Annotated in this window: 55 protein-coding genes, 1 rRNA gene, 1 pseudogene and 2 riboswitches (1 of these 59 running past the window's edge); of the genes and pseudogenes, 45 read left to right on the top strand and 12 right to left on the bottom strand. The window is 38.8% G+C overall.

The features are described 5' to 3' along the window. The 7 genes from rlmD to J2S10_RS23635 form a co-directional block, all read left to right on the top strand. Positions 1 to 83: the 3' end of a 23S rRNA (uracil(1939)-C(5))-methyltransferase RlmD gene (gene rlmD / locus J2S10_RS23665; RefSeq protein WP_307413021.1), read on the top strand. 1,288 nt of this gene lie to the left of the window's left edge; only the last 83 of its 1,371 coding nucleotides appear in the window; the start codon falls outside the window, past its left edge; its stop codon occupies positions 81 to 83. A gap of 46 nt (positions 84 to 129) precedes the next feature. Then, positions 130 to 627: a YehS family protein gene (locus tag J2S10_RS23660; RefSeq protein WP_307413019.1), complete on the top strand. Its 498-nt coding sequence runs from the start codon at positions 130 to 132 to the stop codon at positions 625 to 627. 29 nt (positions 628 to 656) lie between these two features. Then, the gene (locus J2S10_RS23655; protein ID WP_307413017.1) at positions 657 to 1,364 is read left to right on the top strand and encodes a M48 family metallopeptidase; all 708 of its coding nucleotides are present in this window, start codon (positions 657 to 659) and stop codon (positions 1,362 to 1,364) included. 402 nt (positions 1,365 to 1,766) lie between these two features. Next, positions 1,767 to 3,428, top strand: a complete 1,662-nt coding sequence (locus tag J2S10_RS23650) for a sensor histidine kinase (protein ID WP_307413015.1) — start codon at positions 1,767 to 1,769, stop codon at positions 3,426 to 3,428. Further along, positions 3,425 to 4,204, top strand: a complete 780-nt coding sequence (locus tag J2S10_RS23645) for a LytR/AlgR family response regulator transcription factor (RefSeq protein WP_307413013.1) — start codon at positions 3,425 to 3,427, stop codon at positions 4,202 to 4,204. Before J2S10_RS23650 ends, J2S10_RS23645 begins: the two co-directional genes overlap by 4 nt. A 164-nt stretch (positions 4,205 to 4,368) precedes the next feature. Next, on the top strand, positions 4,369 to 5,592 hold the full coding sequence (locus tag J2S10_RS23640; protein WP_307413011.1) for an L-lactate MFS transporter: 1,224 nt from the start codon (positions 4,369 to 4,371) through the stop codon (positions 5,590 to 5,592). An 807-nt stretch (positions 5,593 to 6,399) separates the two neighbouring features. Next, positions 6,400 to 6,630: a hypothetical protein gene (locus J2S10_RS23635; RefSeq protein ID WP_307413008.1), complete on the top strand. Its 231-nt coding sequence runs from the start codon at positions 6,400 to 6,402 to the stop codon at positions 6,628 to 6,630. Positions 6,631 to 6,743: 113 nt separating this feature from the next. On the opposite strand, the gene J2S10_RS23630 is transcribed toward J2S10_RS23635, so the two are convergent. Next, positions 6,744 to 7,553, bottom strand: coding sequence for an alpha/beta fold hydrolase (locus tag J2S10_RS23630; protein ID WP_307413006.1), 810 nt, complete (start codon positions 7,551 to 7,553; stop codon positions 6,744 to 6,746). Between the two features lie 226 nt (positions 7,554 to 7,779). Here J2S10_RS23630 and J2S10_RS23625 point away from each other — a divergent pair, with 226 nt between their 5' ends. Next, positions 7,780 to 8,544 (top strand): MerR family transcriptional regulator, encoded by a 765-nt coding sequence (locus tag J2S10_RS23625; protein WP_307413003.1) that lies wholly within the window; start codon positions 7,780 to 7,782, stop codon positions 8,542 to 8,544. Between the two features lie 220 nt (positions 8,545 to 8,764). On the opposite strand, the gene J2S10_RS23620 is transcribed toward J2S10_RS23625, so the two are convergent. From J2S10_RS23620 to cidR, 3 genes are all read right to left on the bottom strand, one after another. Then, a complete protein-coding gene (locus tag J2S10_RS23620; protein WP_307413001.1) occupies positions 8,765 to 9,136 on the bottom strand; it encodes a hypothetical protein in 372 nt (123 codons plus the stop codon). A 15-nt stretch (positions 9,137 to 9,151) separates the two neighbouring features. Then, positions 9,152 to 9,670 carry an acyl-CoA thioesterase gene (locus J2S10_RS23615; RefSeq protein WP_307412999.1) on the bottom strand — a complete coding sequence of 173 codons (519 nt, stop codon included), beginning with the start codon at positions 9,668 to 9,670 and terminating at the stop codon, positions 9,152 to 9,154. A 236-nt stretch (positions 9,671 to 9,906) separates the two neighbouring features. Then, on the bottom strand, positions 9,907 to 10,794 hold the full coding sequence (cidR, locus tag J2S10_RS23610; RefSeq protein WP_307412997.1) for a cidABC operon transcriptional activator CidR: 888 nt from the start codon (positions 10,792 to 10,794) through the stop codon (positions 9,907 to 9,909). 213 nt (positions 10,795 to 11,007) lie between these two features. Here cidR and J2S10_RS23605 point away from each other — a divergent pair, with 213 nt between their 5' ends. The 3 genes from J2S10_RS23605 to J2S10_RS23595 all read left to right on the top strand — a co-directional run bounded on the left by J2S10_RS23605 (position 11,008) and on the right by J2S10_RS23595 (position 13,971). Further along, a complete protein-coding gene (locus J2S10_RS23605) occupies positions 11,008 to 11,526 on the top strand; it encodes a shikimate kinase (protein ID WP_307412994.1) in 519 nt (172 codons plus the stop codon). 28 nt (positions 11,527 to 11,554) lie between these two features. Then, positions 11,555 to 12,319: a type I 3-dehydroquinate dehydratase gene (aroD, locus tag J2S10_RS23600; protein WP_307412991.1), complete on the top strand. Its 765-nt coding sequence runs from the start codon at positions 11,555 to 11,557 to the stop codon at positions 12,317 to 12,319. A gap of 191 nt (positions 12,320 to 12,510) precedes the next feature. Further along, a complete protein-coding gene (locus tag J2S10_RS23595) occupies positions 12,511 to 13,971 on the top strand; it encodes a PAS domain-containing sensor histidine kinase (RefSeq protein ID WP_307412989.1) in 1,461 nt (486 codons plus the stop codon). A gap of 218 nt (positions 13,972 to 14,189) precedes the next feature. Here J2S10_RS23595 and J2S10_RS23590 read toward each other — a convergent pair whose 3' ends face one another. Next, on the bottom strand, positions 14,190 to 14,726 hold the full coding sequence (locus J2S10_RS23590; protein ID WP_307412987.1) for a ribonuclease H-like YkuK family protein: 537 nt from the start codon (positions 14,724 to 14,726) through the stop codon (positions 14,190 to 14,192). A gap of 92 nt (positions 14,727 to 14,818) precedes the next feature. Here J2S10_RS23590 and J2S10_RS23585 point away from each other — a divergent pair, with 92 nt between their 5' ends. Both J2S10_RS23585 and J2S10_RS23580 read left to right on the top strand, forming a co-directional pair. Next, positions 14,819 to 15,034 (top strand): hypothetical protein, encoded by a 216-nt coding sequence (locus J2S10_RS23585; protein WP_307412984.1) that lies wholly within the window; start codon positions 14,819 to 14,821, stop codon positions 15,032 to 15,034. Between the two features lie 149 nt (positions 15,035 to 15,183). Next, positions 15,184 to 15,333, top strand: a complete 150-nt coding sequence (locus tag J2S10_RS23580) for a hypothetical protein (protein ID WP_307412981.1) — start codon at positions 15,184 to 15,186, stop codon at positions 15,331 to 15,333. Positions 15,334 to 15,452: 119 nt separating this feature from the next. Here J2S10_RS23580 and ytaF read toward each other — a convergent pair whose 3' ends face one another. Then, entirely contained in the window at positions 15,453 to 16,082 is a 630-nt protein-coding gene (ytaF, locus tag J2S10_RS23575) for a sporulation membrane protein YtaF (RefSeq protein ID WP_307412978.1), read from the bottom strand. A gap of 202 nt (positions 16,083 to 16,284) precedes the next feature. Here ytaF and J2S10_RS23570 point away from each other — a divergent pair, with 202 nt between their 5' ends. Then, the gene (locus J2S10_RS23570) at positions 16,285 to 16,668 is read left to right on the top strand and encodes a TfoX/Sxy family protein (RefSeq protein WP_307412976.1); all 384 of its coding nucleotides are present in this window, start codon (positions 16,285 to 16,287) and stop codon (positions 16,666 to 16,668) included. A gap of 51 nt (positions 16,669 to 16,719) precedes the next feature. Here J2S10_RS23570 and J2S10_RS23565 read toward each other — a convergent pair whose 3' ends face one another. The 4 genes from J2S10_RS23565 to J2S10_RS23550 all read right to left on the bottom strand — a co-directional run bounded on the left by J2S10_RS23565 (position 16,720) and on the right by J2S10_RS23550 (position 20,658). Continuing rightward, positions 16,720 to 17,862: a glycosyltransferase family 4 protein gene (locus J2S10_RS23565; protein WP_307412974.1), complete on the bottom strand. Its 1,143-nt coding sequence runs from the start codon at positions 17,860 to 17,862 to the stop codon at positions 16,720 to 16,722. A 24-nt stretch (positions 17,863 to 17,886) separates the two neighbouring features. Next, entirely contained in the window at positions 17,887 to 18,420 is a 534-nt protein-coding gene (locus J2S10_RS23560; RefSeq protein WP_370876273.1) for a phosphatase PAP2 family protein, read from the bottom strand. A 13-nt stretch (positions 18,421 to 18,433) separates the two neighbouring features. Then, complete coding sequence (locus tag J2S10_RS23555; RefSeq protein WP_307412970.1) at positions 18,434 to 19,777, bottom strand: UDP-glucose dehydrogenase family protein; 1,344 nt, start codon at positions 19,775 to 19,777, stop codon at positions 18,434 to 18,436. Positions 19,778 to 19,920: 143 nt separating this feature from the next. After that, a complete protein-coding gene (locus J2S10_RS23550; protein WP_307412969.1) occupies positions 19,921 to 20,658 on the bottom strand; it encodes an IclR family transcriptional regulator in 738 nt (245 codons plus the stop codon). Positions 20,659 to 20,850: 192 nt separating this feature from the next. On the opposite strand from J2S10_RS23550, the gene J2S10_RS23545 reads away from it, so the two are divergent. From J2S10_RS23545 to J2S10_RS23495, 11 genes are all read left to right on the top strand, one after another. After that, entirely contained in the window at positions 20,851 to 21,705 is an 855-nt protein-coding gene (locus tag J2S10_RS23545) for a dimethylarginine dimethylaminohydrolase family protein (protein WP_307413141.1), read from the top strand. Between the two features lie 17 nt (positions 21,706 to 21,722). Beyond that, positions 21,723 to 22,484 carry a dimethylarginine dimethylaminohydrolase family protein gene (locus tag J2S10_RS23540; RefSeq protein ID WP_307412967.1) on the top strand — a complete coding sequence of 254 codons (762 nt, stop codon included), beginning with the start codon at positions 21,723 to 21,725 and terminating at the stop codon, positions 22,482 to 22,484. Between the two features lie 32 nt (positions 22,485 to 22,516). Further along, on the top strand, positions 22,517 to 23,926 hold the full coding sequence (locus tag J2S10_RS23535; protein WP_370876272.1) for an amino acid permease: 1,410 nt from the start codon (positions 22,517 to 22,519) through the stop codon (positions 23,924 to 23,926). A gap of 66 nt (positions 23,927 to 23,992) precedes the next feature. After that, positions 23,993 to 25,612: a M20/M25/M40 family metallo-hydrolase gene (locus tag J2S10_RS23530; protein ID WP_307412966.1), complete on the top strand. Its 1,620-nt coding sequence runs from the start codon at positions 23,993 to 23,995 to the stop codon at positions 25,610 to 25,612. A 120-nt stretch (positions 25,613 to 25,732) separates the two neighbouring features. After that, positions 25,733 to 25,933, top strand: a riboswitch (cobalamin riboswitch). Between the two features lie 143 nt (positions 25,934 to 26,076). Then, positions 26,077 to 28,362 carry a ribonucleoside-diphosphate reductase subunit alpha gene (locus J2S10_RS23525; RefSeq protein ID WP_307412964.1) on the top strand — a complete coding sequence of 762 codons (2,286 nt, stop codon included), beginning with the start codon at positions 26,077 to 26,079 and terminating at the stop codon, positions 28,360 to 28,362. Positions 28,363 to 28,383: 21 nt separating this feature from the next. Continuing rightward, complete coding sequence (locus tag J2S10_RS23520; RefSeq protein WP_307412963.1) at positions 28,384 to 29,430, top strand: ribonucleotide-diphosphate reductase subunit beta; 1,047 nt, start codon at positions 28,384 to 28,386, stop codon at positions 29,428 to 29,430. Between the two features lie 2 nt (positions 29,431 to 29,432). Beyond that, entirely contained in the window at positions 29,433 to 29,882 is a 450-nt protein-coding gene (locus tag J2S10_RS23515) for a flavodoxin domain-containing protein (RefSeq protein WP_307412960.1), read from the top strand. A gap of 84 nt (positions 29,883 to 29,966) precedes the next feature. Continuing rightward, positions 29,967 to 30,440 (top strand): hypothetical protein, encoded by a 474-nt coding sequence (locus J2S10_RS23510; RefSeq protein WP_307412959.1) that lies wholly within the window; start codon positions 29,967 to 29,969, stop codon positions 30,438 to 30,440. Further along, complete coding sequence (locus J2S10_RS23505) at positions 30,437 to 30,931, top strand: hypothetical protein (protein WP_307412957.1); 495 nt, start codon at positions 30,437 to 30,439, stop codon at positions 30,929 to 30,931. The genes J2S10_RS23510 and J2S10_RS23505 overlap by 4 nt, the downstream gene beginning before the upstream one ends. Positions 30,932 to 31,128: 197 nt before the next feature. Next, a complete protein-coding gene (gene bioB, locus J2S10_RS23500; RefSeq protein ID WP_307412955.1) occupies positions 31,129 to 32,127 on the top strand; it encodes a biotin synthase BioB in 999 nt (332 codons plus the stop codon). 634 nt (positions 32,128 to 32,761) lie between these two features. After that, on the top strand, positions 32,762 to 33,211 hold the full coding sequence (locus J2S10_RS23495; protein WP_307412953.1) for a MarR family winged helix-turn-helix transcriptional regulator: 450 nt from the start codon (positions 32,762 to 32,764) through the stop codon (positions 33,209 to 33,211). Between the two features lie 78 nt (positions 33,212 to 33,289). On the opposite strand, the gene J2S10_RS23490 is transcribed toward J2S10_RS23495, so the two are convergent. Next, complete coding sequence (locus J2S10_RS23490) at positions 33,290 to 33,463, bottom strand: hypothetical protein (RefSeq protein WP_307412951.1); 174 nt, start codon at positions 33,461 to 33,463, stop codon at positions 33,290 to 33,292. 1 nt (position 33,464) lies between these two features. Between J2S10_RS23490 and J2S10_RS23485 the strand changes: the two genes are divergently transcribed. From J2S10_RS23485 to add, 17 genes and pseudogenes are all read left to right on the top strand, one after another. Beyond that, positions 33,465 to 33,713, top strand: a complete 249-nt coding sequence (locus tag J2S10_RS23485) for a type 1 glutamine amidotransferase family protein (protein WP_307412949.1) — start codon at positions 33,465 to 33,467, stop codon at positions 33,711 to 33,713. 200 nt (positions 33,714 to 33,913) lie between these two features. Continuing rightward, positions 33,914 to 34,915: a sugar-binding protein gene (locus J2S10_RS23480; protein ID WP_307412947.1), complete on the top strand. Its 1,002-nt coding sequence runs from the start codon at positions 33,914 to 33,916 to the stop codon at positions 34,913 to 34,915. A 38-nt stretch (positions 34,916 to 34,953) separates the two neighbouring features. Further along, positions 34,954 to 36,378, top strand: a complete 1,425-nt coding sequence (locus J2S10_RS23475; protein ID WP_307413137.1) for a sensor histidine kinase — start codon at positions 34,954 to 34,956, stop codon at positions 36,376 to 36,378. Further along, the gene (locus tag J2S10_RS23470) at positions 36,371 to 37,957 is read left to right on the top strand and encodes a response regulator transcription factor (RefSeq protein WP_307412945.1); all 1,587 of its coding nucleotides are present in this window, start codon (positions 36,371 to 36,373) and stop codon (positions 37,955 to 37,957) included. The genes J2S10_RS23475 and J2S10_RS23470 overlap by 8 nt, the downstream gene beginning before the upstream one ends. A 407-nt stretch (positions 37,958 to 38,364) precedes the next feature. Next, positions 38,365 to 39,429 (top strand): galactose/glucose ABC transporter substrate-binding protein MglB, encoded by a 1,065-nt coding sequence (gene mglB / locus J2S10_RS23465; RefSeq protein ID WP_307412943.1) that lies wholly within the window; start codon positions 38,365 to 38,367, stop codon positions 39,427 to 39,429. Between the two features lie 78 nt (positions 39,430 to 39,507). Beyond that, the gene (mglA, locus tag J2S10_RS23460; protein WP_307412942.1) at positions 39,508 to 41,013 is read left to right on the top strand and encodes a galactose/methyl galactoside ABC transporter ATP-binding protein MglA; all 1,506 of its coding nucleotides are present in this window, start codon (positions 39,508 to 39,510) and stop codon (positions 41,011 to 41,013) included. Positions 41,014 to 41,025: 12 nt separating this feature from the next. After that, on the top strand, positions 41,026 to 42,048 hold the full coding sequence (gene mglC / locus J2S10_RS23455) for a galactose/methyl galactoside ABC transporter permease MglC (protein WP_307412941.1): 1,023 nt from the start codon (positions 41,026 to 41,028) through the stop codon (positions 42,046 to 42,048). A 171-nt stretch (positions 42,049 to 42,219) separates the two neighbouring features. Then, positions 42,220 to 42,336: pseudogene (locus J2S10_RS23450) on the top strand (SDR family oxidoreductase); the annotation flags it as partial. Positions 42,337 to 42,480: 144 nt separating this feature from the next. After that, positions 42,481 to 42,969: an HTH domain-containing protein gene (locus tag J2S10_RS23445; protein WP_307412939.1), complete on the top strand. Its 489-nt coding sequence runs from the start codon at positions 42,481 to 42,483 to the stop codon at positions 42,967 to 42,969. A gap of 314 nt (positions 42,970 to 43,283) precedes the next feature. Further along, entirely contained in the window at positions 43,284 to 44,666 is a 1,383-nt protein-coding gene (locus tag J2S10_RS23440; RefSeq protein ID WP_307412936.1) for an L-cystine transporter, read from the top strand. Between the two features lie 173 nt (positions 44,667 to 44,839). Then, complete coding sequence (locus tag J2S10_RS23435) at positions 44,840 to 45,340, top strand: GNAT family N-acetyltransferase (RefSeq protein WP_307412934.1); 501 nt, start codon at positions 44,840 to 44,842, stop codon at positions 45,338 to 45,340. Between the two features lie 419 nt (positions 45,341 to 45,759). Next, positions 45,760 to 46,992, top strand: a complete 1,233-nt coding sequence (locus J2S10_RS23430) for a Zn-dependent hydrolase (RefSeq protein WP_307412932.1) — start codon at positions 45,760 to 45,762, stop codon at positions 46,990 to 46,992. Between the two features lie 275 nt (positions 46,993 to 47,267). Next, positions 47,268 to 48,839: a spore germination protein gene (locus tag J2S10_RS23425; protein ID WP_307412930.1), complete on the top strand. Its 1,572-nt coding sequence runs from the start codon at positions 47,268 to 47,270 to the stop codon at positions 48,837 to 48,839. Next, positions 48,826 to 50,109: a Ger(x)C family spore germination protein gene (locus J2S10_RS23420; RefSeq protein WP_307412927.1), complete on the top strand. Its 1,284-nt coding sequence runs from the start codon at positions 48,826 to 48,828 to the stop codon at positions 50,107 to 50,109. Before J2S10_RS23425 ends, J2S10_RS23420 begins: the two co-directional genes overlap by 14 nt. Before the next feature lie 4 nt (positions 50,110 to 50,113). Next, complete coding sequence (locus J2S10_RS23415) at positions 50,114 to 50,326, top strand: hypothetical protein (protein ID WP_307412923.1); 213 nt, start codon at positions 50,114 to 50,116, stop codon at positions 50,324 to 50,326. 20 nt (positions 50,327 to 50,346) lie between these two features. Beyond that, complete coding sequence (locus tag J2S10_RS23410) at positions 50,347 to 51,450, top strand: GerAB/ArcD/ProY family transporter (RefSeq protein ID WP_307412921.1); 1,104 nt, start codon at positions 50,347 to 50,349, stop codon at positions 51,448 to 51,450. A gap of 123 nt (positions 51,451 to 51,573) precedes the next feature. After that, positions 51,574 to 51,673: riboswitch (purine riboswitch) on the top strand. Positions 51,674 to 51,741: 68 nt separating this feature from the next. Then, entirely contained in the window at positions 51,742 to 52,734 is a 993-nt protein-coding gene (add, locus tag J2S10_RS23405) for an adenosine deaminase (RefSeq protein ID WP_307412918.1), read from the top strand. A gap of 209 nt (positions 52,735 to 52,943) precedes the next feature. On the opposite strand, the gene J2S10_RS23400 is transcribed toward add, so the two are convergent. After that, positions 52,944 to 54,266 carry a radical SAM/SPASM domain-containing protein gene (locus J2S10_RS23400; protein ID WP_307412915.1) on the bottom strand — a complete coding sequence of 441 codons (1,323 nt, stop codon included), beginning with the start codon at positions 54,264 to 54,266 and terminating at the stop codon, positions 52,944 to 52,946. A 299-nt stretch (positions 54,267 to 54,565) separates the two neighbouring features. Between J2S10_RS23400 and J2S10_RS23395 the strand changes: the two genes are divergently transcribed. The 3 genes from J2S10_RS23395 to J2S10_RS23385 form a co-directional block, all read left to right on the top strand. After that, positions 54,566 to 55,987: a tetratricopeptide repeat protein gene (locus tag J2S10_RS23395; RefSeq protein WP_307412913.1), complete on the top strand. Its 1,422-nt coding sequence runs from the start codon at positions 54,566 to 54,568 to the stop codon at positions 55,985 to 55,987. 430 nt (positions 55,988 to 56,417) lie between these two features. After that, a complete protein-coding gene (locus tag J2S10_RS23390; protein WP_307412909.1) occupies positions 56,418 to 57,230 on the top strand; it encodes a VOC family protein in 813 nt (270 codons plus the stop codon). A 353-nt stretch (positions 57,231 to 57,583) separates the two neighbouring features. Beyond that, positions 57,584 to 57,671, top strand: a 16S ribosomal RNA gene (locus J2S10_RS23385); the annotation flags it as partial.

The raw sequence follows: 57,671 nt of genomic DNA, 5'->3' as shown, positions 1-57,671 counted from the left end.
ACAAGACGGTGGAAGTGCAGCCTGTGGATATGTTTCCGCAGACGACGCATGTTGAGGTAATTGCAAAGATTGAGCTTAGATAGATTGCTTAAGGGGACAGGCACTAGTTTTAAAATAGGAGGTCTATTGTTGGATAATAACGATATATTAATTCGATTGAGATATGCACTGGAAATAAAAAATACAGAAATGGTAGAGATTTTTAAACTTGGTGGCGTGGAAGTAACAGTACCTGAAGTGCTAAAGATTCTCACAAAATCAGATGATTATGAAGCTGGAAATGACGATCAAATGAAATGTAATAACGATATGGTAGATTCATTTTTAAATGGCTTTATTATTTTTAAAAGAGGAAAACAAGAGCCCAAACCAGGACAGCTTGATACACCAGAGCCGTCTTTAAAGAAAAGCGCAAACGTTAATAATCTCCTTTTAAAGAAAGTAAAAATATCACTAGCATTAACGACTGAGGATATGCTTGATATATTCGAAAAAGCAGGAATCACGGTAACAAAAGGAGAACTGGGCGCTTTATTAAGAAAAGAAGGCCATAAGAATTATAAAGAGTGCGGAGATAAATTCGCCAGGAACTTCTTAAAAGGACTAGCTATCAAATACAGGGGATAACGGCATTAAAGGATCCTACAGGTGATGACATGATACATACCTACTCAGGTAAGACAATACGTTTTGAGATAAAATACAAAAACCGGACCTCAATAGGAATTACTATAGATAGCTATGGAAATGTTGAACTCCAGGCTCCGAAAGGGACACACGATGAAAGAGTGCTTCAGTTATTAGAGGAAAACTGGGATCTTATTCAGCAAAAATTAAATGAAATGAGGGATAGGCTACATGGGCAACAGGAAAAGGTTTATGAGCATGGTGAGAGCTTTCTTTATTTAGGAAATACCTATCCAATAAAGATCTTCCAAGACATAAATATAACGAAAGACCATGTAGTGTTTGAAGGAGAACAGCTGCATATATGTGTGAAGCAGCTTGAAGATGAAAAAGTAAAACAAGCTTTAAAACGATTTTATTACCAGCAGTGTAAGGCTTTAGTGGAGAAAAGTATCTATTTCTATCAATGCAATTTTAAAACAAGACCACGCTCTATTCGTATCACGGATAGTAAAACTACATGGGGAACCTGTGATTCAAAACTGCAGCTAACATTTAATTGGAGGCTGGCAATGGCACCACGTGCGGTAATTGACTATGTAGTCGTTCACGAAATGTGCCATATGGTCCATCTGAATCACGACCGATCCTTCTGGCGCCTTGTTGGAACAATAATACCAGATTATAAGGAGAAGGAAAACTGGTTGGCTTTATCAAAATGGAAAATGACAATTTAGTCAGTAAGTATTTTACTACAACCCTTATTTGAAGCTAAATCAAAAGGATCTCAATTAGCGATACTTCACTCCAGTGTAAAGGCATAAAACAGTAGAACGGTTTTTAGCATAAAATACAAAAAGGCACAGCTAGGTTCGTCCCGCTAGTTGTGCCTTTTTTCTTCGACACTTGGCATCGTATCATGGTGGTTACAATAAGGGACCCCTTATAGCCCAAGCTGCTTAGCAAACCAGATCATTCAGATGTTCAAATAAAAAACCAGTCGCTTTCATTTGCTTTTGGTTAGATATTTGAAAAAAGTACTATGCGAAAGGGAGGATAACATTTTTCACAGGATTGACGTTCTCAGTCTGTTAAAATGAAACATGGCTGTTAAATGATTCGAGAGAGGAAACCGAAATATGTATACTTCATTAGAAATGTTGATCCATTTATTCGAACGGGCAGCTCTGCTGTTAATCTGCCTGTTTTTTATGACACGGATTCCTAGGTTTAAGGAGTCACTTCAAAAGGATCGTCATTCTCCGGCAGAACGAGTAGTCATCACTTTTATCTTTTGTGTTTTTGCCATTTTTGGTACATACTCTGGCATTAAAGTAGAAGGGTCGATTATGAATATTAGAACAATCGCAATCGTGTCCGGAGGAATATTGTTTGGACCATGGGTTGGGGTCATCACCGGAATCGTTTCAGGAGTGCACCGCTACTTTTATGATATTGGAGGGGTTACATCTGTACCATGTCTTATAACAAGTATTGTAGCGGGGATAGTTTCCGGATTTATTAATCGAAAAGTGAAGAGGTCCCAACGTTGGATTTATGGAATAGCTGCAGGAATGTTTTGTGAAGTCTTGACCATGCTGTTGATTCTTAGAATGGCGAATCCGTTTGATCTTGGTTTAGACATTGTCTCAAAAATTGGATTTCCAATGGTTATTGGAGAAATCAACATTGGCCTGATTGTATTGCTTGTCATGAGCGTCGAAGGTGAAAAAGAAATGATTGCCGCAAAACAAGCCAAGTTAGCATTGGAAATAGCCAATAAGACGCTACCATATTTTCGTTCTATTAATTCTGAGTCTCTAAAAACGATTTGCACCATCATCAAAGATGATATTAAGGCTGATGCGGTCGCTATAACCGATACTCACAATGTTCTCGCTTATGTTGGCTTCGGGGAGGAAAGATATAAAATAGGCCAGGAAATTATCAGTGATTTCACAAAAGAAGCCATTCGAACGGGGAAAATCACGATAAAAAATCAAGTTGCTGATCATCATACACCTCAAATCCAATACCTTCTCATCATGCCATTTGAGGAGAGGGGAGAAGTGACCGGAACCCTCAAAATCTATTACCGCAAAGCCTATAAAATGACTTATTCCTTACAGACAATGGCGATTGGATTATCGCAAATGATTTCCACACTTATGGAGGTATCTCGGATTGAGCAAATTAAGGAAGCGGCTAATAAGGCTGAGCTGAAGGCACTCCAAACGAAAATAAACCCGCATTTTCTCTTTAATGCACTAAATGCGATTGCATCCACGACGAGAAGAAATCCGGAAAAGGCTCGTGAATTGATTATCAATCTTTCGGGCTATATGCGGTACAATCTTGAAGTAAACGATGAGTTGATTGATATCCACAAAGCACTCGAACAGGTTCGCGATTATGTGGAAATTGAGAAGGCTCGTTTTGGCAGTCGTCTGAAAGTAGAATATGATATAGACGAAGTGAGTGTAAGTATTCCAAGCCTGTTGATACAACCGCTCGTGGAGAATGCAATTATCCATGGCATATTAAAGACAAAAGGACCAGGAATTGTTACCATCGCGGTTAAGGATATGGAAAATACCATTAGAATAAGTGTGAAGGATACGGGGGCCGGGATTGAAGAAGAAGTAATTGAAAATTTGTACCGTGATAATGTGCCGGCAAGAAAAATCGGATTGTATAATGTTCATCAGCGAGTCAAGCTTATCTATGGGAAAGGGCTAATCATCCATCGGCTCGCACCAGGAACTGAGGTCTATTTTGACATAGCAAAGGAGATAAAATGAAAGCGATCATTGTTGAAGACGAAATACCGGCCCGTGAGGAACTAGAATATTTAATTGAGACGCATAGTGAAATTGAAGTAACAGATTTTTTTGATGACGGATTAGATGTATTAAAATTTTTGCAGGAGCAAGAAACAGACGCGATTTTTCTGGATATTAACATTCCCTCACTTGATGGCATGCTTCTAGCAAGTAATATCAGTAAGTTTGCCAAGAAACCATATATTATTTTTACAACAGCCTACAAAGAACATGCTGCTCAAGCTTTTGAACTTGAAGCCTTTGATTATATTTTAAAGCCTTATGACGAGAAGCGGATTGCTGCAATGTTGAACAAACTTGAATCTGTTTATAAACGTGATCATTCTAAAACTAATAATCAGGGTATGGAACTTAGTAGTAATCAGAAACCGCTTCTTCATGAGGGGGAAATGAGTTCGGGGGCTGCGGGCCGAATAAATCTAAGGAAGAACGATAAAATTTTTGTAACAGATGTGAATGATATTTATTACGCTTCCGCTAGTGAGAAAATCACGTTCGTTTATACTCAAAAGGAAGAGTACACAATGCCGATGAGTATATCAGACTTCCATTCGCGGTTGCCACAGGACTTGTTTTTTCGCTGTCATCGGTCTTATTCAGTAAATCTGACAAAAGTCCGTGAAATTGTTCCATGGTTCAACCAAACCTATCTATTACGCCTTAAGGATCTTACAGTGGAAATTCCAGTTAGTAGAAGCAAGGTGAAAGTGTTTCGACAAATCATGCGTTTATAAGCACCGTTCATTCCCTATTATAGGCATTTCATGCTGAAACCGATTTCAACTCCTTTTTCAGGTGGTATTATTTTTATTGTAAACAGACCAAATAAGGTTTGCTGATTATGAAAATAACAATTTTGAATACCTGGATAAGAGACAAATGAAAAGAGGAGATTGAAATGAAGGCAAGCAATGATAAACGATGGCTGATTGTATTGGGGACAATTATCGTGCAGATGGGATTAGGAACTATCTATACGTGGAGTTTATTCAACCAGCCGTTAGTAGAACACTTCGGGTGGAAGCTAAACTCGGTCGCTGTTACCTTCTCTATTACAAGTTTTGCGCTGGCCTTTTCAACGCTGTTTGCTGGTAAGCTACAAGATAAATGGGGGATTCGCCGTCTCATTGGCTGTGCGGGTATCGTCCTCGGAACAGGATTAATCCTTAGTTCCCAGATTTCATCGCTGTGGATGCTCTATATTTTGGCCGGTGTTGTTGTCGGATTTGCTGATGGAACTGCCTATATAACGTCCCTATCTAATCTGATTAAATGGTTCCCTGAGAAAAAAGGGCTTATATCCGGAATTTCTGTGGGGGCATATGGTACTGGAAGTTTGTTATTTAAGTTCATTAACGGATCACTTATTCAATCAGTAGGCGTTTCTCATGCTTTTTTATACTGGGGATTAATCGTCATGATCATGATTGTGGGTGGATCATTCCTAGTGAAAGAGGCAGTAATTAACAACAATCCTCAAACACTTAAGGAAACAGCGCAGAAAGACTACACAGTCAAAGAAATGCTGAAAACAAAGGAAGCATACTTATTGTTTGTGATGTTTTTTACAGCTTGTATGAGCGGCTTATATCTAATTGGGATCGTAAAGGATATTGGCGTTAGTTTAGCCGGATTAGATGTAGCAACTGCAGGTAATGCGGTGGCATTAGTAGCTATTTTTAATACAACTGGCCGGATTATTCTCGGTGCATTATCAGATAAAGTGGGTCGTTTGAAAGTGGTATCTGGTGCACTTTTAGTGACTGCAGTGGCTGTAACAGTATTAAGCTTTGCAAAATTAAATTATGGCTTGTTCTTTACATGTGTAGCAGGGATTGCTTTTAGCTTTGGTGGTAATATAACCATATTTCCTGCAATTATAGCTGATTTCTTTGGTTTAAAAAATCAAAGCAAAAACTATGGTATTGTTTATCAAGGCTTCGGTCTTGGTGCACTTTCTGGTTCGTTTATCGCAGCTGCACTCGGCGGATTCGTACCTACTTTCACCTTCATTGCCGTATTAAGCATAATTTCAATAATCATCGCTTTAACGATAAAGGCTCCTAGTCAAGGAAAACCTCGAAAGAAAGAAAATGCAATCACAGGAAAATTTGCTGCGTGATGTTAATAATAGATATAAGGGTCAGTCCTTTAGCACATTCAGTGTCTAAGAGGCTGACTCTTTTTGATTCTCAGGACCGACAAATCGGACTTCACAAGGAAGTCCTTTTGGGACAACCTCTATTTTCTGACTTGGGACCATATTTCTTTGACTTTCAAAACGACAGCACCAGGGCTTGAATGGTTTAGTATCCAAAAGCTCGTAATCTGCTTTTGATTTTGAACCTTGTATTACCTAAAAAAAGCACCAATCATTTACTAACGAACCTTTATATAGTTATGAAAAATTAATTAGTGAACAATTTCTGAATAAAGGATATCCGGTATTAGCAAATTAAGAATAATCTTGTAATTTTATTGCGGCTTTTAAAGATGATTCACAGTAATTGAATATAAATACCTTCTTGCTGTTGGGTTGGATAAATTCTTTTTTTTAAAATTGGCTGTGTTAAAGGCGAATGTTGATTTTTTACAACTGTTGATTGGAGCGGAGGGCGCTCGACTCCTGCGGGATAGAGAGGTCACGGGAGACCCCGCAGGCGCATTAAGCGCCGAGGAGGCTCTCGGCCTCCCCGCGGAAAGCGAGCGCCAGGAGCGGAAATCAACAACCAAGTTTAACAGAGCCTAAAAATTAAATGAGATAAAAACTTACCATAACTATGTGAGGCAATTCCATGAAAAAAGGAATTTTTTACCTTTAAGTTTTTTGTTCGATGTGGTATCTGGGATTATGTTGGTAAGTCTTATCCTTCTTATATCTACATATATCAAGACAAAAAACCCGCTAAGTGGAAAAGGAGGTGATCCCTTGGATTTAAATATATTTAACGGAAAGAATCGCGAAGAAAAGGAAAATCTTGAAGAAATTCTTAAACATTCAATTGAAATTGAAGAAGATTTAATGCGGACGTATCTTATAACCGCTGAGCGGATTCACGATGATGATGAATTAAAGGAGCGCCTCGAAAATTTTGCCGAAGGAAATGCGAAAAGGACTAAACAGCTTATTGATGAGTTAAATGAAAGTAAAGAGAAATAGATGGAAGCTGTGAGGATTCCAATAATCCCACAGCTTTTCATTTTTTGAATGTGATTCAAAAAGAATCAACAAAAAAGTACTCTTATCGGATTTTTTTTGATGGATTTAAACAACTACCCAATAAAATCTGCCAATTCTCTATTTAACTTGTTTCGCTCTTCCCAGAACAATCCATGACCGCTTTGTTCAAACCAAACAAGTTTAGAATTTATAATTCCTTGATGAAGCGCAGAGGCCAATGGAGGTAAACAAATTTTGTCATGTATACCATGTAATATCAATGTAGGGACTTGAATTCTTTCAATATCAGAAAATAAAATCTCATCTCTTAAGGAGGCTAATACATATGCAGTAGAATAACCGGAGGCTTCAAGACCTAATTGGAAGAACCAGTCCGAGAATGGTTTGGTAAGTTTTTGATAAAAGAACATGTTTGTAAACTCAGCCAGCATTTTCGGACGATCATTATAGACTTCTTGGATAAGTGCATTTACAGCTTCCGCTGCTAGACCATAAGGAAAGCCGGACCGTTGAATAAAACTGGGAGCAGCAGCGGCAAAAAGTGCTAATTTCGATACTCCATAGCTATTGTGACGCCCCATATACCTGGTAACTATCGCTCCTCCTACAGAATGCCCTGCAAGTGTGAAGTTCTGTAATCCAAGCGCTTCGGCTACATATCGAATATCATCAGCCAGCCTGTCGTAAGAGTATCCAACCGAAGGCTTATCTGATTTACCAAACCCCCTGATATCAATTCCAATACACCGATACCCAAGACCTGGGAGTACATTAAACTGGTATTCAAATAATTTATGGTTTGCAGGCCACCCGTGTACAAAGAGGATGACCTTCCTACTCGTACGGTTAACATCTTCTACATAAATATTAACGTCAGGTTCTACGCTAACATAGTATCCCATTTGGCATCCCCCTAAAAAGCCTCTTATGGTTCTTGTAACAAAGCTATTCAATAAGAGCAAGGTTTATAACTTTGCATTAGAGAATGGTAAAGGAGTAAGGGCGGTCTTCCTATGAGTTAGGTTGATTATAAAAACTAACCTGTTTGAATAATTTGGATAAAATAAAAAAATAGCTATTGACCTTGACGTTGCGTAAAGGTGTATCGTTATTTTAGGAGGTGAACGAATGGAATACACAGTGCAAAAGCTAGGGAAGTTAGCAGGAATAAGCACCAGAACTCTTCGGTATTATGATGAAATTGGAATTCTTAAGCCGGCAAGAATCAATTCGTCAGGATATCGGATTTACGGGCAAGCAGAAGTTGACAGACTGCAGCAAATCCTTTTTTACAGGGAATTAGGTGTAAGTTTAAATAGTATAAGGGATATTGTTACGGCACCTTCCTTTGATGGAGCGAATGCACTGAGAGAACATCGTGAAAAACTCCTTGAAAAACGACAACAATTAGATATGTTAATTGCCAATGTGGAAAAAACCATTGCGGTAACAGAGGGGAGAATCAAAATGGCTGATAATGAAAAGTTTGAAGGATTTAAGCAAAAAATGATAGATGACAATGAGAAAAAGTACGGTGAGGAAATTCGGAAAAAATACGGAAATGAAGCGATTGACAAGTCAAATGCAAAAGTAAAAAATATGACTCAGGAACAATATGCAGCAGTCACAGACCTGGAACAGCAGGTTAAGGAAGCATTGGCTCATGCTTTCGCCACCGGCGACCCGGCAGGTGAATTAGCGCAAACGGCAGCGGATTTGCATAAGCAATGGCTCACTTTTTATTGGAGTGAGTACAGTAAAGAAGCGCACGCCGGTCTTGCGCAAATGTATGTGGATGATGAACGGTTTAAAGCCTATTATGATAAGGAACAAACGGGTGCTGCAGAATTTTTAAGAGATGCCATTCGTATTTACACCGGTATCAAAGAATAAATATATGGCAATATGCAAGAAAAAAGCGATTGGTGTAAAAACCAATCGTTTTTTATGTTGGATAGTAAAAGTTCGTTTAAGCCAAATTTAAACCATCATCAGCATGTCCACCCTCGGTGGACAAAACAGGCGTAGTGTCTTTTGATGGTGTCAGGCACCATCTAGTTATTAAGTCAGTTGTTAAATTATATTAAATATTAGGCTGTGGATCTAAAACCTGTTACCTAATACTGGAGGCACCTACTAATGACTCAGGAGTCATACCAAGTACTAACTGACTGATTTTTGCGAAATCAGTACTTCTGAATTTAGTTAAAAACTGTTTTAGTATTTGGGAATCTAGATCATCTTTTAATTTTTGTAATTCTTTTTTATACAAGCGCAGTACAGAACCATACACAAAATTTGGTTTATATTCGCCTGGATCTTCATCCATAATTAAACATCCCATGTAATTATATTTAAATTGAAATGCCCGTGTAAGATTAACCATATCCAAAAGTTTTTCGAAAAGGGCCGGATAGTCTTTTTTTAGATTCTCCAAGGCTTCGCTAGTGGCTTTTAACTCATCAAGACTAGTCAAAGTGATCATTACATTTTCCTCCTCTTATTTATCCCAAGGTTTTTTTACTGATATATACTCAGCTAATTCTTTACTTTTTTGTCTTCTTAATTTACGTATTTCTGCTCTTTCTTTTCCTGTATCATATAGGAATTTTTCTTCTTCTGTTTCCGGAATAATGCTTGGAACTTCGACCGGACGTTTATTTACATCTAAGGCGACAAAAGTCAAAAATGCAGTTGCGGCAATTCGTCTTTCACCATTCATAATGTCTTCGGCGATAACTTTACAAAAAATTTCCATAGAAGTTTTACCTGTATATGTGACAAACGATTCGACACAGACTGAATCAGTTTGATGGATAGGACATAAGAAATCAATTGAATCTGTAGAGGCCGTTACACATTCTTTGACTCTCGAATGTCTCCTGGCTGATAAAGTTGCGGCGTCATCAAGCTTTTTCATTAAAACTCCGCCAAAAAGTGTATTATAGTTATTTAAATCGCATGATAATACTTGAGCAGTATTAATAATGCGGCTTTCTTTCGCTTTTTTTGCTTTCATTAAGCTGTTTCCTTTCATGCTGGGATTCTAAATGAAATTTACTATATCCACGTTATTAAAAGGTTTTTCTTACATAAACAAGTGTACGCCGCATTGATAGGTAAGTAAAATGGTTAAATTTTATCGGTTGTATAGCCATTTTCTATGTAAATGCTTTCAATTATGCAGTGTATATATAGTTGAAAAACGGCCCCTCTTTAAGGAACCGTTTGAACAAATTTTTGTGATAAATAAAATTAATCTGCATGTATTAGATGTTCTCTTGTGAACTGCAGCCATTCTTTTGCCGCATAGGAAAGGTATTGATTTTTGCCCCAAATAACGGCAAGGTTCCAGCGGATGGAAGGGTTTATTACTTTTACAGGAATAACATGTTTATTTAGATGCCTGCAAATACTTTCAGGCAAAAGGGATACGCCAAGTTTCGAAGCCACCATATCCTGTATAAAAGACCATTGGGAACTTTCAGCGATTATATGAGGATTAAAACCAACATTGTTACAAGAAAAGATAATCCGATCGTTTAAGACAAAGTCTTTATTAAACAATATAAAAGACTCATTTTTCAATTCTTCTAAGCTGACTTCGTCCCTTAATGCTAAAGGGTGTGATGAATGAAGCAGTAGTTTAAAGTCTTCTTCTAAAAATGAGAAATACTCAAAATTGTCATTTTTGGTTGGGAGAACAATGACACCCACATCAAGAAGATTGTTGCTAACGTCCTCTTCTATTTTTTTTGAACCGTCTTCCAATAATTGAAAAGTAATGCCGGGATATTTTTCATGAAAGCTTCCTATTATTTTAAGGAAGAGGTTTGCATCGAATATGGGAGGCAAACCAATGCGAATATGCCCCTTTTTTAACCCAAAAAGGTTATCTAATTCCGTTTCTAAATTAATAAAGGCTTTGTCGATTAATTTCGCTTGCTCCAAAATAATCCTCCCTGCATCTGTTAGGGTTAATTGTTTTCGAGAGCGGTCAAAAAGAGCAACCCCTACCTCTTCCTCAAGGTTTTTAATCATTTTACTAATGGTGGGCTGCGTGATAAATAAGTGATCTGCTGCGCGTGAAAAACTATTAGAATTTGCCACCTCGATAAAATATTGTAAATGTTTAATATCCACAATTGTACACCTGCTTGTGATTAATTTTATTAGTATTAACGTAACATAAAATCTGTTTTTTTATCATGAAACTAAATAAAAGGCCTCCAATCCAAAATGAAGGCCTTTTAGAGATTCACAAATCTCGTAAAATAAATTGTTTTTCTACCAGAGGAAAGAATATAATGTTAAAAAAGTGGATTTGTTCGTTTTTGCTTAAGGGGGATAGAAACAATGGGAGAAAAGAGTTTCGTGTTTATTGGATTTATGGGTGCCGGGAAAACAACAATTGGGAAACTGGTAGCTAAAAAGCTTGGCAGCAATTTCGTTGATATTGATGAAGAAATTGAGAAACAATACCAAATGCCTATTACGCAAATTTTTAATAAAATCGGCGAAAAAGCATTTAGAGATAGGGAAAAAAGTTTAATTACAAGTCTTGCCGAACACAAGCAGCAAATTCTTTCTGTTGGCGGCGGAGCTTTTTTACAAGATGAGGTCAGGAATGTATGTTTGTCATCTTGTATTGTGATTTACCTGAATTTATCGTGGGAGAGCTGGAAGCAACGGTTAAGCCTTCTTATTGAAAGCCGTCCGCTATTACAAGGAAAGTCCCTCGACGAAATGGAAGAGCTTTTTAATAAAAGACAAGAAATCTATAATTCAAATCATCATTATAAAATTGAAACGGATAACCTCGATATAGAAGAAATAGCAGATTCTATAGTGGAAATGTTGAAATTGGTTGGTTGATGAAATCAGACTAAAGGGGGGCAGAAGGATGAAAAAAACCGTTACAGTGAAAGGTATCACCATTGGAGAAGGTGCTCCGAAAATTTGCGTCCCGATGGTGGGGGAAACAATTGCGCAATTGATCGAAGAAGCAGTGTTTCTTAAAGCAGTTGACTTTGATGTTGTGGAGTGGCGCGTCGATTTTTTTGAGAATGTCCTGGATTTAGAGAAGGTAAAAGCGGCACTGGGTGAGATTCGTGTTATTCTTCCGGACACACCTCTTGTCTTTACGTTCCGCAGTGCGAAAGAAGGCGGAGAAAAGGAAGTAAGCTCGGAATTTTATGTTGAATTAAACAAGTCCATGGCCGAAACAGGAATGGTGGATATCATCGATGTTGAGTTGTTTAACGATGAGAATGATGTGAGAACATTGATTGAAACAGCGCATTCAAATAATGTATTTGTTATTATTTCTAACCATGATTTTGACAAGACTCCTGCAAAAGAAGAAATTGTGTCGCGATTAAGGAAGGCACAGGATTTGGGAGGGGACCTGCCCAAAATTGCTGTTATGCCTACCAATACTTCAGACGTGCTTATGCTATTGGATGCGACCAATTCAATGAATGAACTCTATGCTGACCGCCCGTTTATTACCATGTCCATGGCTGGCAAAGGAGTTATCAGCCGCTTGGCAGGAGAGGTTTTCGGATCCGCGCTAACATTCGGTGCTGCAAAGAAAGCATCCGCACCAGGACAAGTGAGTGTTACAGAGTTACGTAAAGTTTTAGACCTTATACATACTAATTTATAAAGATGTGGGTGTCAGGTACTGTATGCGGACAACTGTCCTTCAACGGTGCCTGACACTATTTTTTGTTTGTGGAGGTCTTCCTGTATAGGCGCCGAAAGGCTAGTTATGAAACAAACGGAAAAAGTTCTTTTCTTTATGGTAAAATTAAGTAGAATAAAAGTAAGAGTAAATGAGCGTTGAGGGAGATTTCTATGTCTAAAAATTTTCCGATTTTTAGGAATGATAGTGAAGCTGAATTATATAATCCAGATGAATTAATTGATTTATTTCTTGAATGTACAGCCGACGGATTTGCAATTATAGATATGGAATATCGGATTATTCGGATAAATCATATGTATACAAAAATTTTCGGCTATACAGAAGAAGATTTAATCGGGAAAAGAATCGATGCATTGCCCCATCTGGAAACAGCTGTAGAAATAATTAAACAAGTCAAATATGGAAAAACCTTTACCGATTTAATTACCCAACGATTTCATAAAAATGGCAGCATCTTGGATATTGCTGTTTCCTATTCTCCCTTTCGAAATTTAAGAAAGGAAATTATTGCTGTAATAGCCATTTTTCGCGATATAACAAAATATATAAACATGGAAAGAGAATTAAAAAGAACACGTGAACTGTACAAATTAATTACCGAAAACACCACAGATATGATTAAGGTTTTTACGAAAGAAGATAAAATCATATATGCTTCTCCTTCGTATGAAAAAGTGGTCGGGATACCACAGGAGGAATTTGTAGGTCGATACCTGTCCGAATTTTTCTTTCCTGAAGAAGTAGAAACTCATAAAAAAACCTTGCAGAAATTAATGGATACCGGAGAACCGCAATTATTTCAAAAAAAGATAAAAACAATTGAAAACGATATCATCTTTGCTGAGTTCAACGTTTCCCCTATTTTTAATGAACAAAAAGAGATCGATGCATTTGTCACGGTTGGGAGAAATATTACGGAACGGATTAAAAATGATGAAGCCCTCCGTAATTTAGACCGGCTTTCAATCATTGGTCAGTTAGCAGCAGGCGTAGCCCATGAGATCCGAAATCCGTTGACTTCCTTAAAAGGATTTTCAAAGCTTTTAAAAAATACAACGAATAAAAATAAGCAGGATCACTATTTATCGATTATCACGGACGAATTAGATCGAATTGATATGATTGTGAATGAATTTATGTCATTGGCGAAGCCCCAAGCCATTCAATTTGAACGTGAAAATTTGATTTCAATCATAGACAGCACGGTCAATGTCCTGCATCCGCAAGCGCTGCTTCATAACGTCCAAATTAACAGCAAATTCGAAAAGGACGACATTGAGCTGCTTTGCAGCCCAAATCAGCTTAAACAAGTCTTTGTTAACTTCCTCAAAAATGCGATTGAATCTATGCCTAACGGAGGTAATGTCCATATAGAGGTAGAGAAAATAGAAGATAAAAGAGTGAGGATTAGCTTTTTTGATGAAGGAACGGGAATCGAATCGGATGTATTAAGGTTTTTAGGAACACCGTTTTATACGACAAAGGATAAAGGCATCGGGCTTGGACTTACCGTCAGCAACAAAATCATTCAAGAGCACAACGGAACAATGAAAATAGAAAGCGACATCGGCAAAGGAACAAAAGTGATAGTAGAATTACAACATAACTAATGAGGACGGATCTTCACTTTTTGGTATGATAAAGCGATGGGGAATTCCCGGCTGTTTTATTGTGCATTACCATAGTTGGAGACAGTCCTCCATTGCGTTAATGCGTTACTATCAAATAATTTAGATTGAGGGATCTATAGATTATAGGGTATAAGAGGGAGTTGGGATATAAGCGGGTTTTAGATGAGGAAGCCGGTTATAGATCTTAAATAACGACGTTATTTTGTATAACGGTTGGCATAGCTTGAAGCAACGAAAGCATCAGGTTTTATTTTTGGTTCAACACCCATTGATTCCATTCGTGTAACCATTTCTTTAACAAACTCACTTGTTTTATTTCGTTTGCCGGCACCAATGTCGATATGACCTTCCATTGAAAATGTAGCTCCTTGATACAGATAAGGTAAAATGATATTGATTAATTGATTTTTTCTTTCTTCGGTAAACATCGAAACAATCGATTCTGTTAATGATAATTCAAGAGAAATCCGCTCGTGGAGCTGCGTCATTTTTCTTGATATGATCACTTTTCTTATACAAGCCCAAACACCTTTTCCTTCATTTTGAATCACAATTCCAGTAATAAAAACGGTATAGGATTTATGAACTTGCGAATCTGTTCCAACCATCAAGCGGTAATTGCCATCGGGATTAATTTTCATAAACGTAATGATATGCTCAAAGACTTGTTCAAACGTCATATTACTTTCTTGAAGGTTTTGAAACAAGTAGTCATGAAGTTGATTTTTTTTCATAAGAAAGCACCACATCTTTCCTGCCCTATTAATATATATGAAAATAATAATGGAATTATTAAACTATTTTTTAGGGCTATTTATAATATCTTATGGCACAAGATTTATTAGGTGCAGAGGAAGGAAGAGATAAAGAACCGGGGGAAAGTAAGCCTTTAAATCGGTGTATATTGGTCGGGGTTGAAGCGGTAGTTGTGCATACAAGCGTTAATTATAAAAAAGAAGTGTTCAATAATGAGGTTCGAGAACTGCTTGAAAAGGATTCTCTTTTGGATGATAGCTATTTAGTCGCGGAAAAAAGATGCTAACTGAAGACTTATTTTAACAGCACAAAAGTAAATTTAACTTGAAACGGAAAAAAGAAGCGTTTGCCTATCAATATTTATGCCAGTCCATCATTAGATAGAGAAACAGGAATAATTTTATTAAGGATGGATGGAAATGGCAAAGAGGAATCGTGGAAAAACAATCAGCTACCTGCCTTCGAATGGAAGAGGGACCTGCCCATTATGCGGAAGGACAAGGATTAAGCTATTGTATCCGCATAAAACGGAAACAAATCAAACAATTAAAGTTTGCAAAAACTGCCGTCATAAATAATAGATAAAAAAATTCCTAGGATATTCTTAGGAATTTTTTTATAAACATTAACAATAGGTGCCTGACACTAATATTGTCCACAGGTCGTGGATTAGTGTCTTTTTATGGTGTCAGGCACCGTAGGCTTTAAATAATGATTTCATAAATGCCGATGAGGATGAGGATGAGCCCTGCGATGATGTTTGAGTATTTTCCTACCCGGTTGTCACTAATTTTGCTGCCAATTTTTATCCCGAAGAAAATGGAAATAAGGGAGAAAACACCGATAGAGATTGTGGTTAATATTGGAGATATTCCGGTGAAACCGGCTCCTAAACCCATCGCTAAACAATTCATTGCAAGCGCCAGGCCTAATAATATTGACTCCTTAAAGGAAATCACTTTATCCTCATTAATATCAGCTAAAGCCGGTTGAGATATAACCTTTGTAAGGTTAGAATCAGCCCTAACCGGAACTGGCTCTGATGCAGGTTCAGGATCAGGGGAAGATTTAGGGAAGATGGATTCAACAACACACTTTCCTCCAAGAAAAATAATCAGCAAACCACCTGCGTAATTAGCAACTGTTAACGATATAAATTGTGATATATATTCACCTGCCGTAATGGAAATATAGGCACAGAGCATGGAAATGACAGCAATAACTATATTGGAAACAAAGGGGATACGTGTTGATTTTAGCCCATATGAAACACTGATCCCTAAGTTGTCAAGGTTGGCTGCGACACCTATTAGCAATATTGTTAACCAATGCATGTTTGGATCCTCCTAGGAAGCATTATTTTCTATTTGTATGCAAAATGGTCCTGAAAGTGCCTAAATAAAAACTGCGGTGACAGGCACCGTTTGTGGACAGTTCACTTGAAATGTCCATATCCAGTGGACGGTGTTTTTGTATGTAACTTGTCAGTACTGGAAAAGTTATAATATTAATGGATTTATGAAAGGGGGAGCTTTTATGCCGATGCCGAAGCCGGTTGAAGAGTCAAAAGCATTTTTTGCTTCTGTTATACCTGTTGACCCGCGTATCATGATTAAGCCGATGTTTGGAAACCTTGCTAGTTTTATCAATGGGAATATGTTTGCCGGCTTATACGGAATCCATATTTTTGTCAGACTGCCAGAAAATGAACGACTTCGACTTTTGGAGGAGGAAGGGGCAGCCGAATTCTCGCCGATGCAGGGAAGACCGATGAAGGAGTATGTCGTGTTCCCAGAGAAGTGGCGTGAAGAACCGGATAAAATAAAGGAATGGATTCAACAGTCCATCAAATGGGTGGAAAAAATGCCTGAGAAGGTATCAGCTAAGAAAAAGAAAGCAAAAACGACTACCAAGGATTAGTAAGGTAGTCGTTTTCTCATATTTAGAGGCGTCATGGACTGGACTAAGCATTCACGCATATTTTTTTGACTTAATCTCTTCGATAACAGCTGAATAATGCCAAAGTAAATTTTCAAAAATTTTATCCCATTTTTGCTCTAAAGCATAATTTCTTCCTTCCCAACCCATTTGCTTTCGTAAGCTCTCATTGTTTAGCAGCCTGGCGATGGCCCCGGCAAACTCAGGTACATATCCCGGTTTGCACAAGTACCCATTCTCCCCCGGTTTCACGATGTTTTTAACGCCCCCGGCATTGGCTCCAATAACAGGTGTGCCGCTGGCCAGCGCTTCAAGGACCACGTTGCCAAACGTTTCAGTTGCAGATGGAAAAACGAATAAATCCGAAGCAGAATAGACCTCTGCTAATTTTTCTCCTTTTAAGTAACCGGTAAAACTCATGTTTAGCGGGGCTTCTTTTTCAAGTTCTTCACGCAAAGGACCATCACCAATAACGAACCAGTGAATGTTTTCATTTAGTTCAGGCGGCAACGATTTGGCAACAGCAAGAAGAGTGTGAACATCTTTTTCAGGTGCTAACCTTCCAACATAGGTTAGGAGGTATTTTTTCGAAACTCCGTAGTGCTTTCGGACCGCTTTTTTATCATAAAAGGGATGAAAAACCTGACAATCAACCCCTCTAGGCCAAATTTCCAGATTCGAAAATCCGTGCTGTTTGAGCTGCTCTAATGTTTCATTGGAGGGAACAAATAATTTTTCACAGGATCGATGGAACCAATTCATATATTTCCAGAGGATTTTAGAAAGAAATTGAAGGTCGTAGTAGTGTAAATAATGATCGAAGTCGGTGTGATAGGAGCCGACTAGTGGGATATTCAATTTTTTCGCAAAATAAACGCCGCAAAGGCCAATGTTAAACGGCGTTGCAACGTGAATCAAATCCGGCGCGAAACTTTGTAATTCTGACTTGATACGGTGAAGGTTCGGTAAAGCGAGACGGCATTCAGGATATAAGAAAAAGGAGAGGCTTTTTAAACGATAAATATGGCTTGACGCATATTCGCTCGGATAAGAATCCGGTGCAAAGACTTTAAAGGAGATGTTTTGCGCATCTAGATAATGGCAAAATCGTTTAAGTGTGCGGGCCGCTCCGTTGATATCCGGGTAAAAGGTATCTGTGAAAATCGCCAGTTTCATCTCATCCCTCCTAACCTTGTTTTTTCAAATACATAATAGATAAAAGCTTAGGATACCGGTACATGTTCCAAGAATGCCGCCGGCGATAACGTCTGAGGGATAGTGAAGACCTAAGTATATTCTCGATAACCCTGTAAAAAGCCCTAATGGTATTAAGACATAAGAAAGCTGCGGAATGAATAATACATATGGTATTACAACGGAGAAAATCGCCGTTGTATGGCCCGAAGGAAATGAATGATCCTGTAATGGATTTTCTGGGAACTTCGTTTTCTCCACTATCAAATAGGGTCTTTTTCGCGGAAAAAGCTGCTTAACAAAATGTACAGGTATATGACTGGCTGTTAATGCAAGGGCACTGGATATAGCAGTTAATCTTACGGCACCCCTTGGCGATAAGAAAAGGAGGAGAAACGTGACGGCAATTGTAAATCTTGCTCCTCCTAGATGTGTGACTGAGCGGAAAAATAGATTTAACAGCTTTTTATCAAAATGGCGATTGACCTTTTGCAGTAATCGGCATTCGAAGCCATAAAATACATTTATCATTCTTATCATGGTCACTTCCCCTTTATAAATTATTCAATCGTAGATCATCATGCTGTTGAGCTTTATTAACGGCAGGTCTTCCTATTGAAATATAAGTCATCGGATACTTTTGAACTTTATCGAGGGGATAACAATTTCGCCCATCAATCACAATCGGATTTTTCATAAAGGTGCGATATACATCCAATGGGACATGCTTGATTTGTTCCCATTCAGTGGCAATAATCGCAAGATCGGTATCTTGAAGAGCAAAGCGAATGTCGTAAGCGTACTCAATTGTGTCACCTAAAATCTTCTGAGCATTGGGTATCGCAGCGGGGTCATAGGCTCTGACTACGGCACCTTCCGCGAGCAATTCTTTGACAATCGTTAAAGAGGCAGACCCACGAACATCATCGGTATCCGGTTTAAATGCGAGACCGAGCAGGGCTATTTTTTTATCTTTTAACGAACCTATCGTTTCCTTTGCAATTAAAACGGGAAGAAATTGTTGCCGGTTATTTACCTTCATGACAGCCTCCAGCAATTCAAAGGGGTGATCCGCATTTCCCGCAAGCTGCACTAATGCTTTTGTATCTTTAGGAAAACAGGAGCCGCCAAATCCTATCCCTGCTTTGAGAAAATGATGACCAATCCGTTTATCCCGGCCAATTCCATCAGCAACTTCTTCGATATCAGCTCCGACTTTTTCACAAAGGTTTGCAATTTCATTAATAAAGCTAATCTTGGTTGCTAAAAATGCATTGGAAGCGTATTTAATCATTTCTGCACTTTTGATGTCCGTTTTGATGATCGGGATTTTCAATGGAAGATAAAGTTGTTCCAGAGTGGATGCCGTTTCAGGGTTGTCGGTGCCAATCACGATGCGGTCTCCCTGAAAAAAATCAATGACAGCAGAGCCTTCCCGAAGAAACTCAGGGTTGGAGACCACCTCTGCACAAAGATTTGGAGGTTTACGGCTGTGAATGATTTCTTGAATGAGGTCGTTCGTACCGACTGGAACCGTGCTTTTTGTACAGACAATTACATCCTTTTCGATATAATGGGCGATCGTATGAGAAACCACATGGATGTATTTTAGGTCCACTGAGCCATCCTGCATTTCGGGCGTACCGACCGCTATAAAAATGATATCAGCTTCTGAATAGGCACGATGAGGATTAATGGTAAACTGCAGCTGACCGTTACGCAGATTTTTTTCTAAAAGTGACTCCAGCCCGGGCTCATAAATCGGAGAACGTCCGTTTTGAAGCATGTTAATTTTATCTTTTTGAATGTCTATGCAAGTCACAATGTGTCCTAATTCAGCTAAACAAGCACTTGTGACTAATCCTACATAACCTGCTCCGGCAACGGTAATCTTCATCCAATCCCTCCAATAGGTTTAGTTAACTTCATTGTATTAGAGAAATGAGAATCTTTTCTAAACCTAGTGTTAAAGATGTGTAAAGAATTTGTATACCTCCAAAAAGAAATAGGGGATGACACAAATGGTCACCCCCTATTGGTCTAAGATTTGTACCCTAATTTAGTAGAAATTCTCATCCCATATTCCATTACTTTTTCAATTAAAAGGGCTTGTCTTTCCGCTGTGACATTGAAATTGACATAGCCGATACTTAGTGCACCGATTAGCTCATTTAATTTATTAAACAGCGGTACTGCAACAGATGAAGTACCCTTTGTTTTCTCACCGTGACTCACCCGGTAGCCTTCTTTTCGGATTAGCTTCAGCAATAGTAAAAAATCATCTCTTTCCTGTTCAGGTACAAGTGAATTCACGACTTTTAAAGCTTCTTTAGGAGGCATGTGAGCTAGCATGACTTTATTGGCAGCCCCAATGTTTAGCGGGATGCGAATACCTAACTGGTCATAAATGCGAATGGGGTTATGCAGACAATCTATTCTTTCCACTATTAAGGATTCCAAGCCAATTGGTTTACTAAAATACACACTTTCTTCCACTTCATACATTAATTTTTCCATTTCAGGTCGAACCAGCCCTACGAAATCAAAGGTATCATACATCTGCAAACCATACTCTAACCAAGTGTTCCCCATCGAATAAAGTTTTAGTTCAGGATCCTGTTGAATCAGCCCGTGTGTCTTCAATGATTGTAAAAGCCGATGCATCGTGCTTACCGGCAGGTCGCATTCCTTAGATAAATCAGTAATCGAGAGCCATTTTTTTGTTTCGCTTCCAGCAAGAACCTTGATTACTTGCATAGCTCGATCAATCGTTTGCATATAATCAGCTCCTATTCCAATCTATTATCTACTATTTTTGGTAAAAAGTTAATCGCTAGAGTATTTAGTAAATTCGAAATATATTGACATTAATTTCTTGCTATTATAATATCATAATTATAAAATTTCCTTCTAGAGGAATTGAATTCCACTATACGGAAAGGAGAGAGAGGATTGCATTATAGTCAATCAATGCATAAAAAATTAAATTCAGTGATTGTGAAACATCCGAAAGATGCTTTTCTAGATCAAGAGCATTTAAGTAAAGAATGGGAGAGATTCAACTATTTTCAGGAGCCGAATTTTTTAAAAGCACAGCAAGAATATGAACAGTTTATTTCGATACTTAAGCAGCATGTGGAACAGATTGAATATTTACCCGCTTCGGAAGCGGTTGGTTTAGATTCCCTTTATGTCCATGACCCCGTTAAGTTCACGAAAAAAGGGGCGATTATTTTAAAATCGGGAAAAAAACTTCGTCAGCCTGAAGCAGCGGTTTATAAACAATTTTTACGGGAAAAAGAGATTCCTATACTGGGAGAACTAACTGGAGAAGCTGTCTCCGATGGGGGAGATCTGGTGTGGCTCGATGACCGAACACTACTTGTCGGCCGCGGCTACCGGACGAATGATGAGGCAATCCGGCAAATTCGAGAAATGACCAAGGATTTAGTAGATGAATTGATTGTTGTCCCGCTTCCACATGATCAAGGGGAGGATGAATGTCTCCATCTCATGTCGATTATTAGTTTAGTAGATGATGATCTAGCAGTCGTTTACTCAAGATTAATGCCTGTGTTTTTACGACAGCTTCTGATCGAACGCGGCATAAAGATGATTGAAGTTCCGGAGGACGAATATCATCGGTTGGGCTGTAATGTGCTGGCGCTCGCACCTCGAGTTTGTGTGATGGTATCTGAAGGCTCTTACACAAAACAAAAATTAATCGAGGCAGGGGCAACGGTTTATGAGTATGAAGGAAATGAAATCTCTTATTTAGGAACAGGCGGCCCGACGTGCCTTACATGCCCTGTTATCCGCAGATAATTCAAGGAGGAGTTAACATGTTTAAAAATACGATCGTCAGAATTCCCGGTGAGAGCTATATCAATGGATTAACCACTTCCAATCTCGGAGTACCTGACTATGAAAAAGCATTAAAGCAGCACGGAGCCTATATTGAAGCACTGAAAACATGCGGCGTAGAGGTAACCGTTCTACCGGGTCATGCAGATTTTCCAGACTCTACATTCGTGGAAGATACAGCAGTCTTGACACCCGGGTTTGCCATCATTTCCAATCCGGGAGCAGCTTCACGGAATAGAGAAGTTATCGAGATGGGGCAGGTTTTAAAATCTCATTACGAAAACATGTATTATATCAAATCTCCAGGGACACTTGATGGCGGGGATATTTTGCAAATTGATCGCCATTTTTATATTGGTCTGTCTGCGAGGACCAATTTGGAGGGGGCTGAACAACTGAAGGCCCTTTTAGAATTAGAAAACTACGATGCCACCATTGTTCAATTAGATAAGTTTTTCCATTTGAAAACAGGAATTTCTTATTTAGGGAATCAAACGGTAGTGGTGGCGGGTGAATTTATTGATCATCCTGATTTTCAATCCTATAAAAAAATTATAGTACCCCCGGAGGAAGAGTACGCAGCAAATTGTATCCGAGTGAATGACTATGTCATTATTCCGTCAGGATACCCGAAAACAAAACAAATAATTAATGAGGCCGGATACGAAACGATTGAATTAGATATGTCTGAATTCCGAAAATTAGATGGCGGATTGAGCTGCTTGTCACTAAGGTTTTAAGGATACTTAAACATTTAAGGGGTGTGGGAAGTGTGGTCGAACAAGAAGAAGGGGCTCAGCAAAATCAGTTAAATCGATCGATGAAACGCCGGCATTTGTTTATGCTTTCTTTAGGCGGAGTCATTGGAACAGGGCTGTTTTTAAATGCCGGATTTACGATCCATCAAGCCGGAGTTGGCGGTTCACTCGTTGGGTATATTTTCGGCGGCATCATTTTATACTTGGTGATGGTGTGTTTAGGGGAACTTGCGGTCTATATGCCAGTAACCGGCTCGTTTCAAACGTATGCAAGTAAATTTATTAGCCCTTCAGCTGGTTTTGCCTTAGGGTGGATGTATTTCATCGGATCGGCGACCACGGCCGGTGTAGAATTTACCGCGGCAGGGATCCTGATGAAACGCTGGTTTCCGGATGTATCCGTTTGGATTTGGTGCGCTGTCTTTATCGCTCTGCTATTTTTTCTTAACGCCCTTACCACAAAAGGCTTTGCGGAAGCAGAATATTGGTTTGCTGGAATTAAAGTAATTGCGGTTATTTTCTTTCTTATCATTGGGTTTGCAGCTATTTTTGGGGCTATCCCTCTTGCAGACCGGCCGGCGCCATTTTTAAAAAATTTAGCGCCCTCAGGCCTTTTCCCGTCTGGTTTTGTCATCCTCTTTACGACGATGATGAATGTAATCTTTTCCTATCAGGGCTCTGAACTGATTGGAATTGCCGCAGGTGAAAGTGAAGAACCTCATAAGAATATCCCTCGGGCGATCCGTAACGTGCTTTTTAGAATTATCATTTTTTATCTTGCATCGATTATTATTTTATCAGCGATTTTCCCGGCAAAGGAACTGGGAATATTGGAAAGTCCTTTCGTTAAATTAATGGATCTTGCAGGAATTCCATTTGCCCCTGACATTATGAATTTCGTTATATTGACAGCTATACTGTCAGTAGGCAACTCGTGCATTTATGCTTCGACCCGATTACTGTGGGCGATGGCAGGGGACGGTATGGCCCCAAAACTTTTTGGAACCTTAACCAAACGCAAGGTGCCCTTTGCCGCTCTCGTGTTTACGATGATCTTTTCGTTATTGTCATTATTAACAAGTGTGGTCGCAGCGGACACTGTATTTGTTTTATTAATGGCGATCGCAGGGATTTCTGTTACGATTTCCTGGATTGGAATTGCCTTTTCCCAGTTAATGTTCCGGCGTAAATATATCCAAGCCGGCGGAAAAGTAGAAGATTTGCAATACAAGGTGCGATTTTATCCGCTCATCCCAATTGTTTGCATCGTATCCTGTATATCGCTGCTAGTATTCCTGGCCTTCGACCCCACCCAGCTCGTAGGACTGCTTGTAGGGATAGGATTTTTAGCTGTATGTTATCTATCTTATTACTTTAAGAATAAGAAACAAGACGGTGACAGGCACCGTTGGTGGACATTTTGATTAAAATGTCCGCGACTTGCGGACAGAGAACGATATATTTATTGAACAGAAGGAGTTTGTGACAGAATGAATCAGCTAAGATGGGAGCGACCTGAAGCACTGAGGGAGTTATTGTGCGAGGTGGTCAGCTGGAGGAGCATGACATTAACAGAGGGGGAGCGTGAATTTCCTGTAAGGTTACAGGCAAAGCTGCAGGAGCTGGCGTATTTTCAGGAGCATCCTGCTCTTTTGAAACTTCATGATGCCGACCTTGGCCGCAGATTTTTAACTGCTTTATATAAGCATCCTGAAGCGAAGGAAACCATTGTTCTTATCAGTCATTTTGATACGGTTAATACAGAAGAATATGGTGACCTTGAAGCATTTGCCTATCAGCCGGAGGAGCTGACGAGGCAGCTTCACGGAAGAATCGATGAACTCCCGGAAGATGCAAGTGAGGATTTGAAATCCGGTGAATATTTATTCGGCCGGGGTACGATGGATATGAAGATGGGGCTTGTCATGCATATGGGATTAATTGAAAAAGCGGCGGTCGGGCAGTGGCCGCTGAATCTCCTTTTGTTAACTGTTCCGGATGAAGAAGTAAATTCAGCCGGGATGCGTGCAGCTGCGGAAAAATTACTGGAGATGAAGGAAGAGCATCAGCTCGTCTATAAACTATTTCTAAACGGGGAGCCAGTTTTCACACAAGAGCCGGGTGACCTTAAATTTTATGTATACTCAGGTACAATCGGCAAAATTCTGCCTTCGGCTCTTTTTTACGGGAAAGAAACACATGTAGGTGAACCGCTTAGCGGAATCACAGCTCCTTATATCGCTTCCTTTTTGACCCAGCGAATGGAGTGGAACAGGGATTTTCAAGAAACCGTCATGGGGGAGGCGACTCCACTGCCGGTCACGCTTCAGCAAAAGGACATGAGATCGGAATACTCGGTGCAAACACCATACCGTGCCGCCGCCCTGTATAACGTATTTTTGATGAAACGGAATGCTGCTGAAATAATGGATGTTTTTGAAAAAATCGCAATAGAGGCCGCTCGGGCTTGCAGTCAGGCGTACAAGAGGGTCTGCGAGGAACAATCTGTGAAGCCTGTCAGAGAAGTACGTGTAGTAAGATATGGTGATTTACTCGAGCATGCAAAAAGAAAATTTGGCAACGAATATATCGAAGCGGTGAAAACTTCGGTTCAGGCAAACAACGAATGGGACGATCGTGAAAAATCGTTACGAATTGCTGATACGCTCATGATTCAATGTCAGGAGCTTGCTCCGGCAATCGTCCTCCTATATGCGCCACCCTATTATCCGCCGGTTAATTCGTCTGATGCCGGACTCGTTGTGCAATGTGTGGAGTATTTAAAGAAGCAGGGCCTTCAAGAATATGACTTGCCGATCCAACAAATTCATTATTTCAATGGAATCTGTGATTTGAGTTATGTGAACTATCAAGAGGATGGAGAAGGCTGGACAGTTTTCAAGGCAAATACACCTGTTTGGGGCGGGAGCTATAGGATTCCGTTCGATGCGATGAAAAAGCTGAAAGCACCTGTTTTAAATGTGGGGCCATTTGGCAAGGATGCCCACAAACGAACTGAACGTCTACATATCAAAAGTGCCTTTGAGGAAGTTCCGACATTGGTAGAGGGTATGATTAAGATGATGATGGATAAGAAAAGCAAAAACTGATTCGGGGAGCCGAATCAGTTTTTTTAGGAAGTACAAAAAGCTTGAAAAAAGAAATCGGTTCAATTACTATTATATAATACTAGATATTGTTTTAATAAACATAAACAATAACTACATATTGTGTTTGCCTTGAGTTAGGATGCCGTTAGGCTTAAAAAGGGAATCCGGTGAGAATCCGGTACTGCCCCCGCAACTGTAAATGCAGACGAAATGAGATAAACCACTATATAAGAAAGCTTATGGAAATAGGTACTTATACGGGAAGGGCTCAGAGTAGGAGGATGCATAAGTCAGGAGACCTGTCTTAACTTGAGATGTTTCACTTCTTCGGGGATTGGGAAGATGAACGGTGGCAATTAAGGACATGAAGGCCGCCAGCCTTAACCCCTTATGACTGTTATCGTTTCATCCGCTCAATTCAGTTGGGCGGATTTTTTTTATGAAAAAATGAGGAGGATGTTCGTATGGGAACACAAATTCATTCAGAACTTTATGATGTTTTAGAAGCTATCTATCAATCTACTGAGCAATATAACATCGACTCAGGAGAGATTATTCGAAAAATAACAGCCTTGAATTTAGACGGAGATCCTAATCAACAGGCATTATTGTATGCATTAAACCAAATTGCGATCGATCAGCCTGACTGGACGTTTGTCGCCTCCCGTTTGTATCTAAATGAACTATATACAAAGGCTGCGAAAAATAGAGGCTATTCGCGTTCCGTCAAGTACGGTGATTTTAATGAACTTATTCAAACCTTAACAGCAAAAGGAATCTATTCACCGAATCTTCGAGACTTTTACACCACTGAAGAAATCGCGGTGCTGGGGAAAGAAATCAATCCTGAACGGGATTACCTATTTAATTACATAGGATTATTTTTGCTCGCTGACAGGTATCTCGCCAAGGATCATGACGGAAATTTGTATGAGCTGCCGCAAGAACGTTTTATGATCATTGCGATGACGATGATGCAACAAGAACAATCGGGACATCGGATGAAACTAGTAAAAGAAGCTTATTGGGCATTGAGTAATCTTTATATGACGGTCGCTACTCCAACTTTGTCGAATGCGGGAAAAAGCTTTGGCCAGTTATCGTCCTGCTTTATCGACACCGTTGATGATTCACTTGACGGCATTTATTTAAATAATTGGGATGTTGCGAGATTAAGTAAAGACGGCGGCGGAATCGGCATTTATTTTGGCAAAGTCCGCGCCCTTGGTTCCGATATTAAAAAATTCAAGGGCAATTCCTCAGGAGTGGTGCCTTGGATTCGGCTGATAAATGATACGGCTGTCAGTGTCGACCAGCTTGGACAGCGCCAAGGAGCCGTCGCGGTATATCTTGATATTTTTCACAAGGATATCATGAACGGCTTCCTCGATTTAAAAACAAATAATGGGGACGAGCGCCGAAAAGCACACGATATTTTCACAGGTGTCGCGATTCCCGATCTTTTTATGAAAAAACTGCAGGAAGTAGATGCTGACGGAAGAAGTATTGGCGAATGGCATACGTTTTGCCCGCATCAGGTGAAACAGGTCATGGGGTGGAAAGATGAACATGGGAATCTCCTTGGCTTAGAGGATTTTTACGATGAAAAGCGACAGTTATATTTTACAGAAAAATACGAAGAAGCAGTCAGAAACCCGTTGCTGCCGCGAAAAACCTACCGGGCGATGGATATTATGGCGCGAATTATGGTGGCACAGCTGGAGACAGGCACTCCCTATATGTTCTATCGGGATGAAGTAAACCGGCAAAACCCAAATAAGCATTTGCTTGCGGAAGGTCGGACAGCTATCTATTGCAGTAATTTATGTACTGAAATTGCCCAAAATATGTCGGCGACGACAATTATCAATGAATATGAAGATGCCGACGGAAATATTGTCATCGTTCGTAAACCGGGAGATTTCGTCGTTTGCAATCTTTCTTCGATTAATCTGGCAAAAGCAGTACCTGCGAATGTGTTGGAGCGTGTGATTCGAATTCAGGTAAGAATGCTTGATAATGTGATTGATTTAAATACGATTTCGGTGGGACAAGCGCAAAGAACGAATAAAAAATTTCGGGCGATTGGGCTGGGGACATTTGGCTGGCATCATCTGCTGGCATTGAAAAAAATCTATTGGGAATCGGAAGAAGCGGTACGCTTTGCCGATGAGCTTTATGAGGAAATTGCCTATCATACGATTCGCTCTTCAATAGAACTGGCCAAGGAAAAAGGCGCTTATCCCGGGTTTAAAGGGTCGGAATGGGAGACAGGGGTTTATTTTGAGAGGAAAAATTACTGTTCCGGCAGTTGGGTCTGTTTGAAAGAAGAGGTAGGGCAATACGGAATTCGTAATGGCTGGCTAATGGCGATTGCCCCGAACTCCTCGACGGCAAAAATTGGCGGGTCAACGGATGGCATTGATCCAATTTATTCGGTGGAATATGCGGAGGAAAAGAAAAATTTTAAATTTAAAGTAACCGCTCCTGACTTGGATCATCAGACATACGAATATTATCGCCGGGCGCGCCATGAAGTGGATCAGTTGTGGAGCATTAAGCAAAACGCGGCCCGCCAGCGCCATATTGATCAGGGAATCAGTTTTAATCTATATGTCCGCCATACGATTAAAGCAAAGGATTTGTTAAATCTTCATCTTGAAGCATGGAGGCAGGGGCTAAAAACGACTTACTATGTGAGGAGCACATCCCAGGCTGAAATCGAAGAATGTGAAGCGTGCCATAGCTAAATTTCAGGGAGGAATAATTTTATGAATATGAACGCAACGCTTTTAAAAATAAAGCTTCTTAACCCGGAATTCCCCAATAAATCGACCGGAATTATCAATGGGGAATCCTCCGGACTCTTGAATTGGAATGATATTGCCTATCCGCAGATGTATGACTTGTATCAAACGCTGTTATCAAATTTTTGGAAGGCGCAGGAAATAAATATGCAGGATGATCTCAAGCAATGGGATTATCTTAGTCCTGTAGAGCAAGATGTTTTCTTGCGCTTGAATACCCAATTGGCTTCGCTTGATAGTCTGCAAACACCAACGATGACTCAGGTGATGGATTATGTAACCGATTCAAGCTTTAAGGCGATTTTTGCCGTCATTGCCCAGCAGGAAGCGGTTCACAATGAATCCTATTCGTATATTTTAAGTTCACTCGTTCCATTGGCTGAACAGAAAAAACGATTCGACCAAGCGAAAAATGACCCGATTGTCCGGAAGCGAAATCAACTTATTTTAGATGCCTATGAGGAATTTAGAAACAATCCTACTCCTTTGAACCTATTTAAACTAGCGGTAAATTCAATCAATCTCGAGGGGATTTATTTTTACGCTGGGTTTGCCTTTTTCTATCATTTGGCCAGGCAGCAAAAAATGCTGAAGACAAGCACGATGATCAGTTACATCCAGCGCGATGAGATGCAGCATGCGTATTTCATTGCCCAATTTATTCGAATCCTGTTAACTGAAAATCCTGAGCTGGATTCGGAAGAAAACATCGAATATATCTATCAAACGATTGGACAAGCGGTGGAGCTTGAGAAAGAGTGGGCTCGTTTTATATTAAAAGAAATAAAGGGAATTGATTTGGAGGAGTTCGGAGGATATGTAGAATATTTGGCAAACAAGCGCTTCCGGCAGCTTGGCTTGGTAAATCTTTATCAAGATCGGGAAAACCCGATGCCCTGGATTCATGTGTTCAGCGATGAAATGATGAACGAAACCAAGTCGGATTTCTTTGAGCAAAAATCAAGAACCTATTCAAAAGTAACCCAATCGAATGGGTTTGATGAGCTATAGGAATGAATATTGCGCTCGTTTATTCATCGATAACGGGGAATACAGAGGAACTTATTAATATCCTTAAAGGATTGTTTCGGTTTTATAATGTGGAATCCACTGCTATACGGGTCGACGATTTCCCTTTAGAAAAACTGGCCCGATATGATGCAATTGTTATTGGAACCTACACTTGGGGGGACGGAGATATCCCTGATGAAATGCGATCCTTGTACAATGCATTCGAAGATCAAGATGTAAGAAATGTCGTAACAGGCGTAGTCGGAACAGGGGACCAATTCTATCCAAACTTTTGCGGGGCAGTCGACGAATTTAGGGATATGCTTTATGTCCACACTCAATTGGCTGTAACATTAAAAATTGAGCTAACACCACAGCTGCAGGATCTGAAACGTTGCCGAAAATTTGTGGATTCCTTAATTAAACGTTTAAGTACTGTGGAAATAAAGTAGCAATTATTGCTAGTTTTGCTTGAAATGGGAATTTAATTTTCATAAAAGCCAATAATATAACCAAAAATATATTAGGAGGCTTTTATGGGCTTTGCAGTTTTTTTCTTCCTTTCGTGGCTAATAGTCGCCATATTTATCGTTATGCAGAAAAGACTCTCCATTGTTGAAAATACATTTGTTTTCTTAATTTTACTTATTGTTACAATTAACGTCTCTTGGATTGCCGGTGATGAGCTGAAGCTTATTATTCGGACTAAAAGCAGTATGAACTATACTGCGTATTTATTAAACCGAAGTATTATTATGCCTATGGTACTTATAACTCAGCTGAACATGCTTCAAAGATGTAAAACAGTTACGATGAAAATTTTAAATATAGTTTCTGCTGTGATTATCATGCTCGGTTTAAGTGTTCTCTCTAATATCTTTAATATTGAAAAATACACAAAATGGAACTACGGCTATGATGTTGTTTACTTTGTGATTCTTCTTTTAATAGCGTATTCTTCTTATAAGGCTATTAGGAAGGCATCCCAAAATGTGGTGGAATACTCATGATACTTTGGGAACATTTTGATAAGAATGAAATATATATTTTAGTAATGCTAGTGATAGCTTATACAGCCTTTTTTCTATTTCCGAAAAGGCTTCCACGGAATATTACACTGCTATTTCTAGTCTGGGGGTTTGCCAGCTCAACATTATTTGACTTTACGATTGGCGGAGGGTTACTTGATTATTATAAGGTAAATGACTCAAACCGTTATGAATTAACTGACCTTCTATCCTATTTTTTATTCGCTACATTTGGATACTTTTTTGTTTATTTCTATGAAAGATTTAGCATCAATAAAAAACGATTTATTTTTTATATCCTTGGATGGATGATCGTTGGGCTTTTTATGGAAAGGCTCTCAGGCTGGATGGGAGTAACACATTATCAACATGGGTATAAACTTCCCTACTCTGTAGCAGTTTTCCTGGTGGTTCAAACCACGACAGGGCTATTTTATGAATTAATTAAAAAGAATATGAAAGTCCAAAACTGATTCCGAAAAAGGGATCAGTTTTTTAGTGTCCGTCAGAGGGAGACAAAAATGACTTAGTGTCTTTTTGTGGTGCCTGTCACCAAATTTAATTGTTAACTAAATATTAAATTTGGTTGACAATTATCAGGCATACCATTTATCTTATAAAAGAATAGAGGAAAATTTTGGTGTAATAGTATGGAATGGAGGATGGAAGAATGTGGAATTGGAAGGAACTTGCTTTAAGAGTTCTTGATGGTGAAGAAATAACAAATGAAGAAGCATTGGAGATTTTAAACTGTCCAGATCAGGATTTGCTGGATTTAGTGAACAGTGCCTTTCTTATTCGGCATCATTACTTTGGTAACAAGGTCAAGCTGAACATGATCATTAACACTAAATCTGGACTCTGTCCTGAAAACTGCGGCTATTGCTCGCAATCAAGCATCTCAACAGCACCAATTGAAAAATACCGGATGGTGGATAAAGACACAATCATGAAGGGCGCTGAGAAGGCGCACACATTAAATGTTGGAACATACTGTATCGTTGCCAGCGGAAGAGGACCGAGCACCAAGGAGATTGAGACGGTTGTTTCAGCTGTTGAAGAAATTAAAGAAAAATATAATCTAAAGGTTTGTGCGTGTCTCGGAATTTTGAAACCGGAGCAAGCACTGCAGCTGAAGGAAGCAGGAGTTGACCGATATAACCACAACATCAATACTTCAGAGGCACATCATGAAACCATTACGACTTCACATACATATCAAGATCGGATCAATACGGTTGAACTTATTAAACAGTACGGGATATCACCTTGTTCGGGTGTCATAGTGGGAATGAAAGAAACAAAGCAGGATGTAATAAATATGGCAAGAAGCCTGAAAGTGTTAGATGCCGATTCCATTCCAGTTAATTTTCTTCATGCTATTGACGGCACCTTGCTTGAAGGGGTCAATGAACTTAACCCGAGATATTGCTTAAAGGTTCTCTGCCTGATGCGCTATATTAACCCAACAAAAGAAATCAGGATTTCAGGTGGAAGAGAAGTGAACCTGCGCAGCTTACAAGCACTAGGTCTTTATCCAGCTAATTCCATTTTTGTTGGAGATTACTTAACTACAGAAGGGCAGGAAAGCTCAAAAGACCATCAGATGTTAGAAGACTTGGGATTTGAAATTGATTTTGTTAATCACTCAGAGAATGTGAATTGCTGAAGATAATAGCAAACTGGGTGACAGGCACCGTTCGTGGACAAAAACATCATATTGTCCATTAAAGGTGGACATTATCCTTTTCTGGTGCCTGTTTCCCTCTTTGTATAAATCCTTCATGAAATCGATAACGGCTTTCTTTCCTTCTTGCTCTCCGAAAAAATTAAGGTAGTCACAGACGATAGACTTTTCGCTTCTCCAATCGACCCCCTATGGCATCTCTCCACCCTTGCAAATAGAAAGAAAGGGATTCCCTTTCGGATCAATGAAGATCCATTTACCATCTTTTTTCCCCTACAGTACGAATCCATTCAAAGTGTTATATCCTTTATCATTTTTGATAAAATTTATCATATATATAGTTAACAAATGTTTATAATAAAGGCCCTTTTCGTAAACTTTGTGGCTATTAATATAAAATAGACGAACAAAACAAAGTTTCAGGAAATAAAAACGTTTATAAAATGACGTAAAGATGCCACGATACCTTAATTAGTACGAGTTAGACATTTCGTACGAAAAACCACAATCTTTGCGAAAACAGCCATAATAAAAAATTAATAAGATCAAAAATGTTAGAAATAATAAATTTTAATTTACTAAATGTCGAGTTTTCTTTGAAGAGAGGAAAATCAGTATGGAAACTAAAGTCGAAAATATTGCGAAAAACTACATTCAACTTATTCCGTTATTTTACGGTAAATTAACCACACTACAAAAAGCTGCTCCAAAAACGGAACATGATTTGACCCATTTGCAGTTTCACATTTTGGAGGCAGTATTCCATGCGGTCGATGGAATATCTATGACGCAGCTGGCTCAAAATATCGGCATCTCGAAGCAGCAATTGACGCCTTTGGTTAATAAATTGGAAGAAGCCGAATATGTAAAGAGAGTTTCAGATACAAATGACAAGAGGGTCGTGAACCTTTTTCTCACTGAAAAGGGAAGAAAAATGGCGAGCTTACGTTGGGAAGAATTCTATCATACCCTGTGTAAACGATTTGACGAACTAAACGAGGATGATCTGCTGGATTTGGAATACGCCCTTACCAAAATCAATCGTATTCTATCTAAATTAGAGTAGGGGTTTATGTTATTAAATTAACGCACCGGACTGACTCCCGGTGCGTTAATTCATTAAAGGATGATCTTATCTTTAAGATTAATCAAATGCAAACCCACAGGAACAACGGTCTTTTCCAAATAGCAATTGATAAGAGGAGGGGAATTCCTGATTGACCCGCTGGACTTCATGGGTAAATTCTTTACTATCTGAAGGTACAGCTGAAAGTGAATCTGCCTTACTTTGAGTATCAATATGGGCTCCAGGAGGCACATTGATTTTCTCCTATCGCACAGGAATTAAGGATAAGTATAATAATATTCATTTTCCTTTGACCGCGCCGGGGTATGTAAAAGAATTGGCGGGCATTGATATTTATGATAGTGAATCATTATATAAACCTGTCATGATTACGTCTATGAAGGAAGACATGATTCCGAAGGATGGACATGCGACCGTTTGGAGAGATCTTGTTCGGCTACCGTCCGGGGGGACAGTCTCGCTCAGTCCCCCGGGACGGTAATCCATGAAAGAATGAGACGATCGTAAAGCTGTCTTTTCCATGATTTTTCTTTTTTCGACAATTTACACATAAAACGCTTTCATGGTAAATTGTTTGTATCTAATAATTAGAAGATTAAGAGTTGCGTGGAATTAATAAGGATTTCCCCATTTTTGAGTTAACCCGATGATCCGTACAGGCAATGGGATTGGAGATGTTTTATGAGCAAATTATCCATTATGGCTTATTCAGTTGGTACGCTTCTTTTTCTTGTGAGCTGTTCATTCGCAATTTTTTACGGATATAAGGTTTTAACCCATGACCCGCCCCCTGATAAAAAAACGGTAGAGACCTATCATTATCATTTTGTTCTTGTTCCTGAGGAGCTTGATAATGAATACTGGAGACTCGTTGAAAAAGGGGCAGAGGAAGCAGCGAAAAAATTTGGTGTCATGCTCGAATATGCGGGACCAAAGCAGGCAAATATCGATGAGCACTTAAAAACAATTGAGATGTCAGCTGCTTCTAAAGTGGATGGGATTATCACACAAGGATTGAGTGACGAGCAATTTACACCGTTAATTAATAAAGTCATCGGAAATGGGATCCCTGTCATTACGATTGATACAGACGCACAGGCAAGTAAACGGATTGCTTATATTGGAACAGATAATTATTATTCCGGATATTTGGCGGGAAGGGCACTTGTTGCCGATACACTGGGAAATGCGAATGTCGCCATTATTACAGGCAGTTTTTATGCCACCAATCAGATTCAGCGGGTGAAGGGTTTTCAGGATGCGGTGAAGTTTGAAAAAAGAATCCGTATTATCACGGTCCAGGAATCGGGAATTAGCAGGGTAAAAGCCGCAGAAAAAGCTTACCAAATCCTGCAGGACCACCCTGAGGTTAACGCCTTTTACGGAACGAGTGCACTCGATGGGATCGGGATTGCCCAAGTGGTTGAAAAATCTCAAATGGAGGATAAAGTTTATATTATTGGATTCGATACACTTCCTGAAACGATTTCCTACATACGTCAGGGTATTATCAAGGCAACCGTTGTCCAACAGCCATATGAGATGGGTTACGGAGCTGTAAAAATGATGGTTTCACTTATGGAGGGGAAAAAGGTTTCTCCGATTGTTCATACGAAAACAGAGATTATGAGAATAGGAGATTTACCATTGCCGCCTACGGACCGAAAGCAGGTGAGTCAGTGAAGTTATTTCGGATAAGATCAAAGCTGCTTATTTATTTTATGGTATTGGTCGTTTTGTTAACGTCGATCGGAATCTTTTTTTATAACAGCAGTGAAAAACTGATGGTTGAATACGATAATAGCTTTCAACGATTCCTTTTGCTCAATGATATCTCGCAAAGAACCAATCTTATTACCGAAAAGCTCCATGCGTATATTTTAGATAAGGAAGAACGGTATCTTGTAGACTATGACAAGGAAAGGCTTAAGCTTGTCGGGGATCAACAAAGACTTTATGAAGAAATAAACACCAATGATATTTCAATTGTTAATTATAAAAACATGATTGATAGCTTTTTGAAGGAATGTAATGCGGCCATACAATCCTTTCAAAAAGACGATATTAATCTTTATTCCAATCATTATAATGAAGCATTGAAAATCGCCTCATTTCTCCAAGAAAGTACGCTCTCACTTTTAAATAATAAACTGACCGACTATCAAAAATTTTATAGCCAAATTGAATTGCAAAATCATTATTATAAATTATTGTCCATCTCCCTCTTTTCGGCTACTTTTTTCCTTAGTACCTTGTTGGCATTATGGATTTCCGGCGGGATTACAAAACCGATCAGCCGATTATCAGCAGCTGCCAAACAGATTGCAAAAGGAAATTTATCGGGAGAAGATATTAAAATTACAACCAACGATGAATTAAAGCTCTTAACGGAGACCTTCAACCAAATGCGTACAAATATCAGGCAATTGGTAATGGAAATTAAACAAAAATCGGAATTAGATAAGCTTTTAAAAGAATTAGAGTTAAGGAGCTTGCAAAATCAAATCAATCCACATTTTCTATTTAACACTTTAAATACTGTTTCCAAAATGGCTTACTTGGAAGATGCTGAACATACATCGAGATTAATTGAAGCTGTCGCGGCGTTGCTTCGTTACAATCTTGGTGATTTAAATAAAGCGTCTACATTAAGAGATGAAGTAAGGGTCGTCAGAGAGTATTTTTTTATCCAACAAACACGATTTGGTGAGCGGATTCAGTTCATTACTGACATAGAGGATGATTGTTTAGATATTGAAATACCAAGTTTAATTCTCCAGCCGCTAGTGGAAAATGCCTTCATTCATGGTGTTGAGTCCTATGAGGATAATGCCGTCATCAGCCTGAATATTTACCGGCAAAATGACTGGATTTATGTGGAAGTGAACGATAACGGGGTTGGAATGGATGCAGTCACTAAAAAAAGATTGTTGGAATATGCGGATGGAATTGAAACAGAAGAAGCGTTTGAACCGGAAAAATCCAATGGGCACTCCACTGGCATTGGCGTGAAAAATGTAATTAAAAGGCTTCAGCTCTTCTATCACCGAAACGACATTGTGGAAATTGAATCAGAAGTAAACAAAGGAACCAGTTTTAGATTGATCATACCTGAAATGGCAGAGGGGGAAAGAGAGCTTGCTTAAGATCCTAATTGTCGATGATGAAGTCCTCGAGCGAAAAGGTTTAGCAAAAATTATTACGGATTCAATCGAGGATGTAATGGTCATTGGAGAAGCAGCCAATGGGAGAAGGGCGATTGAGATGGCTCTTGAACATCGGCCGGATATCATTTTTATGGATATTAAAATGCCGGGGATTGATGGAGTTCAAGCCGTTAAGGAAATAAAAAAAATCGATCCCGCAATCAGATTTATCATGGTTTCTGCCTTTAATACCTTTGAATATGCCAAGGAAGTTATGCAGCAGGGAGTCAAGGAATACATTTTAAAACCAAGCAGAAAACAAGATATTCTAGAGGCGCTCGAGCGTGTTTCCTTCGAGATTGAGGGGGAGCGAAAACAGCGGGATGAGCAGCAAAGCTTAAGGGAAAACTTGAATCGCGCTGTTTCGATTGCCCAAAAAGAATGGGTTTCATCGCTGTTGATTAATCAAGTTCAAGACATTACTTTTGATGAATGGGGCCAATTGCTGGGTGTAGAAATAACTTCAGGTTATATTATGCTTTTCTCCCTTCAGCCCAAAGAAAAATCTGAACTTTCTGCAAGTGATAAGCTTAATTGGTACGCTTGGCTTAAGGATGCTCTTAAATCCAACGTTAAAAAGCAAGAAATTATGGTTGGGCCGATAACAGAAACACAGGTCCCGGTTTTGTTTTTATGCAAAAAAACCGCTGAAAAAATCCATTTTAAATCATATGCAGGGTCAATCATTGAAACGATCCATACTCTTATTCAAAAGCAGTTTTCCCATGCGGAGTTAAGGATTGGCGTAGGTCTCCCGTACAATCACGCACATGAGCTAAATAAATCCTATCATGAAGCGGTGTTAGCCCTCCAGAAATTGCAGTTGACGCCTAAGCAAAAGTTTTTATTTGGCGTAAAGCTTGGTGCTGCTGAAATAACCCCGGCTGATAAATCGGGTATTCTCGAGATGGAGAAAAAACTGTTAGACGCTGTCCGTATGGGGGATGTCACTCAGGTGATGTTTTTATTCGATTCATTTATCAATGGGCAAGCAACTATCAAGAATATTGACCCGCATTTTGTAAAAAAATCGTTCGATGAATTATTTGTGCTGTTATCGAGGATGCTCCATGATTTAGGAGTGCCTTATGAACGGAAACCTGTGATTGATGAATCTGAGACGATGGCGTCCATTTTAGAGACGGGAAAAGTACATCTAATGTCGATCGTTCAGCAGGTACAGACCTGGAGAAACAACCATGCTAAAGGGATGCTCCACAAGGCAAAAGAATATATTGAAAATCATTATGCCGAATCGATTACTTTGGAATTAGTGGCTGAATATGTGGAGTTAAGTCCGTTTTATTTCAGCAAATTATTTAAGGACCGGTTTGGCATGACGTTTATTGATTATTTGACGGAAATCAGGATAAAGCATGCAAAAGCACAAATGGAGGACCAGGCCAAAAGCTTGAAGGAAATCTGCTTTTCCATCGGCTACAATGATCCTAATTATTTTAGCCGGGTTTTTAAGAAGCTTACAGGATTATCACCAACAGAGTATCGTAAGGCAACTTAAATAAAGAAGCGGTAAAAGGGCCAGTTCGCATAGCGGATTGGTCTTTTTTTTAAAAGGAAATATAAGTTAAACGTTGATAACAGTCTAGCTCCAGCGCCCAGCGACTAGTGTACTTCGCTCTTCTCCCTACGATAAGTCAACATTGAATCGCCAAAAACGCGATCCGTGTTTCCTTTATCTCAGTCGAAGCGCTCCAGTCCTGTCGTGCGCTAAACGGTCGCTTCCGCTTTTGTCTGTAATCGTTTGCAAAATAATCTAGAAAATCACAAATTAATGCTATAGTTTTGAACTATTTGAAAAATCCCGCCCATGCTAACATGAATGTAAGGGGTTACACAGCAGGGAAGTAGAAACTTTTCTGAAACTGGTTCCATATTTTTAGTAAATAGAAAAAGGAGAATGATCAAATGTTAAAAAAGAAAAAAGGGTTAATGCTATCCTTAACAGTCGCTTCTAGTATTCTATTAGCTACAGCTTGCAGCAGCACATCCAGCACTACTTCAAGTTCCTCAAAAGATAGCGGCAGCAGCCTTCCGGCTGTTGGTGCGACAATTTACAAATTTGATGATAACTTTATGTCCTATGTGCGCCGAGCAATGGAAACTGAGGCAAAAGGAAAAGATCACCTTATGCTAAATGACTCCCAAAACGACCAATCTAAACAGATGGAACAGGTAGATACACTTATAGCTAAAGGGGCAAAGTCTTTAGCTATTAACCTAGTAGATCCAAAAGCAGCACAAACCATTATTGACAAGGCAAAACCTAAGAACATTCCGGTTATCTTCTTTAACAAAGAGCCGGATGCCAGTGTCATGAAAAGCTACGATAAAGCTTACTATGTAGGAACCAAATCATCTGAATCAGGCGTGCTTCAAGGTGAAATGATTGCTAAGGCTTGGGAAGCTAACAAAGATAAATGGGACAAAAATCATGACGGCGTCCTTCAATATGTTTTACTAAAAGGTGAGCCAGGTCACCCAGATGCAGAGGCTCGTACAAAATATGTTATTGACACACTTAAATCAAAAGGCATTAAAGTGCAAGAATTAGCGATGGATACAGCAATGTGGGATGCAACAAAAGCAACAGAAAAAATGGATGCATGGTTAGCGAAATATAGTGACAAAATTGAATTCGTTATTGCTAACAACGACGGTATGGCCTTAGGTGCGATTGCTTCTCTTGAAAAAGCAGGATATTTCACGAACAACAAATTTATGCCGGTTGTGGGTGTTGACGCGATCCCAGAGGCCCTGGAAATGATTGGTAAAGGAAAAATGGTCGGTACCGTATTGAATGACGCGAAAAACCAAGGTAAAGCAACAATTGACTTAGCAACGAATGCAGCAAATGGTAAGGATGTATTAGCAGGAACAAACTGGAAGCTGGATGATTCCAAAGCCGTTCGTGTACCATATGTAATCGTTACAAAAGATAATCTACAAGTTGGACAAGACGCATACAAATAAAAATGAAATTACTAAAATATGAGATGCACATCTTGTGCCTCTCATATTTTTTAGATAGGTTGGCGAGGAGGTTCGCTTATGTCAGAAGCTAGTACGACTAATTTACTAGAAATGATTAATTTAACAAAAAGATTTCCGGGAGTGATCGCTCTACAAAATGTTTCGCTGAAAGTAAAGGCAGGAACCGTACATGCCTTAATGGGCGAAAATGGTGCGGGAAAATCGACGTTAATGAAATGCTTATTCGGCATTTATTCAATGGACGAAGGCAAAATTCTTTTTAATGGACAAGAGGTTTCGTTTGCTAATTCCAAACAAGCACTGGAAAACGGCGTTTCCATGGTGCACCAGGAACTAAACCAAGTACGTCAACAGAATGTTATGGATAATATTTGGCTCGGTCGATATCCGAAAAAGGGTATTTTCATCGATGAAAAGAAAATGTACGAGGACACATTAGCAATTTTTAAAAGCCTTGACATTAATATAGACCCAAGAAATAAGGTCAGTACATTATCCGTTTCCGAAATGCAGATGGTGGAAATTGCAAAAGCGGTTTCCTATCATTCAAAGCTCATTGTCATGGATGAACCGACTTCGTCCCTAACAGAAAATGAAGTAAACCATTTATTTAAGATTATCCGAAAGCTGCAAACGGAGAATGTCGCTATTATCTATATTTCTCACAAAATGGAAGAGATTTTAAAAATCTCAGACGAAGTTACAATTATGCGTGACGGTCAGTATATTGCGACGAAAAGCGCCAAGGAATTAACAACAGATGAAATCATTAAGCTGATGGTTGGACGTGACTTATCACAGCGCTTCCCAACTAAAATGAATCAGCCCGGAGACATAATTTTGAAGGTAACTGATTTAACAGCTGAAACGCAGCCATCTTTTTCTAATGTGAATTTTGAGCTTAGAAAAGGAGAAATATTGGGAATTGCCGGCTTGGTCGGTTCGAAGCGCACTGAAGTGGTTGAAGCCTTATTTGGGATAAGGGCATTGAAATCAGGAACGATTGAACTAAATGGGAAGGCCGTTCAAAATCCATCGCCTCAACACGCCATTAAAAATGGCTTCGCTCTTGTTACCGAAGAAAGAAGAACTACAGGTATCTACCCTGATTTGAGCATAAGTTTTAACTCTATCATTTCAAATCTCCGGCAATACAAAACCAATGGCATATTTCTATCAGACCGAAAAGTGTTCGATGATACAAAATGGGTGATTGATTCCATGAAAGTCAAGACACCTACTCAAAAAACATCCATCGGAAGTTTATCAGGCGGGAACCAACAAAAGGTGATTATTGGACGCTGGCTGCTTACTAATCCGGAAATCCTGTTGCTCGATGAACCAACAAGGGGAATTGATGTAGGGGCAAAGTTTGAGATTTACCAGCTAATTAACCAGTTAGCAGCCGACGGAAAGGGAATTATTATGATTTCTTCCGAAATGCCGGAGCTTCTGGGTGTTACAGACCGAATTTTAGTTATGAGTAATGGAAAAGCAGCGGGAATCGTAGAAACGGCAAAAACGTCCCAAGAAGAAATCATGCGATTGGCAGCTTTGTATTAGGAGGAGATGCAAATGAATAACTCAGTTTCACAAAAAAGCAATATCAAGAAATGGCTTTTTGATAATGTAATTTATGTGTTTTTAATCCTGCTGGTCATTGGGATCGTAATCGCTTCTCCAGACTTTCTATCCGTTACAAATTTTATTAATATTTTAAGTCAATCATCCTCGAGGATTATCATTGCGCTTGGAATGGCCGGAATCCTGATTACAGCCGGTACAGACTTATCGGCAGGAAGGATGGTAGGACTTGCTGCCGTTGTCTCAGCGTCACTGCTTCAAGCATCTGATTATGCGTATAAAATGTATCCGCACCTACATGAATTGCCGCTGATTGTCCCGATTTTAATTGCTATGGCGGCAACAGGACTTATTGGAGCGTTCAATGGTGTGATTGTATCAAAGCTTCATGTTCCGCCTTTTATCGCAACATTAGGGATGATGATCATCGTCTATGGTCTTAATTCCATGTATTTTGACCGCCCGCCTTATGGTGCACAGCCAATTGGCGGTTTGAGCCAAAGCTTTACAACGTTTGCTCAGAAAGGTATTCCAATTGGTCAATACCAAATTCCGTATCTCGTTCTTTACGCTATTGTTGCCATCATCCTTATTTGGGTGATTTGGAATAAAACACAGCTTGGTAAAAACATGTACGCCATCGGAGGCAATCCTGAAGCGGCGAAGGTTTCCGGTGTTAACGTGGCTAAGAACATTATTATTATTTACATGATTGCCGGGTTATTGTACGGTTTCTCAGGTACGCTTGAAGCTGGCCGCGTTGGCAGTGCAACCAACAACACAGGGAATATGTACGAACTTGATGCCATCGCAGCGTGCGTGGTCGGCGGCGTATCACTATCAGGCGGTATCGGAACAGTACCCGGCGTTATCACCGGGGTACTCATCTTCCAAATCATCAACTACGGCCTAGCCTTCCTTGGCGTAAGCCCATACATTCAATACATCGTAAAAGGCGCCATCATCGTCGTCGCAGTCGCGTTTGATATGAGGAAGCACGCGAAGAAGAAATAAAATAGTGACATTACAGTACATTACAGTGCCTGTCACCGTTCGTGGACAAATGTTGAAATTTGTCCGCGTATAGTGGACAAGACTCAAAAAGAAGGATTGAACAATGAAAATTGCTCAATCCTTCTTTTTGTATTTTTGCAAATAATGCAACCCTTTTCAATTTTAAGTGAAAAAAGAGAAGGGAAATTGAAGGAAATAGGCGATTTGGTTTCTTACCTTGCTTCAGACCGTGCAAGTTATATAACCGGAACTACGTTAAATATCTCAGGTGGAAAATCCCGAGGTTAAGTAAGAGCTAATGACATCAGAAAATGCCTTAAAACGATTGTTCAATAGAATGTTCAATCTGAAATTTTATTTTGTCGACTCGATATTTTTTTCGCTATAATTATTACTTATAGCAATGGTTCGATTGAAGAAGGTGGTGAATAAATGTCTGATTTAAGTATGGATGATCGGGTAATCCAGATAATCGAATTGACCGGGAAAAAAAACTACTGCTCATTAGATTATCTGGCTTCAACAATTGGGGTTAGTACCAGAACCATCCGCAACTATATTAAGCAGCTTAACAGCGACTTAGGTGGAATCGCTGTATTAGAGAACGATAAGGGTAAAGGCTACTGCTTAGCTATTAAGGATAAGCAATTGTTTGATGACCTGATTGGAAAAATTCATTCAGAAAAAAACAGGCTGGATTCACCACAACGACGTATCGCTTTTATCATTGACCGATTAATAAACAGCGATGAAATGAATACCCTGGATGAGCTGGCTTTTGATATGAATATTGGCAGGACGACATTGGTTAATGAATTAAAAAAAGCGGCAGTGGCCCTGGAAACATATAATTTAACCATCCGCGGTAAGCAAAATAATGGGATGTATTTAAGTGGTAGCAGTAATAAGGGTATTGTTTAGACTTCTAAAAATAATATTAATTAGTTATGCTAATGATGTCTAACTAATTTGAAAGGTGACGAATATATACATAAGAATTTGTTTGGAAGGATTTCCTTACTCACTTTTACAGTATTTTTAATGTTTAATCTTGTTCCTGGCCTTCAGCAAATGTTAAGCAGAGGAGAGTTATCCTGTTAAATGGATAACCTCCTCTTTTTTTAGTTTTTCCAAGGCTTTTTGAAAAAATTACAAAGACTTAATAATCCTGTCCTTACTCATAAGAATAAGTCCAATACATTGTTCATAAATTGATAACAAAAGGAGGGAATATAATGAACACATTTCTGATTATCGTGAATATCGCCGTTTTACTTTTGCTCATTTTTGGTTTGTTCATGATGCAAAAAAAGCATGTGTCCTTTTCAAAGCGTGTTTTCACGGCATTGGGTTTAGGTATTATATTTGGTTTTATTATTCATTTAATCTATGGTACAACACACAAGGTTACAGCAGGTTCAATCGATTGGTTTAATATTGTCGGCAATGGTTATGTGAAACTGTTGCAAATGGTTGTCATGCCGCTTGTCTTTATTTCGATTGTCGGAGCTTTTACGAAATTAAAATTGACCAAGAATATTGGAAAGATTAGTTTCCTTGTCATTGGAATTTTGCTTGGAACAACAGCTGTTGCGGCAGCGATTGGAATTGGCTCCGCACTAGGATTTGGTCTGGATGGTATTCATTTAGATCAGGGTACTGCAGAAGCTGCCCGTAATCAACAATTACAGCAAGCTGTCGTTAGTGTAAAAGATGTAACGCTCCCGCAGCAAATCCTTCAATTGCTCCCAAGTAATCCGTTTCAAGATTTAACGGGTGCCCGCCCGACATCGACAATTGCAGTCGTTATTTTTGCAGCCTTTGTCGGGATTGCCTACCTAGGAGTAAAACGGAAGGATCCCGAGCACGGGGAATTTTTTGCAAAAATAATCGATACGATATACTCGGTCACCATGAGGATTGTCACGATGATTCTTCGTTTAACGCCATATGGAATTCTTGCGATCATGACGAGGGTTACAGCGACAAGCGATTATGCAGCGATTGCGAAATTAGGTAAGTTCGTCATTGCCTCTTATGTTGCTCTTTTCGTGATGTTTGTCGTCCACCTATTACTTTTAACATTTGCAAATCTTAGCCCTTCCAGGTATGTAAAAAAAGGGTTGCCAACCTTAACCTTTGCCTTTACGTCACGGACAAGTGCAGGCACGTTACCATTAACGATAAAGTCGCAAACAAAGGATTTTGGCGTATCGGAAGGGATTGCGAACTTTGCAGGATCCTTTGGACTTACCATTGGTCAAAACGGGTGTGCGGGTATATACCCGGCGATGTTAGCGGTAATGGTCGCTCCCTCTACGGGCATCGATCCTACGAGTGCCTCCTTTATTATCACATTGATACTGGTAGTGGCGATTAGTTCATTGGGTGTCGCAGGTGTCGGCGGCGGAGCAACCTTCGCAGCCCTCATCGTATTATCGGTAATGAACCTTCCAATTGCCATTGTCGGTTTACTCATCTCTGTTGAGCCTTTAATCGACATGGGGCGTACCGCCTTAAACGTCAGCGGCGCCATGACAGCCGGCATCTTAACCAGCAAAGCAACAGGAGAATTGGAGGAAGAAATCTACCAGCAACCGAATATTGTAGAAGCATAATGGTGACAGGCACCGTCCGTGGACAAAACGCTGTATTTGTCCGCGTGGAATGTACAGTTTATAGTAAGAAATGCTCTAACTCCTCGACATTGAGGAGTTTTTTATTTATAAAAAAGGAATTTATCCAATAAAATTGAAATAGGTATAGATGAAAAATCTTATTGGAGGTAAACATGCCAAATTTAGAAACTGAAAGATTAGTATTAATAGATTTCTTGCCGGAATATGCTACAGCCGCAGCGAAGGAAATTCAGCTATTAGAAAGGATCTTCCCATACAATGTATCAAAGCAATGGCCAAACAAGGATTTTGCAGAAATACTTTCATATATCGCAGCCTCTTTAGAAAAGAACCCTGAAAAGGCAAAATGGAGCGGTCTTATTATTCATAAAGGGGATAACACGTTAATTGGGGAATTAGGCTGCAAGGGCGGACCAAATGAGGAAGGAACAGTTGATATCGGCTATGGAGTTGTCCCCGATTATCGCGGGAAAGGCTACACTACAGAAATAGTAACAGCTTTAGTTTCATGGTTATTTACATTGCCGGAAGTAAAAATGGTTACCGCCGACTGCCTCCACAATAACGTAGGTTCACAAAAGGTACTGGAAAAGGCGGGCTTTGAAAAATATAAAAAAGATGAAGAATTAATTTATTGGAGAGTTGCCCGGTAAGAAAACGGGACTAATTAAACGTTTGATTAAATGGAGTTAAAAGCTTGGTACAAAAGGATTTTTATAACTTTTAATCTATATTGTAGAATCTAAATTGTTTTTTTATTAAAATCATACAAACTATAAAACAAATTATGAGGAAAATTTGATGTTTTGTCTAATGACAGCTATAGGTACTGTTGTATAATTAATAATAACTGAATATTTACATAAATACAGACTAAAACGGCTTATTTGTCGTTTCTACTAAACTCAAAGCATTACTAAAACTGAATATCAGCTTTTGCAGTTCTTGGCGAAGCCATGCTCTCTTTGCCCTAACTCCGGGAGAAACACTTACAGATGAAATAACTGAATGCTTCAAGTATTTATTTCTATTGGTGAGTATACCTATCCATAATAAAAAGGAGTGTTTATTTATGCAACGACAAAAGTTATTGATTAATGGGGAAAGACTTAAAGATGAACTTGAACGATTTGCAAACTTTGGACGTACTGTAAACAACGGGGTAACGCGGTTGTCATTATCAGAAGAAGATCGTTTAGTCAGAGATTACTTTTGTACTTGTTGTGAAGAATTAGGTTTGACAGTCAAGGTGGATGATATGGGCAGCATGTATGCCACACTTGAAGGAACTGAAAATAAACCTCCAATTGTCATTGGATCCCATCTGGATACAGTAAAAAAAGGCGGCCGGTTTGACGGAGTACTGGGTGTCGTTGCCGGTTTGGAAGTAGTACGGACATTGGTGGAGAATCATATTAAACCACAAATTCCAATTACGATTGTCAACTGGACAAATGAAGAGGGTGCGAGATTTGAACCTTCGATGATGGCTTCCGGCGTGCTATCAGGGAAATTTGATAAATCTGGCATGTTAAAAAAGAAAGATTCAGAGGGAATTACATTTGAGGAAGCTTTGCAGTCCATTGGATACAATGGTGAGGAAGAGAACCGACTAAAAGAAGCTTCGGCCTATATAGAATTGCATATTGAACAAGGCCCTATCCTGGAAAAAGAAGCGCTTTCGATCGGTGTTGTTGAATGTGTGGTCGGGATGGCATGCTATGAGATTGAAGTGACGGGCGAATCGGATCATGCCGGAACAACCCCGATGAATATGAGAAAAGATGCTCTTTTTGCAGCCAATAACTTAATAAATGAAATCCGCAGGCGCTTGGGTTCTATAGATAATGAGTTAGTTTTTACCATTGGAAGAGTAAATGTTTATCCGAGTATCCACACAGTCATTCCAAATAAGGTTGTATTTTCACTGGAAGCAAGACATAAAGATACGGAGATCGTAAGCACTGTTAAGGATTTCATCCAAGGACTTCCGTATTTAGGATTAAACGAGGGCTGCGAAGTAAAAACGACCAAATTATGGGAACGGGATACGGTTTGGTTTGATCAGGAAATTCTAAAAACGTTAGACCAATCAGCACAATCTCTGGGATATTCAAATAAAAGAATGGTTAGCGGTGCGGGCCATGACGCTCAATTCATTGCCGGCTATGTACCTTCAGCCATGGTATTTGTTCCAAGTATTAACGGAAAAAGCCATTGTGAAGAAGAACTAACCACTTGGGAAGATTGTGAAAAGGGCGTAAATATAGTGTTGGATACTGTTCTAACATTGTTAACAAAATAAATTGACGCTCCTGCCACATGAAAAAAGATGCTCTCAAAGGAAGAGGGCATCTTTTTTCTGTAAAATAACATCGATTAATGCTTTAAGAATTTACGATCAATAGTTGGCATCGCCCTCGAAAACATTTTTCCTGAAGGATTTCACATTATATTTCTTCTTCCTCCATATGACCATAAATGCTTGATCCCCTCTTATATTATTTACCAATAAAAATTGGAAATAACGAATAAAAATTCCTATTAATAGGACACTACCTGTAGGGAGGTGTGTTCTTAATGAAAAGGTCGGTTTTAAAAAAACAATCCATTCTACATTCTAAGAATTTAGTTCAAACTTATCTATCGTTATCTCTAGAGCAAAATTTGGCTCTTCTACAAGATACATTTGATAGTTGTGACGATCTTGTATTTCATTCAATTCATTTTAATACAATTCCTGGATGTCTTATCTATTTGTCAGAAATGGTAAATAGTCATGCACTGTTTGAGTTAGATCAAGGTTTCAATAAATACATAGGTTCATCTGAAACGGAGTCTTCCGATGCAATTAAATCCTATATTCGTAACGGTTTCGCTTTTAGCAACACTAATGAAGTGAATAGTTTGGAAACCGTTATTGATCATATTTTGTCTGGTTATACGGTGTTGTTAATTGACAAAATAGATCATGCCTTTTTGTTTCATTCCATTAATGAAACAGGTAGAGCAGTGCAAGAGCCTGTTGCAGAGCCAATGGTTCGAGGACCAAGAGAAGGATTTGTGGAAAATATTGAAACGAATTTGATGATGATTCGCAGGAAGGTACGGAATCCTTCACTTAAAGTCAATCACTTGCGGGTTGGAAAACAGACGAACACTGAGTTAAGCGTGGTTTATATTAAGGGGATTGCCGATGAAAAGGTAGTGGATGAAGTTCATCATCGATTATCCCGTATAGATATCGATGGTGTTTTGGAAAGTCATTACTTAGAATCGATGATTGCAGATACACGGTGGTCTCCTTTTCCAACTGTTTATAGCACAGAACGCCCTGATCGGGTATGCGCAGCCTTGTTAGACGGGAAAGTTGCTATTTTGACGGACGGAACACCCTTTGTGCTAACGGCACCAGCTGTATTTGTCGAATTTCTTCACTCGAATGAGGATTATTATAATGGCTCGCTCATTGCTACCTTTACCCGCTGGATTCGTTTTTTGGGACTTTTTATTACGCTTATTCTCCCTAGCTTCTATGTGGCCATGACGACATTTCACCAAGATTTACTTCAAACTCCTCTTTTACTAAGGATTGCGGCAAGCCGTGAAAATTTACCTTACCCAATAGTGGTGGAAGCATTTTTCATGGTAATTACGTTTGAATTAGTTCGGGAGGCTGGGCTGCGGATGCCAAAACCGTTTGGTGGCGCTGTTGTCACGATATTAGGACTTGTACTGATAAGCCAAGCTGCTGTTCAAGCTGGAATTATCGGTCCTGTCATGACTGTCGTGGTTTCAGTAACAGCTTTAGTTTCGTTTATCTTACCAAACTATGCATTTCATCAAGTGATCCGGTTTTTAGGATTACCTTTGCTTTTATTGGCTGGATTATTTGGATTTATGGGGATACTTGTCGGTCTAATGTTTGCATTGGCTCACCTAGTAAGCTTGCGTTCTTTCGGTGTTCCTTATTTTTCTCCTGTTTCCCCTGCTAGAAAAGAAGGATGGAAAGATGTTTTTATACGGGCTCCGTGGTGGGCGATGGAAACCCGTCCTCCTGGTTTAAACATTAAAAACATTCATCGTGCGGGTCCAAACGATTCAAATCCTTCAAGGAAAAATGAAGAGGTGGATGCAGATGATAAAGCATAACCGTGAGAAGGCCCGCTGCTTATTGTTAACTTTTATCATATTGATGGGTTCTTTTTCATTAACTGGTTGTTGGAGCAGTCGGGAAACAACGGATCTTGCTATTCTGAATGTAATGGGTGTCGACAAGGATGAAGGAGGTCAATATAAACTTACTGCGTTAATTGCGAATCCTCAAAGTCCAGTTTCACAGACATCCAGCGGAAGCGGACAAAATCAGGCTTTAATTAAAATAGGTAAAGGAAGAAGTTTATTAGAAGCTTTAAGTCAACTAGCTACTTCAACCTCTAAACAATTCTACTTGGGACATGTTCAGGTTGTTATTTTCGGAGAGAAAGCGGCAAGTGAAAGTATGAAAGAGTCGTTGGATTTTTTGAAAAGAGAAAATGATTTTCGGCCCAATATTCAAATGTTAGTCACGAAGGGGAAGGCAAGTGACATAATTAAAACGCCTACACAGTTAGAAACACCTTTAGGTTCAGAAATTCAAGATTTTATCAGGACCAAGCAGCTTTCTTCAACTAACATGGTACATGATCTCAGTCAATTTTCAGAAGCTTTAACAATGAATATGAAGGACCCCTTCACAGGTGAGATTAGCTTGGCACAGGAAAAAGGAATACAAGTGGAGCAAGCGGTGTCTGGAACTAATCAAAGTAGGACCCAAGATAAAAAAGCCACTTTAAAAAGCGAGACAAAACAAAATTCCAATAAAAGCGAGACAAAACAAAATTCCAATGCAGCATATAGAATACAGGGAACAGCTGTATTCAAAAAGGCACATTTAATGGGATTCCTAAACAAAAAGGAGTCTCGAGGTGTTCTTTGGGTGAACGGGAAGTTACAAAATGATGTTATAGTATTAAATTGTCCAAGAAAAGAAAGTGGAACCATTAGTTTGCAAATTAAGCATACAACGTCTCAATTATCTCCTCAAATTGTAAATGGTAAACCGGAAATGGACCTTGCTATCAAGGTGGATGGAGATATCGGTCAAATTACTTGCCAGAATATAAATCTAAGTTCGGATGAATTAGAAGAAATGAATAAGCAGCTAAGAGGATTGATTAGGCAAGAAGTAATGCAAACATTTGCCAAGGTGAAGCAGGAGTGGCAAGCTGATATTTTTGATTTTGGGGAGTCCATTTATCGGAAATACCCAAAAGAATGGAAGGAGATCTCTTCAGAATGGAGAAAGGGCGGATTAAAGGAAATGCAAGTTCATGTAAAAGTCCGAGCGAATATTTCGCGTTACGGACTACGAGGAAGGTGAAGAAATGAATATTTTGCTCAGTTTATTATTCATTTTGGTGGTCTTTGGTACTTCAGGGCTCCATGTGTACTTCATTTGGAAAAAGAAAGAGTATAAAACCTTAATTGCTCAACTTGGTCTTATAGGTCTGGCCATTGTAGGCGGGGTCCTAACGATTTATAATACCCCGGATCTGTTTTCAATATCGAAACTACTAAATCTTTTATCACCTCTATAGTAATGAAAGGAGGAAACAATGTGGGGGGAAAAATCAGAATCAGTAATATTCAGGCGGCCATGCTGGCAATTACCTCTTTGACCATTATTGGGCATTTGATTTTGCTAACTTTGGTACTGGATCAAAGCAGGCAAGACGGCTGGATTGCAGGGATTGTCGGTTCTATTTTAAGTTTAATCGGAATTTTTGCCTTGTCAAAATTATCTCAACGTTTTCCAGGGCTCACATTAATTGAAATTCTCTTTCAGCATTATTCATGGATCGGTAAGATAATAGGAATCGTCTATTTGATCTATTTCTATATCATGGCTGTTTTGGGGGTGCGATTGTTTGGTGAAGCATATAAACTCATTATGAGTGAGACCCCGCTATGGGCCTTCGTTACAGTCATTCTTCTGTTGACTGCATTCATTGTTTATTTAGGATTAGAAACATTAGCAAGACTAAACCAAATTATGCTGCCTGTGTTGGTAATAATTGCACTAACAGTTGTTTTGTTGACGTTTGGAAACGATAAGGATTATGGAAACCTTTTACCGATCCTTGGCAATGGAGTTGTTCCTGTTGCCAAAGGGTCATTATCTGTAATGGGATGGTTCGGTGAATTTGTCGTTTTAGGAATGGTACTACCTTATGTGAAACAACCGGAAAAACTAATGAAAACCGGTTTTTATGTAGCAGCTATCACTTTACTTTTCTTCATGGGTCCCATTACCGGTCCTGTGGCGTTGTTTGGTCCTGCAGAGGCAGCAAATATGGCTTTTCCGACCTTCTCGGAGGTTCGTTATATAAAGGCCGGGGAAGTTTTGAATAGATTTGATTCAGTTGCCATTCTATTTTGGACCGTCGGTTTGATGATCAGGATTTCCTTATTCTTTTACGGAGCGAGTCTCGGCACCGCTCAGATTCTCAGACTTTCTGCCTATCAGCCTCTGGTTATTCCAATGGGATGGTTGATTGGTGTGGGTGCGATATTATTTTCCAAAAATTTCTCGGAGTTATCAGAATTCCTATTAAAGACTTATGTACCTTTAAATATATTGATGGGAGCGGTCCTACCGTTACTGATCATTATATGGGCTATAATAAGGAGAAAGAGAAAGTTGGTTGTAAATGCAAGTTAACTGTAAAGGGTACTGAACGGGATTAATAGAAAATAAAATTATATGACCAATCGTTTTAGTCTATACGTATTCAAATAGTAACCCCTGCTTGACAATAAAAATAAATTTTATTATCCTTTAACAAAAGTAAACAAATAAAAATTTCGTATAACTCCAATGATATGGTTTGGAGGTCTCTACCAGGAACCAATAATTCCTGATTACGAAGAAGATGCATGAATTTGTATTTTCTTCGTAATCAGGAATTTTTTTTTGCTATTCATATAAATAACATTTAATTAGGAGGCTATTATGAATTTTACAACGTTACCTAAAATTGAACTTCATTGCCATTTAGATGGTAGTCTTAGACCGGAAACAATCATTGATATCGCAAAGAAAGAGGGCATCAGTTTACCTTCTTTTGATATTGAGGAAATTCAAAGAGAGATCACGGCTCCATTAGAATGTGAATCACTTGATGAATATTTGAAAAAATTTGCTATCCCAAATTTAGTCATGCAGTCAAAGGAGAGTCTAAGAAGAATTACCTTGGAACTTTTTGAAGATGCAGCCCTGGAAAATGTGAAATACATGGAGGTTCGATTTGCTCCGTTACTTCACACTGCAAGGGGTTTAGACGTTGAAGAAATAATTGAAAGTGTCTTAGATGGTTTGAAGGCTGCAGAAGATCAATTCGATATAAAAGGAAATTTAATCCTGTCATGTATGAGAACGATGTCTACAGATAGTGCTTTTGAGGTCGTAGAAAACGGTAAAAAATTCCTTGGAAAAGGAGTGGTTGCCATAGACTTATGCGCATCAGAAGAGGAAGGGTTTTGTGGAAAATTCGTAGAACCAATTCGCTTAGCTAAAGAATATGGTTACAGAGTAACGATACATGCCGGTGAAACAGGAATCGGAAGAAATGTATTAGAAGCAGTTGAACTATTGGGTGCTGAAAGAATTGGACATGGAGTATTTATTAAGGACTGTGCTGAAGCATATAAAATAGTGAAGGAAAAACAAGTGGTGCTTGAAATGTGCCCGACAAGTAACGTCCAGACAAAAGCAGTGACTCATTTCAGTGAACATCCGATTTATCATTTTCACAAGGATGGAATAAAAGTAACCGTTAATACAGACAACAGAACAGTATCAAATACAAATATGGCGAATGAATGCAACATTGTATTCAACGAGTTTAATATTAGTTTCGAAGATTATAAACAAATCTACGATAATAGTGTTGAAGCATGCTTTGCAGATGTAGAGACAAAGGAAAAGCTGAAAAAGTATATATAGGATACAAAGACTCTTTTTCAACGGAAAAAAAAGCTGCCTCATTGCAGAGTGTGAGGCAGCTTTTTATAGTAACGGATCTACTATGAAACCAATACAAACTTAAAATTATTTTAAATTACCTGGAACTGATTTGGACAGTCTACCAGAGTTAGCGGCTATTTGCGGAGCAATAGCAGGTTTCAAAATACGCATCTTTTTCAACTCCTTCCTTAAGTATTTTGTTTATAAATTAAACCCAAGACTCGTTTTATTTTTCTTTTTTCATACGAGCAAGGTCGTTTACCTGTTCTTAATCTATATAAAGGACAATGGTTTCCTTGGCATGAAGGACGGTAAAAACAGGATTGGCACACTGAATCCTTTTCTTCTCCGGATGTAACCCAAAGAGCCATTTTGTCATAATCAATTTCCATGGAACCATTTGAAAATAAAGTGCCAACCTTATTAAACTCCTCATCAAGAGAACAGGTGCATTTATATAATTGTCCATCGGCGCCAACTGCAAAGGAGTGAGGTTTGGCGGCATAACATACTGATCCTGTAGGCATTAAGGCCGATTCAATAATGGAACTCATATTGAGTCCTTGATTCAGTCCAAACTCTGAAAATTCCCAAATTTTTGTTTCTGCAGTGCGGTTATCGCAGATTGGTAAATCGCCATCATTTGCTCCTCCCCAACGACCTACCGGACGGCAAAATATTTGGAAACGTGGATCGTTACTAAATAGGCTGCCAATATATTTAAGGAATCTCGGGATTTCATCTAAGTTTGCTTCGTCAAAATTAATGCGAATATAAATTTCATAATTCTCATTAATCTGCTGAATAGCTTTCAAGTTTTCTATAATTCTAGCAAATGTTTTTCCGCCGCCTGTTAAAAATCTGCGTGAATCATGGATATCAGCCATCCCATCGAGCGTAATCATATAGCGGCGAACGTTCCAGTTTAATAAAGAACGGAATGCCTCCGAGGTTAAAAGATATCCATTGGTTGACATTTCTGCGGTATAAGAAATATCGTGTTGATTCACAGTTTTGAGAATGGATTCGCTTAGCTCCTGGATAACATCAAGTGCTAACATCGGTTCTCCGCCAAACCAGCTGATGTTTAAATGCTGTAAGGAACCGGCTTTTTGTTCTATGTGTCGCTTTAAGCCTTCACGAACTTCCTGCTTCATCTTTCCGTAGGGAAACGTTTGGTAGCAATATGTACATCGGAAATTACACGCTTCTGTAGGCATAACGATAAGGTGCATCGTGTCCGTACGATGAAGAGATTGATGCAAAAAGCTTGCTCTTCTTTCCTCATCAATATTTTCAGGAACAAGAAACCCTGCATCCGCTAACGGTTGTAAAAGATCAGACAAATCTCCCGGTAGCCCTTCTCTTTTTAAGGCAGACATCACTTCTTGTTTTTCCTCTACCGAAAATGACACAATTGCCCCTGAATAACTATTATAAAGAATGAGATCTCCGTTATCCGCATGTGAAATCGCATTGAAGCGAGAAGGAAGCCATCGTGTAGATGACATGTATAAAAACACCCTTTTCATTTAGAATTAGATGTCATTGTAGTGGTAAATATTTTTTTTTGCAGTGACATTTTATACAATATATTAATTGTTCATAAATAGTTCATAAACAAAAAGGATTTCAGATTTTGTGATAATGATCTAAATTTTTAACCGCTTCTTTTCACTACAGCTGTGTAACTCTTTTTGTATGGCACCGGCAAATACTCTTTTTTGGAACTTATGGTATAATTAACTCACAAAAGCTTATCAAAAAATGATTTTTATCAGGATATCCAGTATGATAGGGGGCAAAGTTAATGTTTAAAGAGCTTGTAGTGCCAACTGAACTATTCATAAAAGATAAAAAGAAAATTTTAAAAGGTGCTGTTACACGAGCAGCCATATTTGCAAGGAGCAAAGTAGTGGATGTTCGAACAGAAGAAAATGATAGATTTTTTCTTGTGTACTATAAAAACACCCTTATTTATGGTGATAAACTTGATCATGTGGAGGAAGGATCATTTATAAATAAAGCATTTCGTGAAGGTATTGTTGTTGAATCTCCTCATCCGATATTAACCGCATTAATCCCCAATCTAACCGTTTCTGTTCCAAATAAAAATAAACTCTTCTCTCTAATCCAAATCCAGTATTCTCTACAGGAATTAGCCTATATTGCTACAACACTTGACTCATTTTTTGAAAAGGAGCAGCTTATAAAAATAATCGACAAGGTCTATTTTCACTATAGAAGAAGCGGAAATTTTATTAAGTCATTTCAGGTTATTCAAATTTTAAGTGATTTTGCACCTACGCTTAAATCAGCAAATGAGCGTCTGAATTCAAAAGAATTCAATACTTACCACAGTTTTTACAACTCCTCGAGTTTACCTTCCATACAAAAAAAGGATCCTCTTTTTATTGAATTACATTGCTTCCAAAATAGATCGAATCCAGATAAGCGTATATTTTTAGAAGAAATCTTAGGAAAACAAGATGGTTTAGTCGATTTATTATTGCTTTGGTTAGAAAAAGTAGAAAAGCATCAAAAAGCTGAATCGCTTGAAAAGTATACTGGTATTGCTTTACAGTTAGTCACAATGGAAGAATGGATATTAATTTTAGGACATGTGAAAATCAATCCGTATCGAGAGTTAAAGGAGACCAAGTTAATTATTGAAAAATTGGTTCAAAAAGGTAATTATGAAAAAGCCGCCTTATATTTATTGAATTTTATCCATGATCTGCCCCCTGCCTTTGATGCAATTCTAAATATATTATGGGGGAATTTGAATGCCGGATTTGTAGTATCTCACCTGGATGATTTCATCTTTATGCTTCAACAGCTAGTCGACAAAGATAATTCCAAACAAACAGAACAAAAAATCTTTCAATTTGCTGTTATCCTGCTTGAAGAGCATAGTCTCAAAACTGTTCTTGATAAACTTTTACCTATACAAAAATTACTCCCGCATTCAGCGGTGATTCCCAAAATGACGAAAATGTTAGGATTGTTAGAAGATCCAGATCGGATGATGGAATTGGGTGATTATTATGCAGAATTTAAACAATTCGATAAAGCCATTGATTGCTTCTTCTGGGAAATGGAACTCAAACCACAGGACCCTTCACCTGTACAAAAAATCAGTAAAATGTATCAACATAAAGGAATGGTAAAAGAAGCTGCCGCCTATATAAAAATTTACGCTCAATTAAAAAGTAATCAAGAAACCGGATGAAAACGTGGCTAATTAAGTTTAAAAAGAAGGATGAAAATAAAGAAATATTCTCTTAAAAATATGACAGAAAGCTTAGAGACACCATGGTCAAAATACAGGTGTCTCTATTTTTTTATAGCATTTTAATATGCCCTTGCTCTAATCTAATATAAAACCAATAACATCCCTAGCAACTGCCAATGTTGTTGTGTAATGATTTAAACCTTTCATTCGTTCGTTCTCGGGCATTGCTTTTATCACGTTTGATATCACTTTTGAGAAAAACTAATCAAATATTTAATTAATTATATTGAGGGGAAATTTGTGAAATAAACAAAAAAGATGAGCCCCGACTCGACATTTAGGAGAATTTTTGTCGATATAATTTGTTTTAATTCATAAACATACTATCTCATTGCTTTTTAAAAATAGGCGAGAAAGGATTACTATCATGCAATTTTCTTTTGACCATCTAGTCTGGTTCTTTAAAAAGCCGGAAGAGGCTATCCCTCTTTTAAAACATAGAGGAATCCACGGTGTCATCGGTGGACGTCATGAATCTTGGGGAACCTATAACTCACTAATTTATTTTGGTTTAAGCTATATAGAGTTTTTAGGAATTGAAAATTTATTGATAGCTGAAAAACATGAAGATAATCGGCTGGTTACTCAAATCGTTGAACAACTATCAAAAGAAAATCGGGAAGGTCCTGCAAGAATAGCAGTTAGAACAGACCAAATTGAAGAATTGGCGGTAAAGCTAAAAGAAGAAGGGTTTACTGTTTATGGTCCACTCCCCGGTGAACGAGTTCGTGCTGATGGACAAGTAATCAGATGGTCCCTGCTTTTCCCTGAATACGCCGCAAATAAGCTTTCTCCGCCATTTTTTATCCAATGGGAAAAGACTGATGAGGGAAGATTTTCCGAATTAAAGGAACAAGGATTAATAGGTTCGCACAACACTGGGAATTCAAAATTTGAGAGTGTTGGTTTTGTTGTTCATAACTTAGACCAAACCATAAAAACGTGGGGGAAATTGTTTAATCTTAATCCAAGTGGGGATTTTATTGATTCAACAATCAATGCGCGTTGTAGAAAATTAGAATTGCCCGGCACAAAGCTTTTGTTCTCTGAACCACTTGGGGAGGGCCTGGCTAAGAAAGTTTTAAAGGAAAAAGGAGAATCACCATATTTAGTAACCCTGACTGAAACGAATCAAAGTCATATTTTTGAGATGCTGAACGGATACTGGAGATTTCAATAATCATTTATTTTATCTTTTAATTGTTGACTTCTTGAGGATATACTAGTAATATAGTAATTCCCGCTAAGGGATGTTAATTAATGAAGATATTTTTCTTTAATTTATATTCCTAAAGTGGTTGACGGATATGATTCTTTTTGATATTATATTCCTTGTCGCTAATTTCAAGCGAAATTATTTTAAAAAAAGTATTTGACACTTTCGAGGCGAAATGATATATTGATATTCTGTCTTGAAAAAATAGTTCTTTGAAAACTAAACAAACAAAATCGTGCAAACAAACAATAACTATCAGCAAATCTTTCGTAAGAAAGTGAAGCTGAGCCAACGTAACTTTTATGAGCTGATCAACTTTCTTGGAGAGTTTGATCCTGGCTCAGGACGAACGCTGGCGGCGTGCCTAATACATGCAAGTCGAGCGAATCTTTAGGAGCTTGCTCC

This window comes from Neobacillus ginsengisoli (genome assembly GCF_030813055.1).
The sequence above is the reverse complement of the archived record's forward strand: the minus strand, read 5'-3'. Positions and strand labels throughout refer to the sequence as shown.

What these genes read in the sequence shown, in the direction of transcription:
- J2S10_RS23655 (WP_307413017.1), top strand. Translation starts at nt 657, where the DNA reads ATGATACATACCTACTCAGGTAAGACAATACGTTTTGAGATAAAATAC.
- J2S10_RS23650 (WP_307413015.1), top strand. Translation starts at nt 1,767, where the DNA reads ATGTATACTTCATTAGAAATGTTGATCCATTTATTCGAACGGGCAGCT.
- J2S10_RS23645 (WP_307413013.1), top strand. Translation starts at nt 3,425, where the DNA reads ATGAAAGCGATCATTGTTGAAGACGAAATACCGGCCCGTGAGGAACTA.
- J2S10_RS23640 (WP_307413011.1), top strand. Translation starts at nt 4,369, where the DNA reads ATGAAGGCAAGCAATGATAAACGATGGCTGATTGTATTGGGGACAATT.
- J2S10_RS23630 (WP_307413006.1), bottom strand. Translation starts at nt 7,553, where the DNA reads ATGGGATACTATGTTAGCGTAGAACCTGACGTTAATATTTATGTAGAA.
- J2S10_RS23625 (WP_307413003.1), top strand. Translation starts at nt 7,780, where the DNA reads ATGGAATACACAGTGCAAAAGCTAGGGAAGTTAGCAGGAATAAGCACC.
- J2S10_RS23620 (WP_307413001.1), bottom strand. Translation starts at nt 9,136, where the DNA reads ATGATCACTTTGACTAGTCTTGATGAGTTAAAAGCCACTAGCGAAGCC.
- J2S10_RS23615 (WP_307412999.1), bottom strand. Translation starts at nt 9,670, where the DNA reads ATGAAAGCAAAAAAAGCGAAAGAAAGCCGCATTATTAATACTGCTCAA.
- J2S10_RS23605 (WP_307412994.1), top strand. Translation starts at nt 11,008, where the DNA reads ATGGGAGAAAAGAGTTTCGTGTTTATTGGATTTATGGGTGCCGGGAAA.
- aroD (WP_307412991.1), top strand. Translation starts at nt 11,555, where the DNA reads ATGAAAAAAACCGTTACAGTGAAAGGTATCACCATTGGAGAAGGTGCT.
- J2S10_RS23595 (WP_307412989.1), top strand. Translation starts at nt 12,511, where the DNA reads ATGTCTAAAAATTTTCCGATTTTTAGGAATGATAGTGAAGCTGAATTA.
- J2S10_RS23590 (WP_307412987.1), bottom strand. Translation starts at nt 14,726, where the DNA reads ATGAAAAAAAATCAACTTCATGACTACTTGTTTCAAAACCTTCAAGAA.
- J2S10_RS23585 (WP_307412984.1), top strand. Translation starts at nt 14,819, where the DNA reads ATGGCACAAGATTTATTAGGTGCAGAGGAAGGAAGAGATAAAGAACCG.
- ytaF (WP_307412978.1), bottom strand. Translation starts at nt 16,082, where the DNA reads ATGCATTGGTTAACAATATTGCTAATAGGTGTCGCAGCCAACCTTGAC.
- J2S10_RS23570 (WP_307412976.1), top strand. Translation starts at nt 16,285, where the DNA reads ATGCCGATGCCGAAGCCGGTTGAAGAGTCAAAAGCATTTTTTGCTTCT.
- J2S10_RS23565 (WP_307412974.1), bottom strand. Translation starts at nt 17,862, where the DNA reads ATGAAACTGGCGATTTTCACAGATACCTTTTACCCGGATATCAACGGA.
- J2S10_RS23560 (WP_370876273.1), bottom strand. Translation starts at nt 18,420, where the DNA reads ATGATAAGAATGATAAATGTATTTTATGGCTTCGAATGCCGATTACTG.
- J2S10_RS23555 (WP_307412970.1), bottom strand. Translation starts at nt 19,777, where the DNA reads ATGAAGATTACCGTTGCCGGAGCAGGTTATGTAGGATTAGTCACAAGT.
- J2S10_RS23550 (WP_307412969.1), bottom strand. Translation starts at nt 20,658, where the DNA reads ATGCAAACGATTGATCGAGCTATGCAAGTAATCAAGGTTCTTGCTGGA.
- J2S10_RS23545 (WP_307413141.1), top strand. Translation starts at nt 20,851, where the DNA reads ATGCATAAAAAATTAAATTCAGTGATTGTGAAACATCCGAAAGATGCT.
- J2S10_RS23540 (WP_307412967.1), top strand. Translation starts at nt 21,723, where the DNA reads ATGTTTAAAAATACGATCGTCAGAATTCCCGGTGAGAGCTATATCAAT.
- J2S10_RS23530 (WP_307412966.1), top strand. Translation starts at nt 23,993, where the DNA reads ATGAATCAGCTAAGATGGGAGCGACCTGAAGCACTGAGGGAGTTATTG.
- J2S10_RS23525 (WP_307412964.1), top strand. Translation starts at nt 26,077, where the DNA reads ATGGGAACACAAATTCATTCAGAACTTTATGATGTTTTAGAAGCTATC.
- J2S10_RS23520 (WP_307412963.1), top strand. Translation starts at nt 28,384, where the DNA reads ATGAATATGAACGCAACGCTTTTAAAAATAAAGCTTCTTAACCCGGAA.
- J2S10_RS23515 (WP_307412960.1), top strand. Translation starts at nt 29,433, where the DNA reads ATGAATATTGCGCTCGTTTATTCATCGATAACGGGGAATACAGAGGAA.
- J2S10_RS23510 (WP_307412959.1), top strand. Translation starts at nt 29,967, where the DNA reads ATGGGCTTTGCAGTTTTTTTCTTCCTTTCGTGGCTAATAGTCGCCATA.
- J2S10_RS23505 (WP_307412957.1), top strand. Translation starts at nt 30,437, where the DNA reads ATGATACTTTGGGAACATTTTGATAAGAATGAAATATATATTTTAGTA.
- bioB (WP_307412955.1), top strand. Translation starts at nt 31,129, where the DNA reads ATGTGGAATTGGAAGGAACTTGCTTTAAGAGTTCTTGATGGTGAAGAA.
- J2S10_RS23495 (WP_307412953.1), top strand. Translation starts at nt 32,762, where the DNA reads ATGGAAACTAAAGTCGAAAATATTGCGAAAAACTACATTCAACTTATT.
- J2S10_RS23480 (WP_307412947.1), top strand. Translation starts at nt 33,914, where the DNA reads ATGAGCAAATTATCCATTATGGCTTATTCAGTTGGTACGCTTCTTTTT.
- J2S10_RS23475 (WP_307413137.1), top strand. Translation starts at nt 34,954, where the DNA reads ATGGTATTGGTCGTTTTGTTAACGTCGATCGGAATCTTTTTTTATAAC.
- mglB (WP_307412943.1), top strand. Translation starts at nt 38,365, where the DNA reads ATGTTAAAAAAGAAAAAAGGGTTAATGCTATCCTTAACAGTCGCTTCT.
- mglA (WP_307412942.1), top strand. Translation starts at nt 39,508, where the DNA reads ATGTCAGAAGCTAGTACGACTAATTTACTAGAAATGATTAATTTAACA.
- mglC (WP_307412941.1), top strand. Translation starts at nt 41,026, where the DNA reads ATGAATAACTCAGTTTCACAAAAAAGCAATATCAAGAAATGGCTTTTT.
- J2S10_RS23445 (WP_307412939.1), top strand. Translation starts at nt 42,481, where the DNA reads ATGTCTGATTTAAGTATGGATGATCGGGTAATCCAGATAATCGAATTG.
- J2S10_RS23440 (WP_307412936.1), top strand. Translation starts at nt 43,284, where the DNA reads ATGAACACATTTCTGATTATCGTGAATATCGCCGTTTTACTTTTGCTC.
- J2S10_RS23435 (WP_307412934.1), top strand. Translation starts at nt 44,840, where the DNA reads ATGCCAAATTTAGAAACTGAAAGATTAGTATTAATAGATTTCTTGCCG.
- J2S10_RS23430 (WP_307412932.1), top strand. Translation starts at nt 45,760, where the DNA reads ATGCAACGACAAAAGTTATTGATTAATGGGGAAAGACTTAAAGATGAA.
- J2S10_RS23425 (WP_307412930.1), top strand. Translation starts at nt 47,268, where the DNA reads ATGAAAAGGTCGGTTTTAAAAAAACAATCCATTCTACATTCTAAGAAT.
- J2S10_RS23420 (WP_307412927.1), top strand. Translation starts at nt 48,826, where the DNA reads ATGATAAAGCATAACCGTGAGAAGGCCCGCTGCTTATTGTTAACTTTT.
- J2S10_RS23415 (WP_307412923.1), top strand. Translation starts at nt 50,114, where the DNA reads ATGAATATTTTGCTCAGTTTATTATTCATTTTGGTGGTCTTTGGTACT.
- add (WP_307412918.1), top strand. Translation starts at nt 51,742, where the DNA reads ATGAATTTTACAACGTTACCTAAAATTGAACTTCATTGCCATTTAGAT.
- J2S10_RS23400 (WP_307412915.1), bottom strand. Translation starts at nt 54,266, where the DNA reads ATGTCATCTACACGATGGCTTCCTTCTCGCTTCAATGCGATTTCACAT.
- J2S10_RS23395 (WP_307412913.1), top strand. Translation starts at nt 54,566, where the DNA reads ATGTTTAAAGAGCTTGTAGTGCCAACTGAACTATTCATAAAAGATAAA.
- J2S10_RS23390 (WP_307412909.1), top strand. Translation starts at nt 56,418, where the DNA reads ATGCAATTTTCTTTTGACCATCTAGTCTGGTTCTTTAAAAAGCCGGAA.